A 57,671-nucleotide genomic window follows, 5' to 3' on the forward strand; every position below is an offset into this window, starting at 1 on the left:
TACAACTTCGGCCGCAGACTCAAAACACTCAGGGGCCTGACTCCCTACGAATTCATCTGCAAACAGTGGACAGATGAACCTGAACTTTTTAAAATTGATCCGATCCATCAAATGCCGGGACTAAACACCTAAAAGTCGGCAAAGCACATTTGCTGGCGCAAGGAAAACTGGTCGATAAAATTGTGAAAGATAATTTGCGATGGGTACCTTTTACGCAGTTAGCCAACATCACAGGTTTACCCGCGATGTCTGTACCTTTGTATTGGAATGCTGACAATCTTCCGCTTGGTTCACAGTTTATTGCGCCTTTTGCCCGTGAAGATCGGCTCTTACAGTTGGCTAGTCAGCTTGAACAGGCCCAGCCATGGTTTCATAAATATAGTGAAATCAAAGTTTAGAAAGCTGATTAATGAAACTGCTGCAATTTATGTGTACAGATCAGAAGAGAACTTTTTAAGCTTGAACTTCTTTGGGTAAGTACCGAACAAAACCTAAGCCCAGTAACACAGCACAGCCTGCCAGAATAAAAATATGTTCGCCTGACAGGCTGTGCCAATAATGTCCTGCAAGAATACTTCCAGACGCTACACCCAGTCCCCACATGGTGCTATATAAGGCTTGACCGCGTCCTTGTTGTCCTAAACTAAAGTTTTGGAAAATGATACGCATGGCGATGAGATGAAATAAACCAAAGCTAAAGGCATGAATTGTTTGTGCGAAGAATTGGATCGCGAAGATTTGTGGAAAAGAACCGACCATAAACCAGCGTAGCGCCGTGAGAATCAGACAAATAGATACCATGAGTCGCCATGAAAAACGTTTGAAAAAAATGTGAGCAATGGCAAACATAATAATTTCGGCCATGACACCGACAGCCCACAAAAAGCCAATTTCTGTGGTTGAGTAACTGGCTTGTTTTAAGAAGTTGCTATAAAAACTATAAAAGGGCGCATGAGAAAAAAGCAGAATAAACTCGATACCGAAAAATGCCGCTACAACGGGTTTTTTTAAAATAGGTAATAATGGCTCAAGCTGCCCTTGTGAATTGGGGGCAGTGGTCGGTTCTTTGATGCTAAATGACCAAATAAAGGCCAAAAAAGAAATGCACAGCAATAAAACTGGCAGCATAGAGATGGGTAAAATTTCTAATAAGGCTCCGATACCAAAAACCCCGACAATAAAACCGACCGAGCCCCACTTTCGAACTTTTCCATACAAAGCACTACGCTGTTCCGCGAGCCAAAATAGCGTAACGCCTTCAAATTGAGCCAGAATGGCATTTTGGAAGAAGCTAAAGATCAGCATGAGCAGGGCGATCGCCTGAAAGGAGTTTGGAATGATAAAAATCATGAACCAAATACAGGCTTCCATCCAGGTTGCGACTCTGACCAAGAGCATCCGTTTCCCTGATTTATCTGCAATCCAGCCCCAAATAAAAGGAGCAAAAAAACGGGTAATGATCGCAATTGAGGAAAGAATACCGATTTCACTGTAGTTAAAGCCTTGATCTTCGAGATACAGGCTCCAAAACGGCATGAAGGTGCCCACAATGGAATAATAGAAAAAGTAAAAACCAGCCAGTCGGTGCCGAATGGGGAAAGAAAGCATCGTACTGTGTTCCTTGGTTTGGTGGGCAGATTCTTAAAAAGACTTGAACCTAAAATAAAGCTTCAAGTCGATGAAGCTTCGAGAATTTTAAAACTGGATTGTTTAAATCATGCTTATTCAGAGTTCAGGGATTAAAGCTCATTAGCCTTTGACTAAACCACCATCCACAATCAAGTTTTGACCTGTCACAGCACAAGAATATGGCGATAAGAACATTAAAATGGCTGAGGCAAATTCCTCAGGTGTAACTACACGACGCAGTGGTGTTGCACTCGCGATGTAATCAAAAACTTCATTGGGTGTACTTTTGCTGGCATCGGTGGTTTGTAGTAAACCGCCAGAGAGCATATTGATATTAATGCCGTATTGACCAAGTTCATGCGCTGAGGTACGGGTAAATGCCAACAGTGCAGCGTTCGCCGTGGTGTAGTCATGATAAGGCACCACAGGGTTCTGCACCAAATTGGTTCCGATGTTTACAATGCGCCCAAACTGACCTTGTTTCATACCTTTAAGCGCTGCTTGGGTAGTATTCAAAGCGGCTTTAACTGCACCCTCAAATTGTTGTTGCATAGTTTCCCAGCGGAGCTCATGAACTTTTGGGCGGGCCTCGCCATTAAACTCGAACTGAATCAGCGCATTATTAATCACGGCGTTGATATGCTGTCCAAAATGCTGAAAGCTTGTGTCAAACATACTTTTGACTTGAGCATTGTCTGTAACATCAGCTTGGTAGATAAAAACCTGTTCGGGATACTGCTGAGCTAAGGTTTGTGCTGCTGCTTGGCTGTTCAAATAGTTCACGACTACACGAGCACCTTCATTGATTAAGGCGTGTGTAATCGCAAGACCTAAACCGCGTGCGCCACCTGTGACCAGTACAACTTGATTTTTAATGTGCATAATGTTTCCGAGCAGATAAATGTATGTATTTTTTAGATAAAGCAAGTATATCAAAACCTTTCCGTACGTTAGGTTTTACAACTGCTACTTTTCAGGTTTTCGATGCTCATTTAGCTGGGTTAGAGTATTTGGATAAAAGTCGCCTAGCAGTAGAACAGTTTTAGCATTAATGATTATTGGGCCTGAGTTTGCTCAAGGTGTAGCCTCAAAATACGACGCAATTCTAATAATGTTTCTGCTTCCTCATGCACCGAGTGGTTGCCTTTAATGATTTTTTCAGAGACAGCTTGTTCTAAATGTGAACTTGAATACGGCACAATACCATCGCTCATGTCATGTATGTCATTGGTCTGACGGTGATTACCAATAATAGAATGATAAGGAACTGTGGATACCGGCATGATGTTACTGGTCAAAGCCATAAAGCGTGACTTTGGACTTAAGTCGTCTGGGCCAGATTGCACCATGCCTTTGGTGCTAGAGCTACCATTGAGCTGTATATCCACTTGGTTAAAGAAAGTAATCGGCAACTTCACCATTTTCTTCACCAATTCCATGTACCAGCGGTCAGACAGTTCACTACCACGGTGAGGTGTGGCAATAAAAATTGCACGTCCAATGGGTAAATCAGAATGAAATTGAAAACGTTCTTTGATTACGGGATATTGTTGTAATCGGGTGTATTGCTCATAGTTTAACAGTGGAATCACTTGCTCAGAAATATCGTGCTCACTAATCAGTAAGCGACTAATAACGCCGCCCATACTGTGTCCAATCAGCACGGCGTCACTGGCCGAGCGAGAGTTGGGTTGAACTTGTGCAAAGGCTTGTTTAAGTAGTGCATGAATCTGAAAGCGGCTTTCAACAATTGGCATATTGGTTGAATAAAACACCTGCCATACCTGAAAGTTTTCTCGTAAAACTTTATCCCCCAAAATGTTATTGGTCAGATTGACCCAAGTTTCAGGGCTGCTGGCGAGACCATGAATAAGTACAATCACTTTTTTATTCGGTTGGTAGGGTTCAAGCATATAGACATGTGGCATACGCAAGTGCTCAGTTTTATCGAGCAAGGTTAAGTAGCCTGTAGAGCCCAGTTTATTTTCTGCCAGCCAATAAGCAAAAGGCACAGAATAATTCGCCGTGAGGATATATTTTTGTTGATGTATGTCTACATACTTTTGCGTATAAGGATTAAATAACTCAATCTCAAAAATGGCTTTGCCATTAAGTACATCTTCAATGCTGCTTTCAGAGTTTAATGGCTGTGCCGTTGCGGTTACGGACAAATAGCGTGCAGGATGGATATTGGGATTGGTTTGATTTTGATAAAACGATATCGGGTCAAGAATAAAATCATTTTTATGAATAGGGTCCGCTTCAGTCACAACCACGAACTCTGCGCCCAAACCGTCTTGACGGTTGACTTGATAAAAACCCGAGAAGTTTAAATTATAACTGGATTGAACTCGGTCAATGGTTTTACTTTTCAGTTCAGGATAGTGTTCTAAATTTACAATATATTGACGTTGTTGGACGTTGAGTTGCGCGGGAACTTGATGAAAAGGCTGCGTACGGTACGCCGTGGTAATTAAACGCGACAAAGCGACATTGTAAAAAGTGCGGAGATGCATTTGTCTTTGATCAAAAACACGGGTACTTGGGCTTTCTTGCATTTTAAATAAATACACATAGCTATAGCGTAAACTTTGGTCGAAGGCATTAAGGCTCTGTTCTAAGCAGTGATTATTTTCACTATGTAGCTGTGCTTGGGTACAGTTGCGTTGTTTTAAATTATCTAAAGCTTGGGCTAAATACAGTTCACTTAAAGCGGCATAGCGTTCATCTGCAGCAATATCTGTTTGTGTGTTTAAGCGTTGCAAACATGTTTCAAATTCAGCGGTGCATTGCTGTGGCGTCAGGCTGAGTAGTTTGAGTAAGCTGGTGGTTTCCGCACTCAATTGTTCGTGGGTTAAGATATTTTCGGACTTGCTACGAATAGCTTGATGGATGTTATTTTCTTTAACTTTGACCAACTGGCAGGCCGGCAATAAAACAATCGTTAGCCCTAAAATGATTGGTCGCGTGAAAGTATGATGTCTCGTTAAAAGCATAGTTTTTAGCACGGACGTTATCTATATAGGCTAAAGATGTCTTTCATTTTAAGATAATTTCTAACGAGTTACATCCAAATTCGGTCCGATCTTTGGTGTCCCTAGACATAACTTAAGAACGCTTATATTCAGCTCAAGCAATTTGGCGAGCAAAGGCTTTGCCCAAAACATGTTTATGTATAAATCGTAATTTATCGAGGACTGGTGCTGAGAGCGTAAATGGATAAGCATCTTCTAAACCCATACTGCGATTTAACGCATTTAAGTTAAAAGTTAGTGTCATCCATTGTTTGAGGAGTAAATCAAAATCTTGAGCGCCGATTGGATTTTCATAAAAGCTTAAGTCATGGGTATCTTTTCGATTATTGCGCACAATTAATCCTGCATAGTAAGCGGTTTCCAATGTGTCCATCATGTGTAAATAGTGTGCCCACGTTTCTGCCCAGTCTTCCCAAGGATGTGTGCTGGCATAAGAGCTGACATAAAATTGGTCCCAGTTTTGTGGTGCGCCATCTTCATAGTGGCGTTGTAGTGCTGCGTTATAATCTTGACGCTCATCTCCAAAATACTGACGGAACTCGTCGACCAGCTCAGGATGTAGCGATTTAATGAGGTCAAAATAATAATGACCACTTTCATGACGGAAATGCCCCAAAAGCGTACGGTAGTTTTCACCCATTTTAATACGGGTCGTTTCCCTATAGATGACATCTGCTTCACTGGCATTGAGTGTAATGACGCCATTAGCATGTCCTGTCAACACAGGGTGCTCTGGTTCAGGCATGAGAAAATTAAAACGGAGTCCGTAGCGATCATCATCGTTATCTTTGGGCCTTGGCATAATATTCAGGCGTTGCATTAAATACAGAAAACGCCGTTTAGCATGTTCGAGCCGTGACCAATAGACAATATGATCTGGGTTATCGAGAGTTGGAATGGTATATGTAAGCACACAAGACTCACAGTAGATGTCGTTGCTCTCTGCGGGAATAACCCAATTACAGACTTGATGATGCTGATAGTTATAACAAGGCTTATAGCGCTTCGTCTGGTATTTTTCATTTAGCGCTAACCAAAGAACAGGGCTATGCTGTTCAAAGCTCCCCATATCTTTTTCTGATGCAATATAACCGAGTGTAGTTTGGCAGCTCACACATTGTGAGTTGGCAAAAAAGATTTGGTTTTGACAGGATGCGCAACTAAAGAATTTCATCGGCGGCTATGTCTTTGGTGAGCTTTTAGAACCAGTATAAAGGATGTTGATTCCCTTCGTCATGTTCTGTCATCTGTTTTGATTGGCTTGCAAAGTTGAGTATTCATTGAGAGCATATTAGAAAGAACACATGTGCTTGGTTAGTAGCTAGCTTTTCAGCAGGTTCTTTTCTTTCATATTTGTATAAAGAGATATAAGTTTTAAAATTTATAACCTGAATGAACGAAAAAGCTTGATTTAGGTACAGATTCGTCAAAAATAGGGACTGGGAAAAATCAAAGCTTCATTTTAGAATTTCAAAGCCTTTTAAGTTTCTGGGAGTAAATATAATGATAACGAACGTATCGCCAAAAAAATGGCTACTCATGAGTTTGGGGGCGATGTTGCTTTCAGGTTGTGCGACAACCTCTACAGACCCAAGTCGTCAAAATGTGGGGACCACAGGTTTACTCATTTGTGCGCAGAATGAGCTTTGTCCAGTGGTCACTGTGAGCTGGAATGAATCCAACAAAGAACTGCTTAAGTTAAAAATGCATTTGAGCAGTACTTACAATAAATACGACATTCAAAAGGTCGTGTTTACCAATGGACAAAAAAGTCAAACTTTTGCTGTCATTGGGCCAACAGAGCATGATCATGTGTTAGGCACCAACCGTTCGACCAATTATATTTTAGCGCCTGTAAATTTGATGAGTAAGTTAAAAGGAACGGATTTGATCAAAATGAATATTTATACAGATCAAGGTGTTATCTCTCGATATGTGTATAAAGATGGCGTCTCAGCTCCAATTTTGGGTGAGTTCCAAAAAGTTTATCAATAAAAGAAAAATCGCCATCTGGCGATTTTTTTTTGCGTATAAGTGAGAGAAAACTAAAAGCTGTGAGGACATAAGATCTCATTTTCAGAAGGTATTCTGTCTATAAGGACGTAAACATTGGGTCTTTGACGGATGAAAAGTCAAGCTGAATAGCCCGAAATGCACTTTGATGTATCAATTTTAAAAATAGAAATACATTTTGCACAAAAAATAAACTTTTTAATGCGCTTTTGCTGTCAGTCTAATCAAAAAAATTGGCATGTATTCTGCTTAGTTCTAGGTATTACAAAAACCTTTTTTGGTAATACCGAAAGGAGCAGCAAATGTCTAAACAATTCAAAGATGACTTAAATGCATTCTTCACCGTATTTAAACAGTTCGTGGTCGCCATCTTAAGTGCTAGAGCGGGCATTTATATCAAGCAAGACCCATCCGAAAAAGGATAAGCATGTGCCGAAACATAAATTAGCACGGATCAGTATTACTGTGCCTGCACTAACTGTCGATGCATTGGATCAGAAAATTGTCGATCAGCACTACGAAAGTCGTTCTCAAGCCATTGTCGACATGATCAATAAACATTTGATTGCGGATCAGGAGCAACGTAACGCCGTGATGGTGGGGACATTTACCTTGCTCTATGACGCCAGTGTTACGCCACTTAGAGTCCAATTGCTGGACTTGCAGCAACAATTTTTAGAGCAAGTGGTCAGTTCACTGCATATTCAGTTAGATGAGCAAAAAATTCTAGAAGTGATGATTTTGCAAGGCTTAACTACAGAGTTAAAAGCATTAAGCCAGCAATTCATTGCTTTGAAAGGTGTGATCAAAGGGCATTTGGAACTGATGGATGCGGTGATGCCGCCGATTCCACAAAACGAAAAACAGAGCGCGTTGAAATCGTGACCATGTTCACCGCCCTCAATGACTCACTCCATATATAGCAAGTTTAAACATTTACAGCATCGGGAAAATTGCATCATGATTAAAAAAGCGTTCTTATCAGCATCTATTGTTTCGACTATTATATTGGCAGGTTGTGATAACACTGCCAAAATTCCTGAAACAAAAGACAGTGCATCTGAGAGCACAGGCACCAAAACCATCATGATTGGTTATAGTGATTGGCCGGGTTTTGTTGCATGGCAAGTGGCAATTGAAAAAGGTTGGCTCAAAGAAGCAGGGTTGAATGTTGAGTTTAAATGGTTTGATTATTCATCATCGCTTTCTGCTTTTGCAGCCAATCAGCTAGATGCAGTACTGGTGACCAATGGAGATAATCTAGTCACAGCCTCTGGGGGCACTCAAGGTGTCATGATTATGGCGACAGACTATTCCGCAGGTAATGACGTGATTATCGCAAAAGATGGAATTAACAGCATTGCCGATTTAAAAGGCAAAAGTATTGCTACTGAAAAAGGCTTGGTTGACCATCTATTGCTAAGTACAGCACTAACAGATGCAAAAATTAAGACCAGTGACATTAAATTGGTCAATTCTATGACCAATGAGCTTCCGCAAGTTTTTGCAAGTCCAGACATTACTGCAATTGCGGTCTGGCAACCTGTAGCCAATCAAGCTTTGAAGTCTGTTGCAGGGTCTAAAATTATTTATAGTTCTAAAGATAAGCCTGGTTTAATTTATGACACGCTGACCGTGAATATGAGCCATCTTTCTGCCAATAAAGAAGATTGGAAAAAGATGATCCAAGTGTGGGATAAAACAGTCAAATATATTAATGACCCTGCAACACATGAAGACGCCGTGAAAATTATGTCTAACCGTGTTGGCGTCAATCCGAAACAATATGAACAATTTATTGGCGGGACGCATTTACTCGATTTGGCAGCCAATAAAACCGTCTTTAAGAAAGGTTCAGGTTTTGACTCGATTTATGGCTCAAGCTACCACGTAAACAAATTCAACGTTGAAAATGGCATTTATAAAAAAGAAATGGATGTTGAGGGTGCAATTTATCCAGCTTTGGTTGAAGAGTTAAAGTAAGACTCCGTAGAAACTAAAAGCCCAAGTTAACTTGGGCTTTTTTGTATGAGTGTGTTTAAAAAGCAAAGAAAGATCTAATGTTAAATAAAGAGTAGATTTTAAGGCATGTATTTATAAATGCGTACTTTTAGAAAACACATGAATAATCACGATGCCGATAATCATAAAACTTAAACCAACAACCGCCGCAAAGTCGAGCTGCTGTTTAAAGTAAATCCAACCGACTGTAGAAATAAGAATAATGCCCGCACCTGACCACAGTGCGTAAGCTAGCCCCATAGGGATGGATTTAAATGTTAGACCTAAGAAAAAGAGTGCAATTGCATAACCAACAATAGTTAAAACGACAGGTAAAGGTGCAGTGAAACCATTGGTTGCTTTTAATGCAGAAGTCGCGAGGACTTCTGCAATCACGGCGATCAATAAATAGAGAAAAGTCATAGCTTATTAAAGCTCCCTTACGCAACCACAGTTGCATGATGCATGAGGTGATGTTGTTCTTGTTTCAGCCAATCCTGACTGTCCGCCGTGGTAGGTGTTATATTTTGAAAAGTGTATTCAGGTTCATACACATCCACGACAAACACCAACTGATATGCTTCGCCACCGATCAATTTACGCTGTATGAGGGTTTCAACATCAACGACTTCAAAACCATCTAGGATGAGTTGCTGTTGAGTCATTTGGGTGCAGCTTGAATATTGAATGAGCTGATCTTGAGTTGAAACTGATACTTCATAGCTTTCAATTTGATTTAAGTCAGAAGAACTTTGCTCCACATAAGAAAGAACCCCTAACGCGTCTACATTCTGTTGAATCTGGGGTAAACGTGACTGTGCATATGCCATATGCTCGCCGCAGATGATGAGACCGCCATCGAGTGAAATTTCTTGCTGCGTGGCAACATGTATGGCTTTGACTAAGCGTAGTCCTAAAAATAAACCTATACTGGCTTGTTGACGCCAGTCTTCAACATAGGCATTACTCGGTGAGAACTCCAAAATACAATTGCCAATGCTATGCAGGGTTGCAGGCTCAGGCCACTGGGTATGGTTCTGATAATTACTACTTAGCTCCCATGACAGTGATGCATTTTGTGCATCCCAATGCGTATAACCGACCCATGCTTGACGCTCTACGATAGGTGTATCTATTACAGATTTGAGACGTAGGTCAATGGTGAAGCTCTTGGATTGAAACCAATACACAATCGTATTTTCATCTGTCAGACCATTGTAAAAGCTAATACTCTTACGCCGAAATGCGCCCATTAAATAGGTTGGTACATTGCCTGAAGCAGCTGTGATAGGTTTTAGTTGACTTAAAGTTTCAAATAAATTCATGGGGTGTACTCCATGTTTGACTCAGTCAGACCAAAAGAATAAAGCGGAACGGCATTCTTTAAGACCAACTCACCATTGGCTACACGTTGTTTTAAATAATGAAAGGTTTGAGCCGTTTGATTAAACAAATGTTCTCCACCTGCCAGTGGCGCATATTTAGGTGGTTCATTTGTATTAATCGGTTGGATGAGATAGTCATAGTCACAAGAAAAAAATAAAGGGAAGGAATAGCGTTCTTGTTGGACTTTTTTAACCCGATGCTTGGTGGCTAAATATTTACCATTGGACAATATTTCCATCATGTCACCTATGTTCATTACCAAAGTATTTTCAAGTAGAGGAATATCAATCCATTCGCCTTGTTTAGTGAGGACTTGTAAACCGGGCGCTGTGGGTAGTAATAAAGTAAAGCACTCATAGTCGGTATGTGCCCCGATGCCTTCTGCATCTGTCGCTTGAGGGTTATATGGATAGTGAATGAGGCGTAACTGGCTGGGTGCATGTTGAATATGCACATCAAAAAAGTCTTCTTTTTGCTCTAAAGCCAGCGCAAAACAGCGAAATAGTTGATGACCAATCGCTTTTAAGTGCTGATAGTACTGTGAGACATGGCGTTTAAATGCGGGATCATCTGGCCATTGCGTTGCGCCAAGTAAGGGATAATTTAATGCAGACCCTTGATAGTCATAATTCACATCATAAGATTCTTTTAAATCGTAGCTGTTACTCGAAAACTGTTCCTCACCTATAGGCACATAGCCACTATGATTCACCGATTTTCCAATATAGTTTTGCATTTTGAGTGCGTCATCTTGGGCAAAATAGTGCTTCGCAATGTCACATAACTGTGCAAATAATGCAGGTTGAAATTGATCACCTCTGAGGTAGAGAAAGCCAACTTCTTTACAGGCCTGATCAAGCGCTTGAGCAACTTGCATATGGTCATCTAGATTTGTGCTATTTAAAAGGCTGATATCCACCAGTGGAAGGACATATTTATCTTGCATGGTAAAATCCTCGCGTTGGCCGTCCAACAGTGTATAAAACCTAAGGGTCGTCCCTCAGGCGAGATCAATGAGTTACTTGTGCGTACTGACTTGGGTCATACGGGGAATTTTGGGTAAATCTTCCAGTGCTGGGTCAAGCTCTTCTTCTTGTGCGTGTACTAAGAAATCGACTCGCTCTCGAAGTTGCTTAAAGGCAGGGCTGGACATCAGTTCAGTGTTTCGTGGACGGGGTAAATCTACTTCAATAATTTCTTTAATTTCCCCAGGATTGGCTTTCAGCGCTACGATACGATCAGCCAGTAAAATAGCCTCATCCATATCATGGGTTACAAAAATGATAGTGATATCAATGTTTTGCCATAAGTCCATCAGGTGTTTCTGCATTTTCTGGCGGGTATGCGGGTCAAGCGCACCGAAAGGTTCATCCATCAGTAAAATTTTCGGTTCATTGACTAAAGCACGGGCAATCGCAACACGTTGCTTCATCCCGCCAGATAGTTGATGTGGATATTGGTTCTCATATTTCTCTAAGCCAATAATATTGGTCCATTCTCGTGCAGCCGCTTCGGCTGAGGCATGACTTGCACCTTTCATCAGTGGACCAAACATCACATTTTCTTTAACCGATTTCCAAGGGAATAAGGTATAGCCTTGAAACACCATGCCTCGCTCTGGACTAGGGCCTGAAATGGGCTGTCCATCTACTAGCAATTCGCCACTGCTATAAGGGTCTAGACCCGCAACAACACGACTAAAGGTCGATTTTCCACAACCAGATGGCCCAATCACACAAATAAACTCCCGCTTATGAATTTTCAAATCGAGCTGATTTAAAATCGTGCGTGAGTTTTTACCATGCTGAAAAACTTGACTAAGTTGTTTGGCCTCTAAAATGACAGGACGTTGATAAATGTGATCAAAATACTGACGAGCATTGAACTCCGTCGCTTTTATATCTGTGGTTATCATTATTTTGCTCCCGTTTTCCATTTAAACAGATGTTGTCCGAGCTTCATTAAAATCACATCACAGACCAAGCCAATCACGCCAATAATCAAAATTGCAGCATAGACATTGTCAAAGTTCTGGTAGCGTGCTTGCTGGGTAATAAACCAAGTGATCCCTGTGGTGGTGCCAATTAGTTCAGAGACAATCAAGTAGGTCCAAGCCCAGCCCAGCAAAACACGTAAATCACGATAAATATCGGGTAACGCCGCTGGAATGACCACGTGAAACAGACTTTTTACTTTATTCGTCCCTAGGGTATAACCCGCTTCAATCAGTCCACGATCCACCATACGTGTGGTATTGGCAATAATCAGAATTTGCTGAAACAGCGTTCCAATCACGATGATGGCAATCTTTGGTGCATCATTAATGCCTAATATGGCAACAGCCAGTGCACCAAAGGCAGGCGCAGGTAAGTAGCGAAAGAATTCAACAAAGGGTTCAGTCAGCTGGGAAATTTTGTTGGAAAAACCACATAAAATCCCCAATGGAATACCAACGAGTGATGCAATAAAGAAAGCACTAAATACAATTCTGATGCTGTGCCAAAGACTTTGATGAAACCATGGTGCATCGGCTTGAGTGGGTGGTGTAGTAAATGCCGTCACTAAGGCTGTCGCAACTTGGTGGGGTGCTGGTAAATAAATGGGATTGACCAAATTACCTTGTGGCGGTTCAGTGCCTCTATTGACGGCATTTTGCGCTTCTGCATAGAACACACTTTTGTCTACACGGCTACCGACTTGTAAAAAAGAGACACTGCCAGAGTTGGTGATTTGTACCTGAGGATGCCAAATAAAGGGCAAATAACTCACAGCACACCAAATGAGGATTGGTATTAGAAATGATCCAAAGCCCAGCAATATTTTGCTTTGAGGACTGAGTTCTCGTGCGATATAACCCATAGTTGCTTAGCCCCGATATTACTTTTTTTATAAAACGTAATACTGCTAAGCAAAATGAATGCCAAACTTGTAGCGGTATTGAGTGTTCACCTGTGTGCTAATTGTTTAAATAAAAACAGCCTTTGACTTAAATATGTTTTAAAATGCGCTATCGATAGATTGACGCTCAAAAGGGGCAGCATCGCATGGCACAAAAGTCACAACAATCTGCATTGAATGAATTGATTGCAGAACAAAAACTACTGTGTGAAGAATTTGACTCTGCTTATGTTGAAGTAAAAGGTGATGATGTCGTTGCTGTTGCTGTGCATACTTTGAATCAAGAACCCATTGTTGGTTTACGTAAAAAACCAGAAACTGAAGAGAATGTCGCTTGGTTTATCTATGGTGGTGAATTGGGTGAAGGACAAGACTTTTTTACAACCATGACTGTACGTGAGTTACAAGATATCTTGCCCGATGTACTTCCGTACTTGGCTCTAAGTGAAGGTTACCGTTTTATGATTGATGGTGATGACTATGAAGACGTTTGGAAAGAAGGCGATGAGTCTTAAGATATGAAAAAACAGACATGGACGTTGCTTAGTTTTTCGTTATTTTTATTATCGCTTCTATCAACCCAGAGTTATGCAGAAACAATAAAACTGACTCAGGCGCAATATGACCAGAAAATGGCTGAATATACCGCAACGGTGAATTCGACTAAAACTGTTCTAGATTCAAAAGATAACCAAGCAACTGCAACAGAAATGAAAACCGCATTTTGTCAGCGTATGGATGCATATCATCAAATTGCTGCGCTATCTAAAGCCAATATTGAGTTAAGTACCGCTTCAGTGATGCTGATGGTGGCCAACCGTTATCTTGATCAGCAAGAAAAAAGCCTGACCGATGCAGGGATGAATGAAAGTGCCTTCTGCCCAACGGCTAAAGCTTTAAAAGTTGAAGATACGAAACGATTAAAAAGTAAAGTAACCGAATAAGACAGCATGAAATTAGTGTAGATATTAAGATCTAATTTATTGTTTCAGGATGCTGTATAAATAGACAATGTCCTCGATTGTGTTAAGATAAATAAAAATCAACCATCGTTTGAGTAGGAGTTGGTGTATGGCAGCTTATACCGACATTAAAGTAGGCAAATATGAGGATGATATGATTCCTAAACTTGCCATTCATGCTTTTCATAATGCTTTTCAAAAAGCAACCACTCGTTCGTCTGTAGTTTATGCAAAAGCAGAGCAGTTGGTTGAACGCGATATTCATGGCAATGAAACTGTTTTACAAGACTTAAGTCATGCTTATGTCGATGTAGGCGTTTTACCGACACTGACACGTAAAAAGAAACACGCAACCGTATAGATTGATATGCCACCTCGACAACCTAGAATAAGAATGTTTGCAGGGCCGAATGGTTCGGGTAAAAGCACTGTTAAAGATTACCTTTTGCCCCAACATATTGGGGCATATTTAAATGCAGATGAACTGGAACAAAACTTAAGACAGAATCAACGCCTTGATTTATTGCATTATCATCCGTCCTTAAAAGCTTTAGAGTTGGTCACTTTTTTAAAAAGTAAGAAACGTCCTCAAGCGGGACAGTTCGTGGCCTTACTTGCACATGAGCCGATGGTACTAGATGAATGGAAGATTGAGTTCAAAACTAATGAAATCGACTCTTATCTCTGTGCACGCATTATTGATTATATCCGGCTTGAGTTTCTGCGCTTAAAAGTCAGTTTTACTTTTGAGACGGTAATGTCACATATCTCTAAAGTTGAGTTTCTCCGAGAAGCGAAACGTCAGGGTTATAAAACCTATCTATATTATGTCTCAACAGTAGACCCACAAATCAATATTGCCCGAGTCAAGTATCGCGTCAGTGTGGGTGGTCATCCTGTTCCTGAGCAGAAAATTATTGAACGTTACTACCGTAGTATGGATCTGCTCATGCAAGCCATAGAGTGCTGTGATCGAGCCTACTTGTTTGATAACTCTTCTGACGGTATACAAGCGTCTTTTCTTGCAGAAATAGAAGCAGCTGAAACCTTAAAAATGAATGCCGCCGTGTCTAAGCTCCCAAGATGGTTTGCAGAACGCGTACTATCAGAATTCCAATAAACTGCTCAGAAAAAGAGCAGATTATTTTATCCTTTTTCATGTGTCTGCCCGCATAAAAAAATATTCAAAAGTCGCGAATGTGTTTCATAAACCCAGAATAATGATCATGATGTAGAGATGTACCTCTAACTGTATTCAGTTTCTTTAAATGAAAACTATCATGAAATAAAGCGAGAGAAGTTAAGTATTTCTAATCTAAAAAAGGGCTGAATACAAAATCTCTCGGGGATATATTCAAGATTTTTGCATGATTGTGAAGAATAACTATGTAAAAGAAATGCTTTAAGGTGTTATCTAAAAGACTAAAAGCTTCGAGAACGGACGGGTAGTGCCATTCAAATATCTAAAGCTAGATGAAAGGGCCCGTAAACAGTGGTCATAGACGTGCATAGCATCGATAGATACAAAGGGTGCTTGATTATTTTTTAATTAAATATATTATAAAAATATATATTGTTTTAAGGTGCTTACCAATGCATGATTTTGCGTGGTCTTTTATAGGTGGAATATTACTCGGCATCTCAGCCGTTGGATATTTATATACCAATGGACGAATTGCAGGAATCAGTGGTCTGGTCTCTCAAGTTTTAAACTTAAAAGGGATCATAAATACGCCTGCACTGTGGTTTTTATTGGGCCTGTTCATTGTTCCGTTTATATACGCAGCTTTTGTTCAGCCAGAAATCCATATTGAGGCTACACCTTTCATGTTAATTATTGCGGGCGTATTGGTAGGCTTTGGAACTCGCTTAGGCTCTGGTTGTACCAGCGGGCATGGTATTTGTGGTATCAGTCGCTTATCCAAACGTTCAATCATCGCTACAATGAGTTTTTTGTTCGCAGGCTTTATTACTGTGTATGTTGTCCGTCATATGCTTGGAGCAATCTAAAATGAAAAATGTTTGGGCATTCATTTGGGGTGGACTATTTTCAATTGGTCTCATGCTTTCAGGAATGTCGGATCCTGCGAAGGTGATTGGCTTTTTAGATATTTTCGGGCAGTGGGATGCCAGTTTAGCTTTTGTGATGATGGGTGCAATTGCGGTTGCATTTATTCCTTTTCAAAAAGCTGTACGTCAGCCACATCCAAAAACGGTTTATGGTGAAGCCATACAACTTCCTAAAAATACGAAAATCGACAGAAAACTGATCTTCGGAAGTCTGCTATTTGGTATAGGCTGGGGAATTGCGGGAATTTGTCCTGCGCCGAGCTTTACTTTGATTGGACTAGGTTATTTTCAAGCGATCTATTTTATAATTGCGATGTTCGTCGGTGTACTGCTACATCGTAAAGTGATGGAGAGAATGCCATGAAGCAAATTGCTCAAGTAAAAGCATTTTTTGATACAGCGAGCAACACGTTTAGTTATGTGGTGAGTGATCCCGACACTCAGCGCTGCGCCGTGATTGATAGTGTGTTGGACTATGATGCAGCATCGGCAACGACCAAAACAGAGCAGGCCGATTTAATTATTGCTTATATTCAGGAAAATAGCCTAAGCATAGACTGGATTTTAGAAACACATGTGCATGCAGATCATTTAAGTGCTGCACAGTATTTAAAGCAAAAACTAGGTGGAAAAATTGCGATTAGTCATAAGATCGAGATAGTACAACAAACTTTTGGTGAGATTTATCACTTAGATATTAAGAGTTTAAATGCCAAGCAGTCATTTGATTATCTTTTTGCAGATTACGAGACATTTTTGATAGGCAACATAAAAGCATATAATATTCCGACACCAGGGCATACACCTGCGTGTCTCAGTTATGTCATTGGTGATGCTGTTTTTGTGGGGGACACTTTGTTTATGCCTGACTATGGAACGGCACGTTGTGATTTCCCAAAGGGGAGTGCGGCGGCTTTATTTGACTCAGTGAAGACTTTGTACACATTGCCAGATCAAACGCGGATGTTCTTATGTCATGACTACTTACCCGAAAGTCGTGATCAATACCAATATGAGACATCGGTTTATTCGCAAAAGCATGAAAACATTCATATCAATACTACAACGGAAAGGGCCGATTTTGTCGAGATGCGAAACCGCCGTGATGCAACGTTAAGTATGCCAAAATTGATATTACCCGCAATTCAAATCAATATGTTTGCAGGCAAGTTCCCTCAACCAGAAGACAATGGTATTTCTTACTTAAAAATTCCGCTGAATTATTTTTAAAACAGAAAAGTAGCAAGACTTAAAGCATTCGGCATCTTTTCACTTGCTTAAAATCTGATATTAAACAAACATGCACATCATGCTTTTAAATTTAGCCTAAGCAAATATCTCACCTAAAATAGCCTAAGCAAAATTGAACTTAATATAAAAAGTCATTTGATTTATTTCCATTAAAAATTCAATATCTATATGAATCAAATAAAGTAAGTTTCATATGATCCTAAATCATCAATTTCATCAAAATGAGCAGCCGCGTGCAAAAACATTGGTCTTTGTTCACGGTTTATTTGGCAGTTTAAGTAATTTAGGGATGTTGGCTCGGGAGTATTATTCAAGCCACCATGTATTACAGATAGATGTACGTAATCATGGGTTATCGTCACATTCAAATGTTATGAATTATGAAGTCATGGCAGCCGATCTAATTGAAACTTTAGATGAACTCAACATCGAGCACTTTTCTTTGATCGGGCATTCGATGGGTGGAAAGCTGGTGATGAAAGTGACAGAGCTCGCAGGAGATCGACTAGATCAATTGGTGGTATTGGATATTACGCCTATTGCTTATAAAGAAAATAATCATGAGCAAATTTTTAAAGCGCTCTTTGCCGTACAAAAAGCAGAGATTGAAACACGTCAACAAGCCATAGAAATCATGCGTGAATATCTCAAAGAAGAAATGGTTATACAGTTTCTCTTGAAATCTTTTAGCAAAGGGAAATGGTTGTTTAATGTAGATGCACTGTATCAGAACTATGCCCAAATTCTGTCATGGGATAATATAGAAACATGGCATAAGCCTGCATTATTTATACGTGGTGGAAACTCACCTTATGTAGCAAAGCCAGAATATATAGAAGCTATCCAATCGCAGTTTTCTCAAGCCCAGATTCAGATTGTTGCAGATGCTGGACACTGGTTACATGCAGAGAAAACTGAGCAAGTTCTGCAAATCATCACTCAATATTTGAGTCAGCCTTCAACCTGATTAACTCAAATTCGCAGCTGAAAGTTGTCCTTCAGAGGTCAGCTTTTCAGCCATTTCCGCAGTTTTCTTTAAATTCGGCATTCGATATTCAGTATGACCATAGTCTTGGATCGACTTCCAACGCCCGCCCCAAGTTAAACCTACAGATTCTGCAACTTCACCATAGAGCTGATAGCCACGCATCGCCCATGGATCTCGTTCAGAAATAACGACTTTTCCATCCCGCTTAAATGCGACATCCGCTGCCAATCCAAATTGGTGGTAACTTTGGTAACCACGCGCCAAAGTCGTATTTTTATTGCTGGCTAAAGAATTTTGACGCTGCGGGCTACGATAGCCTTCCAGTAAAACAAGTTCATATCCATGCTGCTCACGCATTATTTTAAATACCATCAGTAGACGTTGTTTATAGCGTGGGTTCATTTTGTGCCACTTACGATCAGCTGTTGCTAAATTGTCATGTGAATGAGTAGTTGAATGAACATCCTGAATACTCGGATCGTAACTCGAAGCGCTGGCTTGAATAGAATTATTATTAAGATCCGCTTGTTCAAGCAGACTTGCTTCAACTATGGCCGCAGCAACTAATGCTTCTTCGACCTCTGGTGGTGGAGACAAAATTTGTCCATCAAGTAAAGCATAAATTTGTGGATCCGATTGTCTTAAATAATCTGCTTCGATTTTAGTGGGTGTGACTGGGCTGGTAAAAGCAAACATTAAGATGCTGGCAAATAAGAATAGACCCGCAACCAATATCCACCACTGTTGAATATGCCAATGCGATTGCAATTGCTCGGGCGCAGCAGCATGATTTATATGCTGTGCAAAATGACGAGCGGATTGAAATCTTTGTTTTCCTTGAGGAATTAACCCGACAAAAAAGCCAGCAAATTTTGCTCTGAGTTCGTAGGACAGTGCCAAACCTAGTCCTAGTGCCAGGATTAGAAAAAGCGAAAAAAGAGCATAAATCATAGTCTGATAGTAGCTGGCATTGGGGCTTCGACGGTACGAGTTGTAATTTTGGTTTGTACACTACCTGTGGGAGATTCTTCGGATTTTTCCACAGCCTGTTCTGCTTTGGTTACTTTGTCGTGATTTTTATCTTTCGGTGCGGCCGAACTTTGCGTTGACGAGTTTTGTTTCTTATTTTCTTTTGGTAAGGGCTGCGGACTAGCACTCTTCATCGATGGTGCAGCAACTGTTTCGGTTGGACGAAGAAAAGCTTTGCTTAATTCATCTTCTTTGGGTTGAGGAAAATCAGAAGGCGGCTCAGTTACATTTGAAGGTTGAACACTTTTAGAAGGGACGACTTTAGTCGCTTCAAAAATAGCTTCGGGTTCCTGAGTCGGGGCTTCATTATCAACTGAGGGTTCAGCGACATCGACGCTAGAATTTTGACTAACCTGTATTGAATCATTTTTTTGTTGTGTAAAAAAGTAAGTAAAACCAAGAGTGGCCATCAATACGACACCACTCAAAAAACCACCAAACGCATAGAGCATAGGTGAAATATTTTTCTTTTTTGTAGACGTCAAAATTTTGACTGAAGTCCGTTTTTCATGAGCCATGGAGTTAGTTCTTAGGGTAAATGAATAGTAATATGTGCCTGTTCTGTTGGCGTAGAAATGACATTTTCATATGTGGCCAAAGAATTCGTACTTTGCTTTGATAACATATAGCGCAAGCCTGCAAAGGATAAGAGTGCGAATACGATTAGAAAAAGTAAAATCCAGTAAAAAGGAAGCTCACGGTGAATCATATGTTTAATTTGATCGGGGAGCGATGCAAAAGGAGAAAAGGCTGCCTTTTTCCCCTTCAAATAGTCAATTTCATCACCCACACGTGCGACCAAATGGTTTAAATTTTCTATAGACTCAATACGGTATCTACCATGAAAACCCAGAAGCATGCAGTAATGATAAACTTCAAGTGCGGCTAATCGACTATTTCCTTTACGGCGTAACTCTTCTAAAATTTCGAAAAAACGATAACCCGCAAGTTGCGAGCCAAATAAACTAAGCTGTAAGGGACTGATTAACCAACTATTTTGTAGCTCGAAAAATTGTGCATCTTGCTGAGTCACAATGGTTTCATCTAATAATGCACAGTAAGCATATTTAGCATCTTGAATATCATCTGATGAAAATTGTAATTTTCTGGCTTGGTTTTCAAAACGGTTGAGTAGGGCAATGATTTTTTCGCGGAATTCCGTTGCACTACTCGGTATGTATTTGTTTTTCAATAAAAATACAATATAAAACCCGTCATGGAGTAAGTCGACCAAGTTGGTTGTGCTGGTGACTTTGGCGGTCATGGGCTGAGTAATTGAACCAGTTCCGATTTGTCCATCATCAAAAAGTGAAGGGGCATTATTCATGATTCATTTCCTTAGCCATTCATCACAGCAATCAATTCAACAGCAATATCTTGGAAACCTGCCGGAATATAAATACAAATCGACTCGGCATCCAACATGCGTTGGTATAAGTCATTATTTGGTTCAATTTCAAAGTAACTCACACCAGATCGCACTGGAATAGCGGTTGGAACCTGCATTAAATGATGCAAAGGAACTGCAGGGAGTGCGGCGATGACGCGTTGTTCAACATCTACGGTATTGCCCACTTTAAATCGTAACGGAACCAATTGAATTAGTTCGTGACTTTGCATCATGCTACTAGAAACAGCCAAGTAAAGTCTTGAATCTCGAGTAATTTTGTCTGACTCTAAACTGCCTAACCAATAGGATGGTCGTGTTTCTTTCAATTGGATGCTGATGTAGCGGTTTGAAATAATCGTATCTAATAACTCACGTAGAATAACATCGAGCTGGCTAAAACTTTCTTGTAAATTATGGTGTTGATAGCGAGGTAAATGATCAACCTCATGAGCCGTTGAGAAGGTCAGTAATGAGCCTGTTAAACGTAATAATTCAAAAAACAGTCGCTCTGGATGGATATGCGGGTATTGCAATAAATGATTCAACGTCGCGTGTGCTGTATTGAGTGCATTGACCAGCCAAAATGACACAATGTCACCAGAGCGAAACTCAATCAGTTTTTGCTCGTTTTCTCGATTATTGCTTTGAATGGTTTTAATTTTAGCTTTGATGACATTTAAACTGCGTTTCAAACTCGAAATAAGATTTTCAGAAGATTCAATATGCAAGATAGGCGGAATAAAATGACGATCAAATTCAAATTGGCCTGAGCTTTGACGTTTAATTTTTGCTAAAGCTAAATATAAAAAACCATCAAGCTCTTGATTCGGTTCTGCGTTGACCTCTAACAAGCGAAACTCTGCACGGCGGCGCAATAAGGTGATATCTGCCGCAGTAGCATCTGTAAATAAATCATGAGTTGAGGTTAGATAAGAATGATAGCGACCGAACTGCGCACTATTTTCAGCGCTCACATTTTTCTTATTGGCTTGTACAATCGGCAAAGCCAAATAAACCAAGATTTCGCCACGTAAATTCAGTTCATCTAATAACACTGGCTCTGGCAGTAAATCACGTGTCGGCGCTTGATAAATTTCACCATCTTGCCAAATCATACTAATACTTTCGAGGGCCAAGATATGTGTGTGTAACTGGGCCTCATCAAATTGAATATTTTGAATGCCATAGGCAAATGGAATTGTGGAACGAATGGTATGATTCAGACGTTGTTCATGATACGCATCTTGTAATTGAAAATGTTGAGGACGTAAAAATAGACCTTCACCCCAAAGTATTTTTTCTGCTTTAAACATTTAGATTACCAATCGTTTGATTCATTTGCTTGTGGTACGCCCAGTAGTTCTTGGACGTTATGCAGTGGATTTTCGTTTTTAATGACTTGATTTAACCACTCATGTAGAGGCATCTGACTCCACTTGATGGTTTTTTGTAACATATAGCTTACGGGACTATGTGGTTCATTGGCTTGGAAATAGTCAGAAATTTCTTGTAATACCAGCATGGCTTGTTCACGGTTTGCCAAGTGATTTTGCGGTTGAACCTGAAAGCCTTTGGATGGATGGACGGTGTTCATGTCAATCTCTTGTTCTTTGTGCTGGGTAAATGAAAGCGCCTGTGTGGTTATCGTTGCGGCAGCAGCAGACTCAGATGTTTGTGTCGCCATTACAGGCTGAGTAAAAACATCGGTTTTGTAGAGCTTTTTTAAACTGGTGTGGATGTTTTCAAGCTGAGTATCAATCGCAGCAAAACTTGGTGCATCTAAGCCCATTAAGGTATCTAACACACTTTTCAAAATTGACCATTCAGCCAGAATCGCCGAAAAATGTTGATAGTTCTGATATTGAAATGATTTTGATGTATTGAACAAGCTCTGCTCAAATTGTTCCAAAATCTGAGAGCTATTGGCATCATCTGTATAACTTTCAACTTGTTTCAACAAATGGTTTTTTTGTCTCAGTAAGGCTTCATAATCACTGAGTGAAAATGCAGGAACATTCACGATATCGACTTGTTTAATCAGTGGAATCAAATGATTAATTGAACCTTGCAATAAACCTAGACGTTGATCTAAATCTTCTTCTTCAATTTCAGGATGAAGTTGTGCCCAATACTCATTTAACGTCCGGTGCATAAGCTCTAGGGCTTTTGCGGTGCCTTCGAATCCGTATAAATTTGACCACGCTTCAAGTAACCAGCCCAATAAGCGTAAATCTTTTGATTTTCCCGTGAGAAGCTCGATAGATTTTTGTTCAACGAAATGCCAGTCTGCTTGCTTAGGTTCAGCGACCCAGTCGCCTTGATCGAGTAATGGATCATCCTGAGTTTTTGCAATTTTGATAGCGTGGAATTCATTGGAAAAAGACAAGTCTTGTCCACATGGTTGATCGCTTGAGATAGGAGACAATAAAGGCTCGATTTCTAAGCTCATAATTTTACACTCTATATATTCTATTAAACTTGATTCGCTTTATTTTTAGCAGGATGTCGTTTCTTTTTAGCCGCGGTCTTTTCGACAGGGTCTAAAATATAAGTAATTTCATCATCTTTGACATCAATCTGAATAACTTTAGGCAAATGATCTGCTGCCAAAGCCATCAATATTTCTGTGGCTAAAGCAGGTAATATGCTGGCATTTAAAATGTGATCAACATTCCGTGCGCCGCTATCGACTTCTGTACAGCGACTTAATAACAGTTCTACCAGTTCCTCTGAATATTGAACTTTGGTTTGGTACTGCTTCTCAAGGCGAGAGGTTATTTTCTTGATTTTATGATGGATAATTTGAATCAGTAAATCATCATGCAGTGGGAAATAGGGAACAATACGCATGCGCCCTAAAAAAGCAGGTTTAAATTGTTTATATAAACTTGGTTTTAACTGCTCAGCTAAACTTTCTGCTGTTGGCCATGTCTCAATCGGTTGATTCAAACACGCCTGCATAATGGCATTCGAACCTACATTCGAGGTCAAAATAATGGTGGTATTTTTAAAGTCGATGATTCGACCTTCACCATCCTCAAGTGTACCTTTGTCAAAAACTTGATAAAAGAGCTCTTGAACATCATTGTGTGCTTTTTCAATTTCATCCAGTAAAACCACACTATAAGGATTGCGGCGAACCGCTTCAGTCAGCACACCACCTTGACCATATCCCACATATCCAGGCGGAGCACCTTTTAAAGAAGAAACGGTATGTGCTTCTTGATATTCAGACATATTAATAGTGATTAGGTGGGATTCTCCACCGTAAAGCTCACTCGCCAGCGCAAGTGCAGTTTCGGTTTTACCGACCCCACTAGGCCCGACCAACATGAACACACCTTGCGGTTTATTGGGATCATCCAATTTTGCTTTAGATGTTTTAATTCCCTGAACCAGTTGATGTAGGGCAGAGTCTTGTCCCATAACACGCTCGGCCAGTTTGCTTTCTAGGCTGAGAATCTGCTTTATTTCATCGTTCACCATATTGCCAACAGGAATACCGGTCCAGTCTGAAATAATTTCATTAATGATTTGTGCATTAACACGCTCAAACACTAAGGGATTCTGACCTTGTACATTGCTTAATTCTTCACGAAGCACAGCAATCTCTTTTTGAGCGTTGTGAGCCGTTGTGTCTTGTTGGCGTTGTTTTATCTGTTCAACAAGCGCTCTTTCTTTTTGCCATTGCATTTGCGTGTGTTCAATTTCACACTCAAGCTGCGCTAGTTTTTGCTTTAGATCATGTAGGCGCTCATGATGAATCGGTAAATTTTTATGTTCATTTTCTAAAATTTCATATTCAAGTTTGAGATTATGTTGTTGAGCAAGTATCTGATCTAGCTTCACAGGTTGTGCATTTTGAGTGAGTGCTACACGCGCTGCGGCTGTATCGAGTACGCTAATTGCTTTGTCTGGGAGTTGACGGCCACTAATATAACGATGCGAAGAGTGTACCGCTGTGATGATAGCTTCATCATCAATATTTAAATTAAAATGATTGGCCATGACTGGTAGCATGGCACGTAACATATCGATGGCGACATCTTCGGTTGGTTCTTCAACTTTAACGACTTGAAAGCGTCGACTGAGCGCTGCATCTTTTTCAAAATATTGTTTATATTCAGTCCATGTGGTTGCTGCAATGGTACGTAACTCACCACGAGCCAGTGCGGGTTTTAATAGGTTGGCAGCATCATTTTGGCCTGCTTGACCTCCTGCACCAATCAAAGTGTGAGCTTCATCAATAAATAAAATTATAGGATGGGTGGCAGACTGAACCTCTTGAATCACTTGTTTCAAGCGATTTTCAAATTCACCTTTTACACTGGCACCTGCTTGTAATAGCCCCATATCAAGCGTATGCAACTGAACATTTTTTAAAGCATCAGGCACTTGGTTGTTCACGATTTTTAGCGCCAAACCTTCAACAACAGCCGTTTTTCCTACACCAGGTTCACCAGTTAAGATGGGGTTGTTTTGGCGTCGACGCATCAGGATATCTAGCATTAAACGTATTTCAAACTCACGACCGATAACAGGGTCGATAAGGCCATTTTGTGCCTTTTGGGTCAGGTTAATCGTATATTGATCAAGTGCTGGCGTTTTGTTTTTAAGCAGATGTTGTGCAGGTTCAGTGCTTTCGCTTGGCGCTGTTTCCTGTAAAACGTCTTGTTCAATACTGTTTGAGCATAGGTCCAAAAATTTATGCTTCATTGTGTCGATCGGGAACAGTTCAAATTGGCTCGAAGCGCGTAATGCCATTTGATGCAAATCTGGTGCTGTTAAAAGTGCTACCAAAATATGACCTGTTCGAATGACAGGATTTTGTTCGGCTGAAGCAAGTAGCCACGCTTGCTCTAATAAACGAATAATGGATTGAGCAAAGATAGGGGTGCGAGTATTTCCTTTAGGCAACTGGGAAAGACTGAGTTGTAAATCCTTAACTAAAAAATCATGGGAAATTTTATATTTTTCAACTAATAAGTGGAGATCATTTGGCTCTTGTTGTTCTAATAATTCAAGAAAAAAATGCTCAATTTCGATTTCATAATTTTGTTGATTAATACAACTATTTGCAGACTTCTCTAGAGCAACACGCGCATGATTAGATAGCTTCTTAATTAATATTTTAAGGTTATTCATATGTAACTCAGTCATGCTTTATAGCAAAATTTTTACAAGACAAATATGCCAATGGCTATCTGTGTTTTTAGTGTAAATATAAAATTATTTATAAATTAGCATTTTATAAGTTATTATAAATGCTATTTGGCAGGTATTTTATATATATGCCATCATAATACACAAATGAAATTTAGATAAAAGAGAAGATATATTACAAAAAGCAAACATAGTTACTTTTGAGTAACATTTCTTTCCTTGACTTTGGGTGTTATATTTTTGTTAAATCCAAGCGCATTATATAAGCAGAAATATTTACCTAGGGTGTGTATATTTTAAATCGAAGTTACTGATAATAATTTTAATTTTTTATTCATAAAGATTTGAGGCAAGTTTTGAAAAAATATTATTTAATTTTACCTACATTCGTTTTATTAACAGTGACACCATTTGCTTTTGCAGCGGCAGAAGAGGGTATTAGTTTAAAAAATAAGTGTATTAAAGATTACCCTTTAGTAAAAGGTGAATCTGATCACGATTTACTAGGTTTATATGCACAGATTTGCGATAGTAAAAATAAAAAAAATGATGAGCTAAAAAATAAATTATTGGTTCAAGCGGCAAGTCGATATCAAGAACTCGGGAAAAGTTATAAAGCACTTCAACTGGTTGAAGAGTTGAATGCGCGAAATATTAATCATACATCATTAACAGATACTCGGTTTTTAGCTGGCGTTTCGATTGCAAATACGGCGTTAAACCATATGCGTCAAGAAGAAATGCGCTATTTATCTGCAGATTTAACCTATCCGCCTGCCAAAGATTTGTCCAATCTCGTTCGTAATTCTTTGCCTGCGCCAGATACGAGTGATGCAAAGGCTGTGGTGATCAAAGCACCAAAGAAAACCACGCGTAAGACTGCGAGTTCAACCAAACAAACCACAAAGAAAACAACGGCTCAGGTGGCAAAACCCAAAAAAGTTGAGAAAGCACAATCAACTGAAGTCTCGAGCAAACCGAGTACAAATCCCTTCAATTCACTTTAAAAACTTTCATTTTTGAAATAATAAAAAACAGGATTTTCATATGGCTAAACGTGAAAGCGTCCAAAAAAAGTTACAGCGTATTCGACCACCTCGGGTACAACTGACTTATGATGTTGAAGTTGGTGATGCTAAAGAAATCAAAGAATTACCATTTGTTGTTGGCGTTCTAGGTGATTTTTCCGCGGCATCTGAAATAGAAAAAACCAAGCTCAAAGACAAAAAATTTATTAATGTTGATTTAGAAAACATTGATGAAGTCATGGAGTCTTTAGCACCACGTGCAGCCTATCAAGTTGAAAATACATTGACTGAAGATGGTGGGCGTATGTCTGTCGATTTGACGTTTAAGTCGATGGAAGATTTTCGTCCTGAAAATGTGGTTCAGCAAGTGGATCCTTTGAAAAAGTTGGTAGAAGCTCGCGAACGTTTGACTGATTTGCGCAACAAAATTTCGAATAATGAGCGCTTAGAAGATCTACTTGATCAAGTTCTGCAAAATACAGATCAAGTGCGTAAAATGAGTGTGGAGGCTGAAAATGAATAATGCCCAATCCGCTGCAGTTGCTCAAGATACTACTGAAGAATTTACGCTCTTAGATTCAATTGTTGAACGTAGTCGAATTGCGCGAAATGAAGAAGAGCATGATCGAGCTAAAAGCTTAATTGGCGAACTCGCTAAGGAAGTGATGGCGGGGACGATTACTGTTTCAGAAAATATGACATTATCGATTGATAAGCGTATTGCTGAAATTGATGCACTCATTTCAACGCAGCTCAGTAAAATTATCCATGACGAACAATTTCAAAAAATTGAATCGACATGGCGCGGTTTATATTACTTTTGCCAAGAAACGCCATCTAATCCATTGATTAAGATTCGTATGTTGAATACAACGAAGAAAGAATTAATCAAGGATTTTCAAGGCGCAACGGACTTTGATCAAAGTACATTGTTTAAAAAGATCTATGAAGAAGAATATGGGTCATTTGGTGGTGCGCCATATGCCACATTAATTGGCGATTTCGAGTTTGATCGTACACCTTCAGACATGTATTTGCTGGAACAAATTTCACATGTTGCTGCAGCTGCACATGCACCCTTTATTTCTGCAGCAGATGCTAACATCCTCGGGTTGGAATCCTTTACGGATATTGACCGTCCGCGTGAAGTATCTAAAATTTTCGAAACCGCTGAATATGTCCAGTGGCGTTCTTTCCGAGAAAGTGATGATGCGCGTTATGTTGCATTAACGATGCCGCGTGTATTGGGGCGTCTGCCTTATCACCCTAAGGAAGGTACAGCGACTGAAGGCTTTAATTTTGTGGAAGAAGTCTCTGGGCAAAATCATGATGAATATTTATGGATGAATGCAGCCTATGCTTTTGGCACGCGTTTGACCAATGCTTTTGATATGCATGGTTGGTGTGCTGCCATTCGTGGTGTTGAAGGTGGTGGTTTAGTAGAGGGATTGCCCGTTCATACCTTTAAAACCAGTGATGGTGAAGTGGTCTTTAAATGTCCAACTGAAATTGCCATCACCGACCGTCGTGAAAAAGAACTCAGTGATCTTGGCTTTATTCCTTTAGTACATTGTAAAAACACGGATTATGCAGCATTTTTTGGTGCGCAATCGACGCAAAAACCTAAAAAGTATAATAGCGATTCTGCCAATGCAAACTCGGCTTTATCTAGCCAAATTCAGTACATTATGGCCGTTTCGCGTATTGCACATTATTTAAAAGCCATGATGCGAGACAAAGTCGGAAGTTTTGCTTCGGCTGGAAACATTGAAACATTTTTAAATGAGTGGTTGGCTCAATATATTTTGCTTGATGACGGGGCTTCACAAGAGGCGAAAGCGCAATATCCGCTGCGTGAAGCATCTGTCAAAGTTGTAGAGAACCCAGCACAACCGGGGCACTACAAATCTGTGGTTTTCTTAAGACCACATTTCCAGTTGGATGAGTTGTCAGTATCACTGCGACTTGTTACTGAGTTACCTCAGTCCTCAAACTAATTTGAGTGCCAACACATAATAACTTTAGAATAGGAAAAGATTACAAATGAAAGACATATACGTACAGTTCAGAGGTAAATATAAGGTCGATGGCGAGTCACGTGATACAGAGCATCAAGGCTGGTTAGAGGTGAACTCTTGGTCACATAATATTCGTCAGCCAAAGTCTGCAACATCATCAAGTGTTGGTGGCCATACGGCGGAACGTGTTGAACATTCTGATATGCTGTTTGTTAAAGATTTGGATGCAACCAGTCCAAAACTTTGGGAAGCATGTTCGGCAGGTTATACCTTTGATGAAGTACAAATTGATTTTTATCGTGCAAATGGCGATAAGCGCATCAAGTATCTACAAATTAAATTGAAGCATGTTTTGGTTTCAAGTGTTACGCCAACAGTCAGTGAGGAAGGTGTTCCGCTTGAAGGGTTTGGTTTGAAATATGCTGCTGTGGAATGGACGTATAACCAGCAAGATATTAATGGCACACAAAAAGGTGCTGTGACCAAGAAATGGTCTCTATCAAACAATACTGCATCATACGCTGCATAAAAATAACTGAAAAAATAAAGGCTAACCATCGTTGGCCTTTATTTATGCGAGATGATTTTAATCAACATGAATCTAGATCAGCTTTATCCCTATGGGTTTAGAAAAACGCTATTTGACCGATTACTACCGACCACTGAACAGGACCGATTGGGGATGTCTCTTCAGGAGCTACGTGAATCCGTCGCGACCGACTTAGAAGATTTGTTGAACAGTCGTATGGCCAATTTTAATGATTCAATTGATGCTTTTCCGTTGGTAAAAAAGTCCATTGTTCAGTTTGGAATCATTGATTTTGTTGGATTATCGACTGCGAATCCGACCGATCGCGATAAAATTTGCCAATCGATTGCAGCGTCTATTACAGCGCATGAGCCGAGACTAAAACAAATCAAAGTTGAAATGTTGCTCGATGGGCAGAATATGGGGGCCTTGTGTTTGAGTATTCAAGCCTATTTAAATATTCATCCTTTATATGAACCCGTCATTTTTGATGCTTTGCTCAAACCGACAACACAACAATATGTTATTTCTGCAAGAGCTTAATGGGGCTGATTTGTGATTGAAGAATTATTACCGTACTACGAAAAACAATTACAAGAATTTGGGCAGCAGTCCCGTGAGTTTTCGCAAAAATATCCAAAAATTGCTCAGCGTTTATCCTTAAACCAAGAGCAAGTAGATGATCCACATATAGAACGCTTAATTCAGTCCTTTTCTTTAATTGCAGCAAGAATCGATAAGAAACTGGCGGACAGTTACGACATCTTTACTCGGTCTTTGTTTGAGGTGATGTTCCCTCAATACCTCAAACCATTTCCTGCATGTACTGTGGTCAGTTTTGAAGACCTAAATAAGTGTAAACAATTAACTGAAGCTCATCTTATTCCTAAAAATACTGCAATAAAATCAAGAAGTTTTAAAGGTGTACAGTGTGAATTTAGCACCACACAAGAACTAAAGTTATTACCCATTGAACTTAGTCATCTCAATTTTAAAACGAATCCTAGTGCGCATATGCATTTAAATCAAAATGCAACGCTTAGCTTAGGATTTAATATTTTTAATCAGGCACATCGAATTTTAGAAAAAGAAAATTTGCCTATTTATTTGGATGCGATATCCAATTTTCCACTACAAGTTTTGGATGCTGTGTTCCAGTCGAGTACAGGATTTTCATTAAAGGTTGGTCATCGCGTCATCGACATCCCAAATCCTTTTAGTATCTTGGGTTTTGCTGAAAGTGAAAGTCTGTTGCCCTTGGATCAACATACACATCATGCATACCGGCTGTTGATGGAATATTTCTGTTTTTCTGAAAAATTTAACTTTCTCAATATGAACTTAGGTTTGTTAAAACATTTAGAAAAAGAGCAAAATCAGTTTGAAATTTTGATTCATCTTAAACTGAATTTAAATGATCAGGTCAATATTCGAAATTATTCTGAGTTAAATGTCGCAAACTTTAAATTATATGTGGTACCAGTTATCAATTTATTTAAAAAACAGGCTGAACCTCAAAAAATTAATCATCAACAGCTCGAATATCCTTTAATTACCGATGCTCATCATCCTGAGTTTTATCAAACTTATTCGATTACTAAAATGCAAATGATTCGTGAAAAGTCGAATAAAGATCAAACTACTTTTGACATTTATCCATTTTTTGCGATGAGTCATTATCAAAAGGATGAGACTCAGTTTTTTTATAGTTTGAATTCGGCACAGCTACAAAATAAATATGTTGAAACAGGTTATAGTATTATTTCAAAACATTTATCACCTGAAACAACCAAATCTGATTTTATCAGTACGCAATTATTATGCTCCAATCGTGATTTACCCCATGAGGCATTGAGCCAAGCCAACAATATATTAAATTTGAATGATAGTAGTCTAGCACGGCGAGCTGTGGTTTTAAAAAGACCGAATAAACCCTATTACTTTGAACAAAATAAAAAAGAGCAATGGCGGATCATTTCGCATTTATCATTAAATACTTTATCTCTCACTAAGGGAGATGCTCTAAGCCATATTCAAGAACTACTTGAACTCTACAATCTGCCTCAGCTTAAAGAAAACCACCTTATTATTAATGCGATTCAGTCGGTTAATTTTGAATTAAAGCAAAAGATGGTGGATGCAAAACCATTCCCACTTTTTATACGAGGGCTGAAAGTGAATCTAGGGATAGATTCAAAAGTGTTTCGAGGACATAGCCTGTATATTTTTAGTCAGTTGTTGTCGCATGTCTTTAATCTAAAAGTCCAGATGAACAGTTTTGTCGATGTTGTTATTTCAGATGCTCAATCTCAACAGGAGTTATACCAATGCGTGCAGAACGTTGGTGGCAAGACACTTCTATAGTTGATGTATTGGTTGAACAACCAAACGCTTTTGAATTTATTCAGGCCACGCGATTATTACGTCATGCGGAAGCTCCCCATGCTCAAAAAGAAGGGGATTGGGCAAAGCAATTTAAGTTTCATAGTTCACTGAATCTCAATTTTCCGAATGCAGAAATTGAAAGTTTGACCCTTGACGAAGAAAAAATTCACTTAACCAATTTAATGATTGGTTTAACAGGGATTCAGGGCACCTTACCGTATAGCTATACCAATAAAATTAAACAAAGTGCGCGTATACAACGAAATGAAACACTTCATTTTTTAGGTTTATTTAATCACAAGCTCACGGCGCAATATGTGGATGCATCTTTAGCTTACCATTTACCGATTCGCTATGAGATTGAGCAAGAAAACCATTACCTCGATATTTTACATGCATTGAATGGCTATGTGAGTGCGCAACATGAGCAGCAGGATTTAGATGATTATTTTGCCGAATTCGCTGGGTTAATGCAGGGGCAAAATAATACAGCACATGCGCTAAAAACCATGCTGAGCTGTGTGTTTAAGCAACCCTTTAAGATTAAAGAATTTGTTGAAGAGATCTTTCATTTGTCCCCTGAACAGAGAAGCACACTGGGGGGCAATAATCAATTGGGTATTAATACCTTTTGTGGAGAAAATATCCGTCAAATAGATGGAAAAATTGAAATAGAAGTTGGCCCCGTCTCATACACCGAGTATTTAAAATTTTTACCCGATCAAGCTGAGAGTATAAAACTTAAACGATTACTTGCAAGCTGGCTCAGTCCAACGCTTGGGGTGGATTTAAGAATCATCCTGAGGAAAGAGGATATTCAACCGATTCAGCTGAGTTCAACGATGACCATTGGTTTATCACAAGGCGTTTTTTTAATGCCGATGCCGACCGAACACAATCACGAAACCTGTTATACATTGATGGGGATGGGGCATGCTTAAGCTCTTTATTGGTACTTTGAGCAGCTTATTGTTGCTTGTCGCAGGAATCATCATTTTTTACTGGCGTGACATTCAGTATGACCCAACTGGGGCAGACCTGCTTAATTATTTACTTCTATTTCCACTGATTCTGTGCGTAATTTTATGGTCTCCAGTATTTATTTATCATGCCATTAAAGCTCACCAAAAGCGCAAAGAGCAACAAAAACAAGCGCAAGTAGAGCAGCATCAGGATGATGAGAACCAACAGGCTGAAGCTGTTGAAGTTCAGTGGTTAAACCTGAATATTTATTCCTCGTCTGCATATAGTGCCTTTGGGGAAAATGACGAGATTCTTGACGAGATTAAAAAATTTAAAAGCCCAGAGCTCGATACGCAATTACAAAATGCCTATGGCTTACCGATGCTGTCTTATCGCATACATGCACTAGATCATGTCATTATAAATCAGGACGATGATGAAGTCGTTGATCATCCGCGCCATCTGCGAATTCAAGCCCTGATCGAGCATCAACTAGAGCAACATGCAGAAACATTGTGGCAAATCTCGCAGCATTTAAAGCAATCGGCCTTATTTTATGACAGTGAATTGGCCTATGAATATCGTATGCATCCGGCATGGATTGATCCTACGAGTGAATATGATAGCAATGAACCAGAGGAACAACCTGATGTGCAGCAGGTTGCTAAATTAAACCGTATCAATATACATATTCTGCTGCCTGAATCGATGTTACATGTTTGGAATGAAGAACAAAGCAGTGGCGTCGTACAGGACTATTTAAGTTCATTAGGCGTGATTACGCAGCAAATTCATCTTGAGCACCATTATTTCAGTCAAGAAACAGCCTATAAAGATTGGATGCTGTTATTGGAGCAAATTTCTCAGCAGTCAGAGGAAATCACGCTCATCCTGAATGTAGATTCTGAAATTGACCAAGAACTGCTCGATGAAAAAACATGGTTAACCGATCATTACTTGCCTGCTGAATATGCCTCTAGTTGGTGCTTAGCATCATCTTCTTTAGCATTACTTGATATCACCCCCTTAAAACAACTCAAGATTGCACTAAACGAGGCCAATCTTGCTAATCATTTTGCATCCCCAGCGATGAAGCAATTAGAACAATTTAAAGATATTCAGCCTTTTGTGCTGATGCTCGATGATATTACAGACATTCAAACCATGAAAAAACTTAACCAAATTTTCGATCGAAGTGGGATTGAATCGCATCACTTCATTCATACCAAACAAAGCTTTGGACATACGCAGCATTTGGCCAAAGTATTTGGATTTATGTTGAGTATGCATTTGCCTGATGAGTTGATGGCGATGATTTATAGCATTGATCAAATGTCTACACATTGTTTTCTACATGCGTGTGAAGACAGTAATATCCCTGTAGAACCAACCATTTAAATTAAAAAAGAATAAGAGAGTATTGTGAATTCTTTATTTTATAACGTCTTAGGTTATGTTTGGCAGTATGTGAGCAACCCGAAAGCTATTATGGCTATATCGGGTTTTGTGGCACTAATGGCCATGTATAACGTCATTCCAGCCAAAATCTTTTGGCCTTTAATGATTTGTTATGTATTCGGGTTGATGCTGTGGGGGATTTATTTACTCATTGTACGTCGTCGACATGCAGCACAAGGTGAAGCACTTGCCGATGCCATTGCACATGACACCAATGCAGAATATGGCAAACAAAAAAACAAAGATGAACTTCATTTGATTCAGCAACAAATGAAAGAGTCTATTCAGTTGATTCGAAAATCAAAACTGGGGGATAAAAAGGGCAATGCTGCACTCTACGAGTTGCCATGGTATATGGTAATTGGTAATCCTGCTGCAGGTAAAAGTTCGGCCATTTATAATTCGGGTTTAAAGTTTCCTTTTGAAGAAACTCATCAAAAATCAGTTTCTGCTGGATTAAGTGGAACGCGTCATTGCGACTGGTTTTTTTCAACAGAAGGCGTGTTATTAGATACTGCGGGTCGTTATTCCGTTTATGCGGAAGATCATTTTGAATGGTTAGGTTTTTTAAATATCTTGAAAAAAAACCGCTCAAAAGCACCAATCAATGGCTTGATCGTGATTGTCAGTATTGCTGAGTTAGTGAGTAACAGTCCAGAAAAGTCGATCAAACTGGCAAAGAATTTACGTGCACGAATTCAAGATCTTACTGAGCGCTTAGAGGTTTTTTCACCTGTTTATTTGGTCTTCTCTAAAATGGATCTGATAGCAGGCTTTACTGAGTTTTTTGAATGCTATGAAGTCGGTGAGTTTGATCAGGTTTGGGGGGCGACACTGCCTTATACAACCGATGGGGCTAATAATGCTGTTGAATTGTTTGAAAAACATTATTCCATTTTATATGACGGTTTAAAAGGCGTCAGTACGACACATCTCAGCCGTCGACACTCGCAGAATATTTCTCCAAGTGTCATGACATTTCCTTTAGAGTTTAAGAGCTTAAAGCCTGCGTTAAAGACATTTATCGGCACGCTGTTTGAAGATAACCCTTATCAATTTAAACCTGTTTTCCGTGGCTTTTATTTCACCAGTGCACTGCAAGAAGGCATTATTGAAAGTCCAATGACCGAGCAAATTGCTCAAGACTTTTTATTGCAAAAAGGTTTAGACAATGAAAATGGCATTCCAACGCGCTCAGTTTCGCAAAACCATGGCTATTTTTTAAAAGGTTTATTTTCAGACATTATTCTGAAAGACAAGAACCTCGTTAAACAACATATTAACCCTAGCCGAAAGCGTCAGCGTTATATTGCCTTTGTTGCCGCTTTATTTGGTGTAGCTATTATTCTAAGTCTATGGGTGTGGTCTTATCGGAATAATCAACAATTGATTGCAGACGTACAAGCCGATTTAGACAAAGTCGTTTTACTTGAAAAGCAATCGGGTCAAGAGTTGTCTACACAACTGAGTGCACTCTTGATTTTACAGGAACGCATGCAGCAGTTGGACCAATTTGAAGAAGATCGTCCTTTAAAGCTGGGTTTTGGTTTATATCAGGGAGATGAGCTGCGGGAGAAGCTAAAAACAGAATATTTAAAAGGTGTTGAGCAAATCGTCTTGATTCCAACACAACAAAATATTGCCCAATATCTACAGCGGGTGAAAAGCAATGAAGAAAAATTGCGTACAAACCACGCAAATGTAGAGCTGACACCTGTTGCAAAAACACAGCAATATTTAGAGCCTAATGATGCAAACCCACAAGATGCATACAATGCTTTAAAAGCCTATTTAATGATGGGCAATACTCAATATATGGATGCAAGTCATTTAAGTGATCAAGTCACACGTTTCTGGCGTTCATGGTTGGATAATAATCGTGGTCAAATGCCTCGCGGAGAAATGATCCAGAAGGCAGAGCAAATTTTGTCGTATAGCATGACTTTAGCTAGCGATCCTAAATTTCCTGTACTCAGCTCAGACAGCTTAGTGGTGGATCAAACGCGTCAAGTTCTCTTGTCTGTTGTTCGTGGAATGCCTGCACGAGACCGTGTTTATAATGAATTAAAAATGCGTGCGGCTGTCCGTTATCCAGCATTAACCATAAAACAAATGCTTGGTGATGCTAATCAAAATGCAATCTTAGGCAGTTATGCATTACCGGGTATGTTTACACATGCTGCATGGTCAGAATATGTTGAACAGGCCATCGATGAAGTTGCAAAACGTCCTACGGATACCAAAGACTGGGTACTTAACAGTACACAATCAGATGACTTGTCATTTAGTGGTAGTCCAGATCAAATTCGTAAACAACTCACAGAACTCTATAAAAAAGAATATATTGCGGAGTGGCGGAAATTTTTAGGTGCGATACATTATGCAAAAGCTAAGGATTATGGACAACAGGCGAGTTTCGTTCAAGTTTTAGGCGAGCCTGAAAACTCACCCATTCGAAGTGTTTTTGATCGTGTTGCGAAAGAAACCAGTTGGGACAATCCAGTCGTAATGGCGGAGCTGGCAGCGCCGCAAACAGGTTTTGTGGCTTGGTTTAAACGTAAAGTATTAAGACGAGATGAAACTCAGCTTGATGCCAAAGTCATGAATCAAGCGCAAGGCCCGATTTCTAAAGAATTCCAGATGTTTTATCAGTTGGTGCGTAAGCGTGACGACCAACAAAATAAGTCTTTGCTTGATGAATACATGCAATCTTTAGCTCAAGTCCGAAGTAAATTCAATGACTTGAAAAGCTCAGGGGATATTGGACCATCTGCGATGAATTTGGTTAAGTCGACCATTAATGAGCAAAATTCTGTCTTTAATACAACACAGAAGCTGGTCGATGAAAAAATGTCTGTGGGCCTGTCTGAGGTTGATCAGAAACTGCTCCAAAAACTGTTGATATCGCCACTGACACAATCATTTGAAAGTTTAATTCTTCCAGCACAAGATGAGATGAATAAGCTATGGGTTATGCAAGTCTACCAACCTTTCAATACGAACCTGAGTAAAAAATATCCTTTTAACTCTTCAGCGACACTGCAAGCAACCAGCAATGAAATTAGCCAGATTCTTGGCGAAAATGGCAGTATTGCGCGTTATGTCAAAGAGTATCTTGATCCACTGGTTATTCGTCGTGGTTATACCTTGACTTCTAAGACATGGAAAGATTTAGGGATTAGTTTAAATCCACAATTTGTAATGAATTTTCAAAGCTATGTTGCGCCAAGTAATGGCATGGCAACAGGAGCGTTAAATCAAGCTTCGTCTGCACCTACTGGTACAGCGCAATCGAATTTTCAATTTTACCCAATTGAAAATCCTAAGTTTTTATCCTATACCATTGATATTGATGGACAAAGAATGCTTTATGAAAACGGCATTCAACAATGGGTGAATTTTGTATGGCCAAATGCCGGAGCAATTCCAGGTGCACGTATTACAGCCATTGATTTAGATGGGAAAACGCATACGATTTTTGAGGCGCCTGGTGAATATGGCATTAATCGTTTAATTGACGGTGCTGAGCGAACGCAACGTGGCGGAAGCTATGAAATGATTTGGAGAAATCAGCAAAATCCAGAGCTTGCAGTAAAAGTCAATTTCCGTTTAATCAGCGGGGACGCCAATGGTGGAGTAGGCGGGCAGCGCAGTTACAATGGCATGCAACTGGTTGATCAAATTGTCACCAATAAATCCGTACGTGTGGTGGCAGCGCAAACCACACCTTCAGCAACAGCTGCAAGTCCTAAAGCTCCAACACCAGGTATACAGGAGCCTCGTTTATGATTTCTCGAAAGTGGCTAGGTTGTAAGGAGTATTGCGATGGATGAACTGCGGACCTTAGCTTTATATTATGGAAAATGTCCTGCACGTGGTGATTTCTTAAAAACACGCGGCCAGTATGCCTTAATTCAACTGATTGATCAGTGGATTACTGAAGCATTAGAACATGCCATGCAATCAGAGGGATTTAGTCAAGCGTATGAAAATCTACCTTCATTAGACTTTTTTATTGCCAATCCACAAGAAAATAATTTTCTTGTGGCAAATTTGATAGCCAGTCACGATAGTTCTGGTCGTCAATTTCCAATGGTATTGAGTCATTTATTAGAAGTTGAAAATAGTTTTGATAATCTTATTTATGCGCCATATCGCTATAAGCAAACTTTAATAGATTTATTTCAAAAGAATCGTGTGGTACGTTCAATACGTGACCCCAATATCGTGCTCGATAAATTATCTAAATTAAATAATGAGATACAGGTTTTTAATCACAGCGAAGTTTCGGCATTTTATGAACACCATACGATACATTCATTTGCTCAATTACTAAGAATGACCAGTTACGAGCTTGCACAAAGCATGATTGGACTCGGATTATTGTTACAGCCCGTCATTCAACATGGTACTAGTCGCTTAACTAAAGTGTTGATTTTACCTATTAATAACTCTAGCTACTGCTATGAAATTGCAGCTTTTTGGGTAAATCTAATCAGTTTTTTTATTCAAAATCAAAATGCTGAGCTTCTGATAGGGATTTTACATAGCGAAAAACCAGTACTTCTTTTTGGCTTTCAAGGGGCAGATATTATGACCTTAAGTGAAATTTTCACGCAAAAGTTAGATTCAGATCACTGGGTTTCATTGGTTCAAGCCAATTGGATTGATGCATATTTAGAGCAAAATGCCGGTTTGGCAACGCTGGAGCAAGCTTTGTGTGAGCGGCAATTGAGCTTAATACAAGCTGTGAAACTTTTTAAAAAAACTTTTATAGATTAGTAAAATATGAAAATAAATCATAGATTTAAGTCGAATAAATGGCTGCTGACTTTAACGTTGGTTTTGAGCGTGAATGTCTGGGCTGAACCGATTATTGTTGAAGGTGTTGTTCCAAATGATGCCAGTAAGCAAATCATTTTAAACAAGATGTATAGTGTTTATGGCACTGACCAAGTGATTGATAAAATAAAGGTTAAAGCGGTTAATGCTCCAAATGGTTGGAGTGAATCTGTTGCGAATATGGTGGTTCCAGAGTTAAAAAAAGTTCACCAAGGTAAACTTTCTGTACGTGGTACGCAAATGGAACTTAATGGAAAAATATCGAGTTCAAATGAAGTTCAGCCAACAACAAGTTTATTCCAAAGTTTAGTAACGCCACCATATCGCTTGAATGCGCAGCTTTCTGTCAATCAGGCTGAACAGCAAATCATAGATGAAGCGCTTAAAAACAGAATTATAGAATTTGAATCTGGCAGTGCAGTTTTGGCTGTGAGTGGGACTCAGATCTTAGATGAAATGGCGGTGGCTCTAAATAAGGTTGGTGGGAAAAAGGTTAAAATTATTGGACACACAGACAGCTCAGGTGATGCTGTAAAGAATCTGGCTTTAAGTAAAGAGCGTGCTGTAGCTGTTAAAAACTACTTGATCAATAAAAGTATTTCTGCAGAACGTTTAAGTGTTGAAGGATTGGGCTCGAACAAACCTGTTGCTGATAATGCAACTACAGATGGCCGTAAGAAAAACCGTCGAATTGAATTTGATGTGATCTAAGTTATTCATAAAAAGCCACATAATCAAGTGTGGCTTTTTATGAATAACTTAGATTGCGTATAATGTATATTATGTTAAATAGCATATCCAAGACTGTAGCCTACACAACCTCAGTTGGTGCTACAGCTCGACATTGTGAATCTCAGTAAAATTATATTCACGATGCCGAGTACGCTAATGAACATAATATACGTTATGCCGAAATCTACGCGCGCAGCCTATGGATGTGATGATCTAACTTTATAAAAAACTGTTTGAGCTGATCTATTTCTCTATCGTTGTCTAATTCTGAATTTTGCAGTTGTTCAAGCACGTTCTCCAGTAGATCGCGCATGTACACATAGTCCGCCTTGGTTAAAACACCCTTTGATCTGTCATAGCTTCCAGTTTTGTGCAAATGTGGGTTTACACGCATAAATCTTTACTAGCATCTTATTTATGCCTGATCTTTAGAATACCAACTTCGGTACTTATCTAAGAAGAAATAAGTTGTTCAGGTGATTTAAAACTAAAATAAACCTTTGGATTTTCAATAGCTAATGTTTCTAAAGTCTCAGCAAACGAAGCGTAGAAATGCACTTTTATGAATGTCTCCTGCTATTTCAGCACACATCAATATTAATTACGCTTAAATTCCAACCCTCTCATTTTTCAACCAACTCAGGTTATAATGATAGCCTCCCAAAATATGGTTAATCTATTATGAACGCCTCCAATGACCCTCTACACGGCAAAAAACTTATTGACATTTTAGATGAATTATTAGATTACTACGGTGGCTTTGAAGGCTTAAGTCGTAAAATTGAAATTAGATGTTTTTGCATAGATCCAAGTGTTAAGTCATCATTACGATTTTTACGTTCAACACCATGGGCACGTGAAAAAGTAGAAAGCTTATATTTGTATGTCTTACGCCAAAAAGCCAAACAGAAATCGTAACTTTCAAAACCCCAACCTCAGCCTATATTTTATACCAAACAGTAAACTAAAATTATTGAATAGACACTGATTTTGTAGACATTTTTTAATTAGTGGTGGACTACCAAGACTCTCCTAGAAAAATCTAGTCTATACCGCTATGGTTTATTTAAAAACTTATTTTCTATCTTTACTAGGCTGTATGATCAAAATCATACTGGCACTCAACACTGTAAATTTAAGAATGAATCTGTACGTACAGACTCACTCCCTATCGCTAAAGATATTAGAAATAGCTACATAGAATTTATTTCTAGCTTATTCAAATTTGTCGTTCAAATTAGACTTTACTACGGATGAACAATAATTTTTACTGCAGACTCATTATTATGAATCAGCGTTTCAAAGCCTTTAGAAACCAGATCATCTAATGCAATACGTTGGGTAATAAAAGGTTCTAGATTAATCTTACCTTGCTCTACTAAACGGATAGTTTCCTGATGATCATTTACATAAGCAATCGTGCCACGAATATCTAGCTCTTTCATCACCACACTATGTACATTAATTGTGGCAGGATGGCTCCAAATAGAAACGATAACGACTACACCAGTTGGTTTCATTGCTGCAACGAGTGTATCCATGACTTTATTGACACTACTACATTCAAAAGCGACATCTACACCGCGGTCTTCTGTAATTTTCATTACCTCAGCAACTACATCAACCTGAGATGGGTCTAGTACATAATCGGCAACACCCGCTTCTATCGCTTTTTCTTTACGTTTTGCACTCAGTTCAGTAATGATGACCGTGAGACCTTTAGCCTTTAAAATAGCAGATAAAAGTAAGCCTATTGGGCCTGCTCCACCAACCAGTGCGATATCGCCAGCTTTTGCGCCACTTCTGACATAGGCATGATGACCGACAGATAAAGGTTCTATCAATGCTGCTTGGTCTAAAGGAATATCATTTGAAATAGGATGTACCCAACGCCGCTGAACTGCAATTTTTTCAGAAAGACCACCACCGCGTCCGCCTAAACCAATAAAGTTCATATTTTTTGATAAATGATACTTATCATTCGGGCCAGTCGGTACATCATCTGCAATAATGTAGGGTTCAACGACGACATGTTGTCCAATTTGGATATCGTCTACCCCCTCACCAACTGCATAAACTACGCCTGAAAATTCATGTCCCATTGTTACAGGTGCAGATTCTCCCGAAATTGGATGTGGATGACCACAAGGTGGAATAAAAATAGGGCCTTCCATGAATTCATGTAAATCTGTACCGCAAATACCGCACCATGCAACTTGAATTCCAACTGTGCCTGGAAGTACTTTCGGTTCAGGGATATCTTCAATTCGAATATCCCCTCGATCATAAAAACGAGCTGCTTTCATTGTGTATTCCTTATGTTGATATTAACGGTAAACCATTCCACCATCTGTCAAAATAGACTGACCTGTAATATAGTTTGCATCCTCGCTGGCTAAAAATGCAACTAATGCAGCCACGTCATCTGGTGTTTCAGCACGTCCTAAAGCAATACCATCTACATATTTTTTATACGTTTGACCAATTGGTGCACCTGTAATTTCAGAGAACCGCTGATCTATTTCGACCCACATGTCTGTCCCAACAACACCCGGACAATAGCTATTTACAGTAATTTTAGCACTGGCATATTCTTTAGCCGCAGCTTGCGTCAATGCACGAACTGCAAATTTAGTTGCCGAATAAACACCGAGTAAAGCAAAACCTTCATGACCTGCGATTGAGCATGCATTAATAATTTTTCCAGCCTGTTGGCGTTGTTTAAATTTATTTGCTGCGGCTTGAATCCCCCAAAGTACACCACCGACATTGATGTTCATAATTTGGTTAAATTCACTCGGCGTTACTTCTGCCAAAGCTTTGACTTGTGCAATACCTGCATTATTAATCATGATATCAAAACCATTAAGTGTCGATTCTGCATGATTAATAGCGTCACTGATTTGTATTGGATCTGAAATATCCGCAATAAATGTGGTGGCTTTTACGCCAAAGGCTTCAACCTCTTGTTGAACAGTATTTAACTTTTCTTGGTGAAGATCGACCAATCCAATATGAACACCTTCTTGTGCTAAACGTAAGGCAATACCGCGTCCAATACCTTGTGCCGCACCCGTAATTAATGCAACTTTATTGTTTAAACCTCTAGGCATGTTGCGACTCCTTAAATATGGATTGCACGTTGCATCGCCGACAAGACCGACTCATGCATCGCCTCAGATAAAGTAGGATGAGGGAAAATGACCTGTGCTAAGCTTTCATCGGTTGCTTCTAGATATTTTGCGATCGCAAAACCTTGGATGTGTTCGGTGACTTCATGCCCAACCATGTGAGCACCCAACAATTCACCTGTTTCCTGACTAAAAATGGTTTTAACAAATCCTGCGCTATCGCCCAAAGCCAATGCCTTACCATTGGCTTGCAAAGGAAACTTACCCACATTGATATTCAAGCCCGCAGCTTTCGCTTTCTGTTCTGTCAAACCAATACTGGCTACTTGCGGATGGGTAAAGATACAGCCCGGAATTTGTGTACGATCTAAAGCATGTACATGACTTAGGCCTGCAATTTTCTCCACACAAAGAATGGCTTCATGACTGGCTTTGTGTGCCAAACACGGTGCGCCTGCGACATCACCAATTGCATAAATGCCCACTACATTGGTTTTACACCATGAGTCGACTTTAATAAAACCATCCTCAAATTCAATTCCCAAAGCTTCTAGGCCAAGATTTTCAGCATTCGGTTTCACGCCAATAGCTGAAAGCACCTTTTCAACAGTAATGATTTGTACACCTGTGGCAGTTTCAATATGACAATGTACTTGAGCCTGATCAGTTTCTATTTTTTTTACAGTCGCTTCAGTTAAAACCTGCATACCCTGCTGTTCAAATTGCTTTTGTACATACTTCGCAACTTCAATGTCTTCGCTAGGAAGAATCTGCTTTGCAATATCAACCAAGGTGACTTGGCAGCCTAAGTCTTGGTATAGGCTTGCAAACTCACTGCCTATAGCACCCGAACCAATGACCAGTAAAGATTTTGGTAATTGTTCTGGAACTAAAGCCTCTTTATAACTCCAGACCTGATGGCCATCTACAGGAATATGAGGCAAATTGGCCGCACGTGCACCTGTTGCGACAATAATATGCGGTGCAGAAATCTGCTGTTTTTGACCATTCGCATCTGTAAGCTCTAATTGCTCTTTGGCAATAAACTGGGCTGTTGCGTTAAAAACAGTGATTTGATTTTTTTTCAATAATTGACCGATACCTTGCACCAGTTGCTCAGAAACCTGTCTGCTATGATGGACCAGTTTTTGAATGTCAAAATCAATCGCGTTAAGCGTAAAGCCAAACTGCCCTGCATGTTTGAACTGCTGCGCAAGCGCAGCCCCGCTCAATAATGCCTTGGTTGGAATGCATCCCCAATTAAGACATACTCCGCCTAAGTGTTGTTTCTCAACGATTGCAGTTTTTAATCCCAGTTGCGCTGCGCGAATCGCAGCGACATATCCTCCAGGACCAGCACCAATAACCACAAGATCAAATTGTGTATCTGACATGACTATTCCTCCTACACCAAAATTAATGCAGGATTTTCGACAAACTGCTTAAATGCCGATAAGAATTGAGCACCCAACGCACCATCAATGACACGATGATCACAAGACAATGTTGCGGTCACCATTTCACGAACAACAATCTCATCATTTTCAACGACAGCACGTTTCTCTGCTGCACCTAAGGCTAGAATTGCACCTTGAGGCGGGTTAATAATGGCATCAAACTGTTGAATACCAAGCATGCCCAAATTGGAAATACTGAAACTGCCCCCTTGAAACTCATCAGGTGCCAATTTTCCAGTTTTGGCACGTGTTGCCAGATCACGCATATCATTGGAAATTTGCGCCAAAGATTTACGGTTCGCTGCTTTAATAATTGGCGTGATCAGTCCATTTTCGATGGCTACAGCAACCGAAATATCAGCCTGTTCAAACTGTAAAATCTGCTGATTCTCTTCATCAAACTGAACATTAACTTGTGGAACTTTAATCAGTGCAGCAGCAGCAGCTTTAATCAGCATATCGTTAATGGACAGTTTGACTTGCGGTACAGTACTGTTAATATGCTGACGCAAAGCCTGAACCGACTCAACATTTAAGTCTATCGTTAAGCGAAAATGTGGTGCATTGCGTTTTGCCGCTTGTAGCCGTGCAGCGATTGCTTTACGCATACCATTCATAGCTACGGTGGTGAATTTTGCTGACTCTGTTGGATGCGCATACTCAGTATGTTGAGCTTGTACAGGATTTTCCCGTTGATATACAGCTTCAACATCTTCCTTACAGACTCGTCCACGTGAACCTGATGCACGACAATCATGCAAATTAATGCCCCATTGTTTTGCCAAACGGCGGGCAACAGGTGTCGCTAGAACATCACTGTCATCTGCTTTAGATTTCGCGGCTTTCGTGCTGGCTTGATGGCGTACATCTGGCCAAGAACCACCAGCAGCTTGAACTGCGGCCTGAATATCTTGAACACTGATACGGCCTTCACGTCCAGAACCCGTAATCTGAGCCAAGTTTACATTATGCTTTTCAGCCAATTTCAAGGCATGTGGCGTTGCAAAAATATCATCGCTTTGTTGGTAGCCTTGTAATTCATCAGGAATAGAATATCCGCCTTGAGTCACCGCTTTTGATCCATTACCAACACTATTCTGTTTAGGAGCAGCTTGTACTTTGGTTTCAACTTGAGCCACATCGACTTTTTCAGGAACCGCTGCTACCGCTTTATTTTCAGTTACAGCAGGTGTTCCACCTAAAGACTGTGCAAATGCTTCAACTTCTGCATCGGAAACTTGAGCGTCTGCACAAATTGCAATGATTCCACCTACGACCAGTGTGTCACCATCGTTAGCAATAATTTTTCGTAGCAGGCCATCAAAAGGTGCCTCCAATACATTGACGATTTTTGTGGTTTCAATTTCACAAATTTCCTGTCCTTTACTAAATTGGGTACCTTCCTGAATCAGCCATTGGGCAATCGTACCCTCTTCCATGGACAAACCCCATTTTGGGATTTCTAAAGTTTTAATTTCGCTCATCCTAAGCCTCCAACGTCTTGCGTACAGCCTGTTCGATGCGTTCTACACTAGGTAGCCATTCTTTTTCTAGTACTGGTGAAAATGGTACGGGTGAGTGTGGTGGAGTGACTAATTCGATTGGTGCTTTAAGATAATGAAAGCCTTTCTGGGCGATAAGCGCAGCCACATCATGTCCGAAACCGCAACGCGCCGCAGATTCATCTACAATCACTACGCGACCTGTTGACGCCACTGATTCTAAAATGCCATCTTCGTCTAATGGAGAAATGGTTCGAGGGTCAACCACTTCAACCGAAATGCCTTCTTTTGCGAGCTTATCCGCAACTTCATTGGCACGATGCACCATCAAGCTTAAGGCAATAATGGTAATATCAGTGCCTTCACGGGTGTAATTTGCGACACCAAAAGGAATAGTGTAGGCTTCATCTGGCACTTCGCCCTTAATGTCATACAACAATTTGTGTTCACAAAATACTACTGGGTCATCATCTCGAATGGCTTGAATCAACAACCCTTTCACATCATAGGCACTTGAAGGCACCACCACTTTTAAACCAGGCACTGAGGCAAACACGTTATATGGCGACTGAGAATGCTGCGCTGCTGCGGAAAAACCTGCACCGATCATGCCTCGTACAACGAGTGGCGCTTTGGCTTTGCCACCAAACATATAGCGGAATTTAGCCGCTTGGTTATACAGCATGTCATAACACACGCCGTAAAAATCCATGAACATTAAATCTGCCACAGGTCTTAAACCCGTTGCAGCAGCACCTGCCGCCATACCAATAATCGCCGATTCTGTAATCGGGGTGTCAATGACTCGCTCAGAACCAAATTCAGTCCATAAGCCTTTGGTTACACCAAGTACACCGCCAAAACCTTCCAGTTTATTGTCATCGGTATTTTTGCCACCATGCCCACCACGAACATCTTCACCGACCACAATGACACTCGGATCTCGGCGCATTTCTAATTCAATTGCTTCTTTAATCGCGTTTCGATAACTTTTATTTGGCATTTTTCTACTATTCCTTTAGTAAGAGACGTAAACATCAGTAAGTAACTGAGAGACTTCTGGGTACTTAGCTGCGCGTGCTTTTGCAACGGCATCGTCTACATTGGCTTTAGACTGGGCATCAATCGCATCCAGTTTGGCTTCGTCAATTTTATCCTTGACTTTTTCACGGAATATTTTCAATGGGTCTTTATGTTCTTTGACATAATCCAGTTCTTCTTTGGAACGAATAAGCCCCGGATCACCTTCAAAATGTCCATAAAAACGGTTGGTTACCGTTTCAATCACACTCGGACCTTCACCACAGCGGGCACGTTCAATGGCTTTTTGTGCAACTTCATACACAGCAAAAAAGTCTGTTCCATCTACTTTTTCAGCAGGTAAGCCAAAACCTGCCGCTCGACCTGCAATGTCTTTACTGCCTACGGCATAGTCATGTGCAGTACCTTCACCAAAACCGTTATTTTCAAAAACAAAAATGACAGGGAGCTTTAACACGACAGCCATATTAATGGCTTCAAAAGTTAAGCCCTGATTTGACCCGCCATCACCGGTAAAAGATAGACCAATCCCACCATTTTTCAGTGTTTTAGCACTTAAAGCTGCCCCAATAGCCAAAGGTGGACCACCACCCACAATACCGTTTGCACCGAGCATGCCTTTATCTAAGTCCGCAATGTGCATTGAGCCGCCTTTACCACGACACAAACCATCATCTTTGCCAAAAATTTCTAACATCATGGCATGAATGTCACAGCCCTTAGCAATACAATGTCCATGACCACGATGCGTTGATGTAATGAAGTCCTTGTCTGTTAAATTTTCACAGATCCCTACGGCAACAGCTTCCTCGCCGCTATATAAATGGATGAAACCGGGAATATCACCTGTATTATTTTCATCGTGAAGTCGATCCTCAAATTCACGAATGTCGCGCATTCTTTTGTATGCTGCTAGCAATTGCTCTTCCGTTAATTGCATATCTTTGTTCCTTATTAATTACGCTTAAAAGAAAATCCAAAAATTAATGGTTGAATTTTTAAACCGTATATTTATATAAATATATTTTTATTTAATTTCATATTAGACTAAAAAAATATAATGCATAAAAAGATGAGAAAAATATTAAAAACAGAAGGTTAAGAACTTAAAAAATTTTTTAAAATTTTACAGTAGTTCAATCACATATGAAAACAAACCTTTAACCAACCTTTATTTTATATGATAAGTTTTTTGCACTGTTTTAATATTATTAAAGCACCTAAAAGAGCTTATTTAATATCGGGATCTATATTAATTATTTTAAACGATGGAGTGTTTGTAATGGATTTAAATAACACAGTATTAACTGGAAAGAAGCTACGTGGCGCTGAAAAAATGGCGCGTATTCCAATTAAAGTTGTTCCAACGGAAACGACACCGAAAAAGCCAGAATGGATTCGGACTAAAATTAGTCAACCTGAGGAAGTTCAAATCATTAAGGATTTATTACGACAACAGAAACTACATACGGTTTGTGAAGAAGCGGCCTGCCCCAATTTGCCACAATGCTTTAGCGGAGGGACTGCAACGTTTATGATCATGGGAGATATTTGTACTCGACGCTGCCCATTCTGTGATGTCGCACATGGTCGTCCTAATATCCTAGATCCTAATGAGCCAAAGCATCTGGCTGAAACAGTCAAGAATCTAAACTTAAAGTATGTCGTGATTACTTCTGTTGATCGAGACGACTTAAAAGATGGTGGTGCACAGCATTTTGCAGATTGCATTCGAGAAATTCGTCAAACCAGTCCAGAGACTCTGATAGAAATTTTGGTTCCTGATTTTCGTGGTCGTGCAGATATTGCCCTGAAGATTCTGAGCCAAAACCCACCCGATGTTTTTAATCATAATATTGAAACCGTTCCACGTCTGTATAAAGCCATGCGACCAGGCGCTGACTATAAGCACTCATTGGATTTACTCAAAAAATTTAAACACTACTGTTCTGAAATTCCAACGAAATGTGGTTTGATGGTCGGTTTAGGAGAAGTCGAGGCTGAGGTTATTGTGTTATTAAATGATTTGAAAGATTATCAAGTGGACTATGTCACAATCGGTCAATACTTACAGCCATCTAAATCTCATGCGCCAATTCATCGTTTTGTTACGTTGCAAGAGTTTAAGCATTATCAAACACATGGAGAGCGCTTAGCGTTTAAAAATATTTGGAGTGCGCCATTAGTACGATCAAGTTATTTTGCAGACCGTCAGTATCATGGTGAAGCTGTGCCTAGCCCTTACATGAGCGAATGAATTTTCATCCTATTTACGTTTATTAACATTTCAGATGGAAATAGCCATTTTCAGCTCATAAGAACACTTTTAAAGTAACTCAAGGACTGGTAAAGCCAAAAGATATGATTTAACCAAGCAAAGATAAAAGCATTTAAAATTGAAGCAAGAAGAAATGACGTAAATGACTATAAATTTGGAAACTCATTTCTAAAATTTAAAAATATTACAGTCTGATCATAAAGGAATATGATATGAACCTGTTCAATACCGCATCTGCAAAAAATCTGCAAACAACCCATTTAATTAATCAACATACTGTTCATGCCGCTCCTGTTTTAGCCTTACCTCCAGAAGATAAAACTTCTTTATTTCGCCGCTCTATCCAACATAATTATGCCGACTTACTCAAAATAGCTGATGATTCAGATATGGCGATTGGTCTCACAGATCATCAAGGTACTCTCTTATGGACATGGAGTAGTTCTGTAATGCTTTCTTCTGCCGAACAGGTTCATTTTATTGAGGGTGGGCATTGGTCTACACAGGCTGTTGGGACCAATGCGATAGGTATGACTTTAAACAGCCAAATATCAAGTTGTGTCTATTCTCATGAAAACCAAATGGACAGTGTTCGAGATTGGGTTTGTTATGCCGCGCCGATCTGGGATCCGACATCAGGGCAATTTCATGGCATTATTAACCTTTCCACAAAATATAAAAAACATACTCCTTTGGGGCTGCTTGCAGTTGAACGCTGTGCGGATTTAATACAACGAGCCATAAAGTTTGAACAGCAGAATTTTTTATACATTAAGGCGCTAGGCTCGCCTTGGGTTCAATTTAATGGGCATACCTTGAACTTGAGTCACCGTCAAATTGAAATACTTTGCATTTTAGCTTTGCACCCCCATGGCATTGGTTTAGAAGAGTTACACTATGCCCTTTATGGTGAGCGTAGTGTCAGCTTAAAAACCCTAAAGGCTGAGCTTTCACAACTTCGTAGCCTATTACCTCATTCAATTGAGCCTCGGATTTATAGGCTTAGCTGTGAAGTCCAATGTGATTTTTTAAGTGCTGAACAATCATTAAATGCAAATCTTATTTCCAGTACATTCTCGCTATATAAAGGTAGCTTTCTCTCTAAATCAGAAAGCCCTTTACTCAGCACTTGGAGACATTGTTTTGATGCCCGTTTAAGCCAGTTGATCTATCAAATAAAGGATATCGATCAATTATTAAGAATTATTGGGCAAACACATGACCGAATTGATGCGGTACAGCGTTTATTAGAGTTATTACCACAGGACAGTATCCACCGTAATTATTTTTCAAATCTGATTTAGATTTGATCTGTTGCTTCAACTCTAAAGTTTTATTGTGAAGCAGATTGAAAAGGAAGTATGATTTTCATACTTCCTTTAATAAAATTTAAAATTGAGAACTAAATACAGTGAAGTCTAGTAATTCACTTACCCAGCTTTGACACCTAGTTTGTCGCTGCAAGGTGTATCTATGCCATTACTACAGCTTTGCCGTTGTCAACGGCATTCTAAAATTGCCCCCCTTTTACCTTACAAATGGCAAAGTAAAATAGACCCCCTTGATTTCGTATTAAGTTTCAACCTGAGGTTGAATCCCTATTCTTTTTTATCTTCAAACGATAACTCTCACCCGATATTTGTACCACATGACAGTGATGCAATAACCGATCTAACATCGCAGCGGTCAACGTGACATCATCTGCAAAGGATTTGGACCATTGGCTAAAGGGTAAGTTACTCGTCAATATCGTACTGGCTTTTTCATAACCCTTGGCAATCACGTTAAAGAATAGATTCGCTTCTTCACGTCCAAAGGGTAAATAACCAATTTCATCGATAATCAGTAATTTCGGGGCGAGTATCACGCGTTGCATATAAGTTTTCAATTTACCTTGCTGATAGGCTGTACTGAGTTGCAGCATGAGATCGGCGGCGGTAATAAACTTGGTTTTGACATTGTTCATGATGGCCTTATAGCCTAATGCCATGGATAAATGCGTTTTCCCTACACCACTAGCACCAAGAAACACCACATTTTCTGCTCTCGAGATAAAGCTCAGGTTGAACAACTCGACCATCTGGGATTTCGGAGCACCCAGTCCATAATTAAAATCGTAACCTTCCAGCGTTTTCACTTGAGGCAGGCCTGAGAGTTTCATCAGGACCTGCTGGCTGCGCTGTTGCCTAGCAGCATATTCATGCATCAGCATGGCTTCAACAAAGTCGGCATAACTTCTATCCTGACCTAATGTTTGTTGCGCATGATGAGACCATTGTGACGCAATTGTATGCAGACTGAGCTTTTGGCAAAGCTGCTCTATACGTTCGTATTGCAGATTCATCAGGAAACTCCTAGCAACTGCTCATATACCGATAACGGATGCGGCAAACTCTCGTAGGGCATTACATGCTGTGCCGCTGCAACAGGTACAGTGCCAGAACCTGTATCTGATTGCGGTAATGGCGTAAATTTTTGCTGCTCCTGTTGTAGTCGAACAGCCGGTTTTTCTTGCGTGGTGGCATGAATCCGCTGATTGGCGGTTTCATGCAGCCACCAGCCAATGTGGGCATTGGCAACATCAACATCTAACAGTAAACCCGAAGTCTTCAGGCTTGCTTTCAATGGCACAATAAAGCTTGATTTGAGGTATCCATTAAAGCGTTCAACTTTGCCTTTGGTCTGTGCACGATAGGACTTACATACGCGAGGACGAAAGCTGTACTTCTTGGCGCAGTCGAGCAGTTTGGGATTCCATTTATGCTGCCCCTCCTGATAGTCATCCCGTTCAATCATGATCGTTTTAGCGTTATCAAACAGGATTTCCTGAGGGCAGAGTAAAACTTGAAGTGCGACATAAACCACCTAATTAATTTAAAAGGTTTATGGAGTATATAAAATTGTCATACCATCATCTTAACTTTGAAGATCGTACTGCATTAATGCTTGAGTCAAGAAAAGAAGGCTTTTCAGCCAGAAAATTTGCTGAACTCATTAAAAGACATCCTAGTACGATCTATCGTGAGCTTAAAAGAAATAGCATCAATGACGTTTATCAAACTCGATATGCTTCTGATAACACCTTTGCTAGACGTAGACGTGGTCACAGAAAACTCAAAATCGATTCAATCCTCTGGAAATTTATTGTTAAAGCGATCCGTTGTTTATGGTTCTCCTCAGCAAATAGCAAAGCGTTTAAAGACATTTCCTGATTTGGATCAAACAATGAATGTAAGCCATACAACGATTTATTCAACGATACGAGCATTACCAAAGGGTGAGTTGAAAAAAGACTTATTATCCTGTCTGCGTCATGAAAATAAAAAGCGAAAAGCTAACGGTCAATCTAAAAAAGATTCTATATTACAGGATATTAAAACTATTCATGAGCGCCCAGCCGAAGTTCAAGAAAGAAAAATACCGGGTCATTGGGAAGCTGATTTAATTAAAGGTAAAGACAATAAAAGTTCGATAGCAACACTTATTGAACGAAATACACGGCTCTGTATCTTGGCAACATTACCTGATGCAAAGGCAGAATCAGTGCGCAAGGCTTTAACTGAAGCTCTGAAATATTTACCTGCAGAACTGCGTAAAACGTTGACCTATGACCGTGGACGTGAGATGTCAGAACATAAAATACTCGAAGAAGATTTAGGCATAGATGTATATTTCTGTGACCCACATTCCCCCTGGCAAAAAGGCACATGCGAAAATATGAATGGTTTAATTAGGCAATATTTACCTAAAGGGATTGATTTAAACCAGGCAGATCAGCATTATTTAAATCAAGTTGCCATGTCACTGAATATTCGTCCTAGAAAAGCGTTAGATTGGCTTACACCATTAGAGAAATTTGCTCAGCTTATTGATTATCATAAGACTTTTTAAACTGTCGCACCTCATGTTTGAATTCGCCCCAATATGTAGTTTACGCCATTGGCGACGATATTCAGGTCCATGTTTCTTGCGTTTCCATTCGCCCTCACCTAGAAACTTCATCCCTGTAGAGTCCATGAGTAGATGCAGCCCATCGCTACTTTTTTGGTAACTGATTGCAATATCAATATGCTTTTGTCTTCTACAAAGCGTGGTGTAATCTGGTGGTGTCCAATTTAATCCGCAAAGTTTAATCAGACTTTGCACAAAGCCAGTGACAATACGTAAAGACAGACGAAATAAAGATTTAATCATTAAGCAGCATTGGATGGCTGCGTCGGAGTAGATTTGATTTCGCCCTTGTTTGCCTTTTGATGGCGTATATCATTGCGTAGCAGGATCAAACCAAATGGCAATATTTCCTCGACTCATGAGTGCTCGGTTATATGCGGGCCAATTGGTTGTGCGGTAGATTTTGTGTGTAGGCTTCTTCATTTGAAAATTATATCGCTGAAAAAAACGTTACAGATAGGGTTGTGCAACAAAGCCCTTAGTTGAAAAAAAACTTTTAGATTTCATGCTCACACACCACCTAAAACAAAAAAATATCTGATTGATTTTACAGGATTTTAATTTAAGTCTTTATTCTACTCACTCGCAATATCAACGTTTAGTATCACGACTCACTAACTCATTAACTAAATATGGAGCAGTACGGCTATCTTGATTTTCTGTTATTTGTTTTGGTGTTCCTGCCACAACAATATTCCCACCAGCATTTCCAGCACCTGGTCCCACATCAATCACCCAATCTGCTTGTGCAACGGCACGCATATCATGCTCAATCATAACCACGGTATTACCCGCATCGACTAATCGCTGCAATTGAACTAACAATCGATCTACATCTGATGGATGCAAACCTGTAGTTGGCTCATCAAGTATATACAGTGTATTTCCACGCTGATTGCGTTGTAGCTCGGTCGCCAATTTAATACGTTGCGCTTCTCCACCAGATAGTTCAGTCGCTGGTTGCCCTAAACGTAAATAACCAAGGCCAATTTCCTTTAATAATTGTAGTGAACGAGCAATCGAGACCTCTCCATCAAAAAAATCACGTGCTTCATTGACGGTCATTCCTAATACTTCAGCAATATTACGTCCATTCCAGCGAATTTTCAGAGTGTCATCATTATATCGAGCACCATGACATGTCGGACAAGGGGCATATACACTTGGCATAAACAATAATTCTACACTGACAAAGCCTTCACCTTCACAAGTTTCACATCGCCCTTTAGCCACATTAAACGAAAAACGTCCAGCATCATAATGAGCTTGGCGAGCTTCAGGAGTCCCAGCAAATAACTTTCTAACATGATCAAATAAACCCGTATAAGTTGCCAGATTAGAACGTGGAGTACGGCCAATTGGTTTTTGATCAACCTGTACCAGACGCTGTATAGCCTCCACATCACCAGCCAGAGAACCCTGTGTAACCTCGGTAACCAACATTCCTTCATTTAAAGGATTATTTTCATTATTGTTTTCAGTTTCAGATTCATTGCCTAAATATGAAAGTACTAACTCGGGTAAAGCTTGAGAAACGAGACTAGATTTACCTGAACCTGAAATACCTGTAACTGCTGTAAGTACACCAAGAGGTATACGAGCATCAATATTATGCAGGTTATGTCGGTAAATATTGTTAAGTTCAAGCCAACCAGAGGGTGTACGTCCATAACTTTGAGTAACTGGGATTTTATTAAATAAATAACTTGCAGTACGTGAAGCTGAAATCTCACTTAAACCCTGAGGTACTCCACTATATAAAATATTACCACCTTGCTCTCCTGCATCTGGTCCAACATCCACTAACCATTGAGCACGACGCATGAGCTCTAAATCATGCTCTACAACAAATACGGAGTTTCCAGCGTCTCTTAATTTATCGAGAGAATCATATAATGACTGACTATCTGAAGGGTGTAATCCAGCAGACGGTTCATCCAGTACATAAACTACACCAAATAGCATAGAACTTAATTGTGTTGCTAAACGCAAACGTTGTAACTCTCCCGCTGAAAGAGTCGGTGTGGCTCTATCTAATGTTAGATAACCAAGACCTAACTGGCGTAATTGATTTAAACGCCCCACCACACCATTTGCTAAACGCTGGGCAGCAATTTTCTTTTCATCTGAAAGTGCTGACGTACGTCTTACATCTGGAGATACAGAATGCACAGCTCTACCTGTTGTTGCTCGTTCAGATCTATCAAGTTGGGTTACTTTATTATTAGTCTTTTCTCCAGCATCATGAGCGTCGAAATTGCCAAGAACAATGGGCTCAAGCAGGCAAGTTAACTTATCCAAAGAAAGTTGCATAAACTCACCAATATCTACTCCAGCAAAGGTAATAGATAAGGCTTCTGGTTTAAGGCGTTTACCATGACAGGAAGGGCATATTTTTCCTTCCATAAAACGTGAAACACGTTTTTTCATCAACGTACTTTGGGTATTAGCAAAAGTATGAAGGACATAGCGACGAGCACCAGTGAAAGTGCCCATATAGCTGGGTTCTAGTTTACGTTTAAGTGCAGATTGAGTCTCAGCGGGGCTTAAACCAGCATAGACAGGAACTGTTGGGGTTTCTTCAGTAAATAAAATCCAGTCTCTATCCGATTGCGGTAAATCTTTCCATGGTCGATCAACATCATACCCTAGGGTTACTAGGATATCGCGTAAGTTTTGCCCGTGCCAAGCAGGTGGCCATGATGCGATAGCTCTCTCACGAATACTGAGTGTTGGGTCAGGAACCATTGTCGATTCTGTAACTTCATAAATGTGACCTAAACCATGACAGGTAGGACAAGCACCTTGAGGAGTGTTCGGTGAAAAGTCCTCGGCATATAACATTGGCTGATCGGCAGGATATGCACCAGCACGCGAATAAATCATTCGCACGAGACTTGATAAAGTTGTTACACTTCCAACAGAAGAACGGGTATTACTTGCACCACGTTGTTGTTGCAATGCTACTGCTGGTGGTAGACCATCAATAGCATCAACATCTGGTACTCCTGCCTGATCAATTAAGCGTCTTGCATAAGGTGCAACAGATTCGAAATATCTTCTTTGTGCTTCAGCAAAAATAGTCCCAAAAGCAAGTGATGATTTTCCCGAACCCGATACACCTGAGAAAACAACAAGTGCATTTCTTGGGATAGAAACATCTACATCCTTAAGGTTATGTTCACGCGCACCTCGAACTTCAATACAATTATTAGATAAAGTAATGTTATTGGGTTCACCAAAAGAATGTATTTTCATGTTTCTACGAGCCTGTAAATTATTTTGTGTAAGTCCCATTTTTTATAAATGATCTTTTAATCGATCATCGAACTGAATCGTAAAACAATTCATTGCTAAACTAATACATTTAAATATGGCTGTCATTTGGTTTAAATCTTCAGGAGTTTTTAAACCTTTAGCTAATTCAGCTGTCATACTTTTGATTGTAGCTTCATCCATGTGAAGTACCTCTTTTTATTATCCTCAGTAGGATAAATGAAAATTAAGTACTTACACAAAATTTAGAACAGTCCCACAACTTCATTTTGTTGAACTATATCTGTACAACAACTCTACCTCGAATTTTTCCATCTAAAATTTCATTTGAAATATTTAAAGCATCTGTTAACTGAATTTCAGTCGTTACTGTTTCTAATTTTGTTTGATCTAATTCTGTAGCCAAACGTTCCCATGCTTCTTTTCTTAATTCGATTGGTGCCATCACGCTATCAATTCCATATAAGGTAATCCCTCTTAGAATAAATGGAGCAACTGTTGCTGGAAAATCCATTCCGCCTGCCAAACCACACGCAGCAACTGCACCACGATATTTTGTACTAGCACATGCATTGGCTAAAGTATGGCTTCCAACAGTATCAATCACGCCAGCCCAAACTTCTTTGTTTAATGGCTTTCCTGGGGAAGATAATTCAATACGATCAATAATTTCACTCGCACCTAGATAGGTTAAATATTCTGACTCTTGAGGTCGACCAGTTGAAGCTGTAATCTCATAACCAAGATAATTCAAAATAATAATGGCAATACTACCTACTCCACCATTTGCACCTGTCACTAAAATTTTTCCATCACTTGGTTTAATACCATGCTTTTGTAAAGCCATGACACACAACATTGCGGTATAACCTGCTGTACCAATAACCATCGTATCTTTAAAAGAAAAAGCAGAAGGTTTTTGTATGAGCCAATCACCAGAAACAGTGACTTGCTCGGCTAGCCCTCCAAAATACTTTTCACCCACTCCCCAACCATTCAGTAGAACTTCATCTCTTTCTTTCCATGCTGGATGTTTTGATTCAATCACAACACCCGAAAAATCGATGCCTGGGGTCAAAGGAAAACTACGCACCACTGGTGAACGCCCAGTAATGGCTAAAGCATCTTTATAATTGAGTGTTGAATATTTGACTTCGACTCTAACCTCTCCTTCTTGTAAAGGCTTTGATGCAATCTCAGTAATTTGTGATGTGTAACCTGCTTCATCTTTAGTAATTACAATACCTTTGTACATAGAACTTCCT

General features: G+C 39.7%; 51 protein-coding genes and 5 pseudogenes. 29 read left to right on the forward strand and 27 right to left on the reverse strand.

The genetic code is table 11. The features are described from left to right. Together MF4640_RS18975 and MF4640_RS08420 are read left to right on the forward strand one after the other, a co-directional pair. Positions 1-132: pseudogene (locus MF4640_RS18975) on the forward strand (IS481 family transposase); the annotation flags it as partial. After that, positions 129-398: pseudogene (locus tag MF4640_RS08420) on the forward strand (amidase family protein); the annotation flags it as partial. The pseudogenes MF4640_RS18975 and MF4640_RS08420, both read left to right, overlap by 4 nt. A gap of 55 nt (positions 399-453) precedes the next feature. Here the strand turns inward: MF4640_RS08420 and MF4640_RS08425 are convergent. The 4 genes from MF4640_RS08425 to MF4640_RS08440 form a co-directional block, all read right to left on the reverse strand. Beyond that, the gene (locus tag MF4640_RS08425) at positions 454-1,608 is read right to left on the reverse strand and encodes an MFS transporter (protein WP_078389272.1); all 1,155 of its coding nucleotides are present in this window, start codon (positions 1,606-1,608) and stop codon (positions 454-456) included. A 141-nt stretch (positions 1,609-1,749) separates the two neighbouring features. Next, on the reverse strand, positions 1,750-2,511 hold the full coding sequence (locus MF4640_RS08430; protein ID WP_078389273.1) for a 3-oxoacyl-ACP reductase: 762 nt from the start codon (positions 2,509-2,511) through the stop codon (positions 1,750-1,752). Positions 2,512-2,684: 173 nt separating this feature from the next. Continuing rightward, positions 2,685-4,625 (reverse strand): esterase/lipase family protein, encoded by a 1,941-nt coding sequence (locus MF4640_RS08435; RefSeq protein WP_078389274.1) that lies wholly within the window; start codon positions 4,623-4,625, stop codon positions 2,685-2,687. 133 nt (positions 4,626-4,758) lie between these two features. Continuing rightward, positions 4,759-5,838 (reverse strand): putative zinc-binding metallopeptidase, encoded by a 1,080-nt coding sequence (locus tag MF4640_RS08440; RefSeq protein ID WP_005399410.1) that lies wholly within the window; start codon positions 5,836-5,838, stop codon positions 4,759-4,761. A 329-nt stretch (positions 5,839-6,167) separates the two neighbouring features. Between MF4640_RS08440 and MF4640_RS08445 the strand changes: the two genes are divergently transcribed. The 4 genes from MF4640_RS08445 (at position 6,168) to MF4640_RS08455 (ending at position 8,660) form a co-directional block, all read left to right on the forward strand. Beyond that, entirely contained in the window at positions 6,168-6,659 is a 492-nt protein-coding gene (locus MF4640_RS08445; protein ID WP_078389275.1) for a hypothetical protein, read from the forward strand. A gap of 320 nt (positions 6,660-6,979) precedes the next feature. Next, positions 6,980-7,102 (forward strand): hypothetical protein, encoded by a 123-nt coding sequence (locus MF4640_RS19885; RefSeq protein WP_256350806.1) that lies wholly within the window; start codon positions 6,980-6,982, stop codon positions 7,100-7,102. A 4-nt stretch (positions 7,103-7,106) separates the two neighbouring features. After that, entirely contained in the window at positions 7,107-7,562 is a 456-nt protein-coding gene (locus MF4640_RS08450) for a CopG family ribbon-helix-helix protein (RefSeq protein ID WP_078389276.1), read from the forward strand. 75 nt (positions 7,563-7,637) lie between these two features. After that, positions 7,638-8,660, forward strand: a complete 1,023-nt coding sequence (locus tag MF4640_RS08455) for an ABC transporter substrate-binding protein (RefSeq protein ID WP_078389277.1) — start codon at positions 7,638-7,640, stop codon at positions 8,658-8,660. 111 nt (positions 8,661-8,771) lie between these two features. Here MF4640_RS08455 and MF4640_RS08460 read toward each other — a convergent pair whose 3' ends face one another. The 5 genes from MF4640_RS08460 to MF4640_RS08480 all read right to left on the reverse strand — a co-directional run bounded on the left by MF4640_RS08460 (position 8,772) and on the right by MF4640_RS08480 (position 12,923). Continuing rightward, complete coding sequence (locus tag MF4640_RS08460) at positions 8,772-9,101, reverse strand: DMT family transporter (RefSeq protein WP_004693041.1); 330 nt, start codon at positions 9,099-9,101, stop codon at positions 8,772-8,774. 17 nt (positions 9,102-9,118) lie between these two features. Then, complete coding sequence (locus MF4640_RS08465; protein WP_078389278.1) at positions 9,119-10,003, reverse strand: hypothetical protein; 885 nt, start codon at positions 10,001-10,003, stop codon at positions 9,119-9,121. After that, positions 10,000-11,010, reverse strand: coding sequence for an isopenicillin N synthase family dioxygenase (locus tag MF4640_RS08470; protein WP_078389279.1), 1,011 nt, complete (start codon positions 11,008-11,010; stop codon positions 10,000-10,002). Before MF4640_RS08470 ends, MF4640_RS08465 begins: the two co-directional genes overlap by 4 nt. A 72-nt stretch (positions 11,011-11,082) precedes the next feature. Then, positions 11,083-11,979 (reverse strand): ABC transporter ATP-binding protein, encoded by an 897-nt coding sequence (locus tag MF4640_RS08475; RefSeq protein WP_078389280.1) that lies wholly within the window; start codon positions 11,977-11,979, stop codon positions 11,083-11,085. Next, on the reverse strand, positions 11,979-12,923 hold the full coding sequence (locus MF4640_RS08480; RefSeq protein ID WP_078389281.1) for an ABC transporter permease: 945 nt from the start codon (positions 12,921-12,923) through the stop codon (positions 11,979-11,981). The genes MF4640_RS08475 and MF4640_RS08480 overlap by 1 nt, the downstream gene beginning before the upstream one ends. Positions 12,924-13,108: 185 nt before the next feature. Here MF4640_RS08480 and MF4640_RS08485 point away from each other — a divergent pair, with 185 nt between their 5' ends. The 8 genes from MF4640_RS08485 to MF4640_RS08520 all read left to right on the forward strand — a co-directional run bounded on the left by MF4640_RS08485 (position 13,109) and on the right by MF4640_RS08520 (position 18,212). Then, complete coding sequence (locus MF4640_RS08485) at positions 13,109-13,477, forward strand: hypothetical protein (RefSeq protein ID WP_004693046.1); 369 nt, start codon at positions 13,109-13,111, stop codon at positions 13,475-13,477. A 3-nt stretch (positions 13,478-13,480) separates the two neighbouring features. Continuing rightward, the gene (locus MF4640_RS08490) at positions 13,481-13,906 is read left to right on the forward strand and encodes a hypothetical protein (RefSeq protein WP_078389282.1); all 426 of its coding nucleotides are present in this window, start codon (positions 13,481-13,483) and stop codon (positions 13,904-13,906) included. 127 nt (positions 13,907-14,033) lie between these two features. Next, on the forward strand, positions 14,034-14,285 hold the full coding sequence (locus MF4640_RS08495) for a hypothetical protein (protein ID WP_078389283.1): 252 nt from the start codon (positions 14,034-14,036) through the stop codon (positions 14,283-14,285). 33 nt (positions 14,286-14,318) lie between these two features. After that, entirely contained in the window at positions 14,319-15,044 is a 726-nt protein-coding gene (locus MF4640_RS08500; RefSeq protein ID WP_078389284.1) for a zeta toxin, read from the forward strand. A 473-nt stretch (positions 15,045-15,517) separates the two neighbouring features. Continuing rightward, a complete protein-coding gene (locus tag MF4640_RS08505) occupies positions 15,518-15,934 on the forward strand; it encodes a YeeE/YedE family protein (RefSeq protein WP_078389285.1) in 417 nt (138 codons plus the stop codon). A gap of 1 nt (position 15,935) precedes the next feature. After that, a complete protein-coding gene (locus MF4640_RS08510) occupies positions 15,936-16,358 on the forward strand; it encodes a DUF6691 family protein (protein WP_078389286.1) in 423 nt (140 codons plus the stop codon). Next, on the forward strand, positions 16,355-17,224 hold the full coding sequence (locus MF4640_RS08515; RefSeq protein WP_078389287.1) for an MBL fold metallo-hydrolase: 870 nt from the start codon (positions 16,355-16,357) through the stop codon (positions 17,222-17,224). Before MF4640_RS08510 ends, MF4640_RS08515 begins: the two co-directional genes overlap by 4 nt. A 214-nt stretch (positions 17,225-17,438) precedes the next feature. Continuing rightward, positions 17,439-18,212 carry an alpha/beta fold hydrolase gene (locus tag MF4640_RS08520; protein ID WP_078389288.1) on the forward strand — a complete coding sequence of 258 codons (774 nt, stop codon included), beginning with the start codon at positions 17,439-17,441 and terminating at the stop codon, positions 18,210-18,212. Here MF4640_RS08520 and MF4640_RS08525 read toward each other — a convergent pair whose 3' ends face one another. From MF4640_RS08525 to tssH, 6 genes are read right to left on the reverse strand one after another with little or no spacing between them, the layout of a single operon-like run. Further along, positions 18,213-19,184: a M15 family metallopeptidase gene (locus MF4640_RS08525; protein WP_078389289.1), complete on the reverse strand. Its 972-nt coding sequence runs from the start codon at positions 19,182-19,184 to the stop codon at positions 18,213-18,215. After that, a complete protein-coding gene (locus MF4640_RS08530; RefSeq protein WP_078389290.1) occupies positions 19,181-19,780 on the reverse strand; it encodes a hypothetical protein in 600 nt (199 codons plus the stop codon). The genes MF4640_RS08525 and MF4640_RS08530 overlap by 4 nt, the downstream gene beginning before the upstream one ends. 11 nt (positions 19,781-19,791) lie before the next feature. Then, entirely contained in the window at positions 19,792-20,589 is a 798-nt protein-coding gene (gene icmH, locus MF4640_RS08535) for a type IVB secretion system protein IcmH/DotU (RefSeq protein WP_078389291.1), read from the reverse strand. An 11-nt stretch (positions 20,590-20,600) separates the two neighbouring features. Next, positions 20,601-21,965 (reverse strand): type VI secretion system baseplate subunit TssK, encoded by a 1,365-nt coding sequence (gene tssK / locus MF4640_RS08540; protein ID WP_078389292.1) that lies wholly within the window; start codon positions 21,963-21,965, stop codon positions 20,601-20,603. A gap of 5 nt (positions 21,966-21,970) precedes the next feature. Next, positions 21,971-23,101, reverse strand: coding sequence for a type VI secretion system protein TssA (tssA, locus tag MF4640_RS08545; RefSeq protein WP_078389293.1), 1,131 nt, complete (start codon positions 23,099-23,101; stop codon positions 21,971-21,973). 23 nt (positions 23,102-23,124) lie between these two features. Next, positions 23,125-25,812 carry a type VI secretion system ATPase TssH gene (tssH, locus tag MF4640_RS08550; RefSeq protein WP_413772693.1) on the reverse strand — a complete coding sequence of 896 codons (2,688 nt, stop codon included), beginning with the start codon at positions 25,810-25,812 and terminating at the stop codon, positions 23,125-23,127. A gap of 359 nt (positions 25,813-26,171) precedes the next feature. On the opposite strand from tssH, the gene MF4640_RS08555 reads away from it, so the two are divergent. From MF4640_RS08555 to MF4640_RS08615, 12 genes are all read left to right on the forward strand, one after another. Then, positions 26,172-26,822: a hypothetical protein gene (locus tag MF4640_RS08555; RefSeq protein ID WP_078389294.1), complete on the forward strand. Its 651-nt coding sequence runs from the start codon at positions 26,172-26,174 to the stop codon at positions 26,820-26,822. A gap of 40 nt (positions 26,823-26,862) precedes the next feature. After that, entirely contained in the window at positions 26,863-27,366 is a 504-nt protein-coding gene (gene tssB, locus MF4640_RS08560; protein ID WP_078389295.1) for a type VI secretion system contractile sheath small subunit, read from the forward strand. After that, a complete protein-coding gene (gene tssC / locus MF4640_RS08565; RefSeq protein ID WP_004693079.1) occupies positions 27,359-28,840 on the forward strand; it encodes a type VI secretion system contractile sheath large subunit in 1,482 nt (493 codons plus the stop codon). The genes tssB and tssC overlap by 8 nt, the downstream gene beginning before the upstream one ends. Positions 28,841-28,886: 46 nt before the next feature. Continuing rightward, the gene (locus MF4640_RS08570; protein ID WP_004693082.1) at positions 28,887-29,390 is read left to right on the forward strand and encodes an Hcp family type VI secretion system effector; all 504 of its coding nucleotides are present in this window, start codon (positions 28,887-28,889) and stop codon (positions 29,388-29,390) included. A 66-nt stretch (positions 29,391-29,456) separates the two neighbouring features. Then, a complete protein-coding gene (tssE, locus tag MF4640_RS08575; RefSeq protein WP_010326723.1) occupies positions 29,457-29,933 on the forward strand; it encodes a type VI secretion system baseplate subunit TssE in 477 nt (158 codons plus the stop codon). 12 nt (positions 29,934-29,945) lie between these two features. After that, positions 29,946-31,754: a type VI secretion system baseplate subunit TssF gene (gene tssF, locus MF4640_RS08580; RefSeq protein ID WP_078389296.1), complete on the forward strand. Its 1,809-nt coding sequence runs from the start codon at positions 29,946-29,948 to the stop codon at positions 31,752-31,754. Further along, positions 31,718-32,716, forward strand: coding sequence for a type VI secretion system baseplate subunit TssG (gene tssG, locus MF4640_RS08585; protein WP_078389297.1), 999 nt, complete (start codon positions 31,718-31,720; stop codon positions 32,714-32,716). The genes tssF and tssG overlap by 37 nt, the downstream gene beginning before the upstream one ends. After that, positions 32,709-34,136 (forward strand): hypothetical protein, encoded by a 1,428-nt coding sequence (locus tag MF4640_RS08590; protein WP_078389298.1) that lies wholly within the window; start codon positions 32,709-32,711, stop codon positions 34,134-34,136. The genes tssG and MF4640_RS08590 overlap by 8 nt, the downstream gene beginning before the upstream one ends. A 90-nt stretch (positions 34,137-34,226) precedes the next feature. Beyond that, a complete protein-coding gene (gene tssM / locus MF4640_RS08595; RefSeq protein ID WP_171263872.1) occupies positions 34,227-37,985 on the forward strand; it encodes a type VI secretion system membrane subunit TssM in 3,759 nt (1,252 codons plus the stop codon). 36 nt (positions 37,986-38,021) lie between these two features. Then, on the forward strand, positions 38,022-38,978 hold the full coding sequence (gene tagF / locus MF4640_RS08600) for a type VI secretion system-associated protein TagF (protein ID WP_078389300.1): 957 nt from the start codon (positions 38,022-38,024) through the stop codon (positions 38,976-38,978). Positions 38,979-38,984: 6 nt separating this feature from the next. Then, positions 38,985-39,749 (forward strand): OmpA family protein, encoded by a 765-nt coding sequence (locus MF4640_RS08605; RefSeq protein ID WP_078389301.1) that lies wholly within the window; start codon positions 38,985-38,987, stop codon positions 39,747-39,749. Positions 39,750-40,451: 702 nt separating this feature from the next. After that, on the forward strand, positions 40,452-40,688 hold the full coding sequence (locus MF4640_RS08615) for a VF530 family DNA-binding protein (RefSeq protein ID WP_078389303.1): 237 nt from the start codon (positions 40,452-40,454) through the stop codon (positions 40,686-40,688). Between the two features lie 329 nt (positions 40,689-41,017). On the opposite strand, the gene MF4640_RS08620 is transcribed toward MF4640_RS08615, so the two are convergent. From MF4640_RS08620 to MF4640_RS08645, 6 genes are read right to left on the reverse strand one after another with little or no spacing between them, the layout of a single operon-like run. Further along, positions 41,018-42,076, reverse strand: a complete 1,059-nt coding sequence (locus tag MF4640_RS08620; RefSeq protein WP_078389304.1) for a 2,3-butanediol dehydrogenase — start codon at positions 42,074-42,076, stop codon at positions 41,018-41,020. A gap of 21 nt (positions 42,077-42,097) precedes the next feature. Further along, complete coding sequence (locus MF4640_RS08625; protein ID WP_075166716.1) at positions 42,098-42,883, reverse strand: acetoin reductase; 786 nt, start codon at positions 42,881-42,883, stop codon at positions 42,098-42,100. Positions 42,884-42,894: 11 nt separating this feature from the next. Beyond that, positions 42,895-44,295, reverse strand: coding sequence for a dihydrolipoyl dehydrogenase (gene lpdA / locus MF4640_RS08630; protein ID WP_078389305.1), 1,401 nt, complete (start codon positions 44,293-44,295; stop codon positions 42,895-42,897). Positions 44,296-44,306: 11 nt separating this feature from the next. Continuing rightward, positions 44,307-45,842: a 2-oxo acid dehydrogenase subunit E2 gene (locus MF4640_RS08635; protein WP_078389306.1), complete on the reverse strand. Its 1,536-nt coding sequence runs from the start codon at positions 45,840-45,842 to the stop codon at positions 44,307-44,309. A 1-nt stretch (position 45,843) separates the two neighbouring features. Continuing rightward, positions 45,844-46,863: an alpha-ketoacid dehydrogenase subunit beta gene (locus tag MF4640_RS08640; protein WP_004979604.1), complete on the reverse strand. Its 1,020-nt coding sequence runs from the start codon at positions 46,861-46,863 to the stop codon at positions 45,844-45,846. A gap of 15 nt (positions 46,864-46,878) precedes the next feature. After that, positions 46,879-47,841 carry a thiamine pyrophosphate-dependent dehydrogenase E1 component subunit alpha gene (locus MF4640_RS08645; protein WP_078389307.1) on the reverse strand — a complete coding sequence of 321 codons (963 nt, stop codon included), beginning with the start codon at positions 47,839-47,841 and terminating at the stop codon, positions 46,879-46,881. Between the two features lie 342 nt (positions 47,842-48,183). On the opposite strand from MF4640_RS08645, the gene lipA reads away from it, so the two are divergent. Together lipA and MF4640_RS08655 are read left to right on the forward strand one after the other, a co-directional pair. Continuing rightward, complete coding sequence (gene lipA, locus MF4640_RS08650) at positions 48,184-49,158, forward strand: lipoyl synthase (RefSeq protein WP_004979608.1); 975 nt, start codon at positions 48,184-48,186, stop codon at positions 49,156-49,158. Between the two features lie 233 nt (positions 49,159-49,391). Then, positions 49,392-50,483, forward strand: a complete 1,092-nt coding sequence (locus MF4640_RS08655) for a transcriptional regulator (protein ID WP_004979611.1) — start codon at positions 49,392-49,394, stop codon at positions 50,481-50,483. A gap of 275 nt (positions 50,484-50,758) precedes the next feature. Here MF4640_RS08655 and istB read toward each other — a convergent pair whose 3' ends face one another. Both istB and MF4640_RS08665 read right to left on the reverse strand, forming a co-directional pair. Further along, positions 50,759-51,523 (reverse strand): IS21-like element helper ATPase IstB, encoded by a 765-nt coding sequence (gene istB / locus MF4640_RS08660; protein ID WP_101495480.1) that lies wholly within the window; start codon positions 51,521-51,523, stop codon positions 50,759-50,761. Then, positions 51,523-52,011 (reverse strand): annotated as a pseudogene (locus tag MF4640_RS08665) (IS21 family transposase); the annotation flags it as partial. The pseudogene MF4640_RS08665 and the gene istB, both read right to left, overlap by 1 nt. A 110-nt stretch (positions 52,012-52,121) precedes the next feature. Here MF4640_RS08665 and MF4640_RS08670 point away from each other — a divergent pair. Next, positions 52,122-53,070 (forward strand): annotated as a pseudogene (locus tag MF4640_RS08670) (IS30 family transposase). A gap of 18 nt (positions 53,071-53,088) precedes the next feature. On the opposite strand, the pseudogene MF4640_RS08675 reads toward MF4640_RS08670, so the two are convergent. From MF4640_RS08675 to MF4640_RS08685, 4 genes and pseudogenes are all read right to left on the reverse strand, one after another. After that, a pseudogene (locus MF4640_RS08675) lies at positions 53,089-53,553 on the reverse strand (IS5 family transposase); the annotation flags it as partial. A gap of 168 nt (positions 53,554-53,721) precedes the next feature. After that, positions 53,722-56,388 (reverse strand): excinuclease ABC subunit UvrA, encoded by a 2,667-nt coding sequence (locus MF4640_RS08680; protein ID WP_078389308.1) that lies wholly within the window; start codon positions 56,386-56,388, stop codon positions 53,722-53,724. A 42-nt stretch (positions 56,389-56,430) separates the two neighbouring features. Next, positions 56,431-56,589: a hypothetical protein gene (locus tag MF4640_RS19430; RefSeq protein WP_004979619.1), complete on the reverse strand. Its 159-nt coding sequence runs from the start codon at positions 56,587-56,589 to the stop codon at positions 56,431-56,433. 94 nt (positions 56,590-56,683) lie between these two features. Next, entirely contained in the window at positions 56,684-57,661 is a 978-nt protein-coding gene (locus tag MF4640_RS08685; protein WP_078389309.1) for an MDR family oxidoreductase, read from the reverse strand. Between the last annotated feature and the right edge of the window lie 10 nt (positions 57,662-57,671).

Origin of the sequence: Acinetobacter sp. MF4640, assembly GCF_002018895.1 — a bacterium.
GTDB lineage: Bacteria > Pseudomonadota > Gammaproteobacteria > Pseudomonadales > Moraxellaceae > Acinetobacter > Acinetobacter johnsonii.

What these genes read in the sequence shown, in the direction of transcription:
- MF4640_RS08520 (WP_078389288.1), top strand. Translation starts at nt 17,439, where the DNA reads ATGATCCTAAATCATCAATTTCATCAAAATGAGCAGCCGCGTGCAAAA.
- MF4640_RS08620 (WP_078389304.1), bottom strand. Translation starts at nt 42,076, where the DNA reads ATGAAAGCAGCTCGTTTTTATGATCGAGGGGATATTCGAATTGAAGAT.
- MF4640_RS08685 (WP_078389309.1), bottom strand. Translation starts at nt 57,661, where the DNA reads ATGTACAAAGGTATTGTAATTACTAAAGATGAAGCAGGTTACACATCA.
- tssB (WP_078389295.1), top strand. Translation starts at nt 26,863, where the DNA reads ATGGCTAAACGTGAAAGCGTCCAAAAAAAGTTACAGCGTATTCGACCA.
- MF4640_RS08515 (WP_078389287.1), top strand. Translation starts at nt 16,355, where the DNA reads ATGAAGCAAATTGCTCAAGTAAAAGCATTTTTTGATACAGCGAGCAAC.
- MF4640_RS08425 (WP_078389272.1), bottom strand. Translation starts at nt 1,608, where the DNA reads ATGCTTTCTTTCCCCATTCGGCACCGACTGGCTGGTTTTTACTTTTTC.
- icmH (WP_078389291.1), bottom strand. Translation starts at nt 20,589, where the DNA reads ATGAATAATGCCCCTTCACTTTTTGATGATGGACAAATCGGAACTGGT.
- lipA (WP_004979608.1), top strand. Translation starts at nt 48,184, where the DNA reads ATGGATTTAAATAACACAGTATTAACTGGAAAGAAGCTACGTGGCGCT.
- tssH (WP_413772693.1), bottom strand. Translation starts at nt 25,812, where the DNA reads ATGACTGAGTTACATATGAATAACCTTAAAATATTAATTAAGAAGCTA.
- MF4640_RS19430 (WP_004979619.1), bottom strand. Translation starts at nt 56,589, where the DNA reads ATGGATGAAGCTACAATCAAAAGTATGACAGCTGAATTAGCTAAAGGT.
- MF4640_RS08460 (WP_004693041.1), bottom strand. Translation starts at nt 9,101, where the DNA reads ATGACTTTTCTCTATTTATTGATCGCCGTGATTGCAGAAGTCCTCGCG.
- MF4640_RS08485 (WP_004693046.1), top strand. Translation starts at nt 13,109, where the DNA reads ATGGCACAAAAGTCACAACAATCTGCATTGAATGAATTGATTGCAGAA.
- MF4640_RS08475 (WP_078389280.1), bottom strand. Translation starts at nt 11,979, where the DNA reads ATGATAACCACAGATATAAAAGCGACGGAGTTCAATGCTCGTCAGTAT.
- MF4640_RS08505 (WP_078389285.1), top strand. Translation starts at nt 15,518, where the DNA reads ATGCATGATTTTGCGTGGTCTTTTATAGGTGGAATATTACTCGGCATC.
- MF4640_RS08455 (WP_078389277.1), top strand. Translation starts at nt 7,638, where the DNA reads ATGATTAAAAAAGCGTTCTTATCAGCATCTATTGTTTCGACTATTATA.
- tagF (WP_078389300.1), top strand. Translation starts at nt 38,022, where the DNA reads ATGGATGAACTGCGGACCTTAGCTTTATATTATGGAAAATGTCCTGCA.
- MF4640_RS08490 (WP_078389282.1), top strand. Translation starts at nt 13,481, where the DNA reads ATGAAAAAACAGACATGGACGTTGCTTAGTTTTTCGTTATTTTTATTA.
- MF4640_RS08530 (WP_078389290.1), bottom strand. Translation starts at nt 19,780, where the DNA reads ATGGCTCATGAAAAACGGACTTCAGTCAAAATTTTGACGTCTACAAAA.
- MF4640_RS08445 (WP_078389275.1), top strand. Translation starts at nt 6,168, where the DNA reads ATGATAACGAACGTATCGCCAAAAAAATGGCTACTCATGAGTTTGGGG.
- tssE (WP_010326723.1), top strand. Translation starts at nt 29,457, where the DNA reads ATGAATCTAGATCAGCTTTATCCCTATGGGTTTAGAAAAACGCTATTT.
- MF4640_RS08625 (WP_075166716.1), bottom strand. Translation starts at nt 42,883, where the DNA reads ATGCCTAGAGGTTTAAACAATAAAGTTGCATTAATTACGGGTGCGGCA.
- tssG (WP_078389297.1), top strand. Translation starts at nt 31,718, where the DNA reads ATGCGTGCAGAACGTTGGTGGCAAGACACTTCTATAGTTGATGTATTG.
- MF4640_RS19885 (WP_256350806.1), top strand. Translation starts at nt 6,980, where the DNA reads ATGTCTAAACAATTCAAAGATGACTTAAATGCATTCTTCACCGTATTT.
- MF4640_RS08640 (WP_004979604.1), bottom strand. Translation starts at nt 46,863, where the DNA reads ATGCCAAATAAAAGTTATCGAAACGCGATTAAAGAAGCAATTGAATTA.
- MF4640_RS08510 (WP_078389286.1), top strand. Translation starts at nt 15,936, where the DNA reads ATGAAAAATGTTTGGGCATTCATTTGGGGTGGACTATTTTCAATTGGT.
- lpdA (WP_078389305.1), bottom strand. Translation starts at nt 44,295, where the DNA reads ATGTCAGATACACAATTTGATCTTGTGGTTATTGGTGCTGGTCCTGGA.
- MF4640_RS08615 (WP_078389303.1), top strand. Translation starts at nt 40,452, where the DNA reads ATGAACGCCTCCAATGACCCTCTACACGGCAAAAAACTTATTGACATT.
- MF4640_RS08655 (WP_004979611.1), top strand. Translation starts at nt 49,392, where the DNA reads ATGAACCTGTTCAATACCGCATCTGCAAAAAATCTGCAAACAACCCAT.
- istB (WP_101495480.1), bottom strand. Translation starts at nt 51,523, where the DNA reads ATGAATCTGCAATACGAACGTATAGAGCAGCTTTGCCAAAAGCTCAGT.
- MF4640_RS08645 (WP_078389307.1), bottom strand. Translation starts at nt 47,841, where the DNA reads ATGCAATTAACGGAAGAGCAATTGCTAGCAGCATACAAAAGAATGCGC.
- MF4640_RS08495 (WP_078389283.1), top strand. Translation starts at nt 14,034, where the DNA reads ATGGCAGCTTATACCGACATTAAAGTAGGCAAATATGAGGATGATATG.
- MF4640_RS08465 (WP_078389278.1), bottom strand. Translation starts at nt 10,003, where the DNA reads ATGAATTTATTTGAAACTTTAAGTCAACTAAAACCTATCACAGCTGCT.
- tssK (WP_078389292.1), bottom strand. Translation starts at nt 21,965, where the DNA reads ATGTTTAAAGCAGAAAAAATACTTTGGGGTGAAGGTCTATTTTTACGT.
- MF4640_RS08680 (WP_078389308.1), bottom strand. Translation starts at nt 56,388, where the DNA reads ATGAAAATACATTCTTTTGGTGAACCCAATAACATTACTTTATCTAAT.
- tssM (WP_171263872.1), top strand. Translation starts at nt 34,227, where the DNA reads ATGGCTATATCGGGTTTTGTGGCACTAATGGCCATGTATAACGTCATT.
- MF4640_RS08605 (WP_078389301.1), top strand. Translation starts at nt 38,985, where the DNA reads ATGAAAATAAATCATAGATTTAAGTCGAATAAATGGCTGCTGACTTTA.
- MF4640_RS08435 (WP_078389274.1), bottom strand. Translation starts at nt 4,625, where the DNA reads ATGCTTTTAACGAGACATCATACTTTCACGCGACCAATCATTTTAGGG.
- MF4640_RS08635 (WP_078389306.1), bottom strand. Translation starts at nt 45,842, where the DNA reads ATGAGCGAAATTAAAACTTTAGAAATCCCAAAATGGGGTTTGTCCATG.
- MF4640_RS08480 (WP_078389281.1), bottom strand. Translation starts at nt 12,923, where the DNA reads ATGGGTTATATCGCACGAGAACTCAGTCCTCAAAGCAAAATATTGCTG.
- MF4640_RS08590 (WP_078389298.1), top strand. Translation starts at nt 32,709, where the DNA reads ATGCTTAAGCTCTTTATTGGTACTTTGAGCAGCTTATTGTTGCTTGTC.
- tssC (WP_004693079.1), top strand. Translation starts at nt 27,359, where the DNA reads ATGAATAATGCCCAATCCGCTGCAGTTGCTCAAGATACTACTGAAGAA.
- tssA (WP_078389293.1), bottom strand. Translation starts at nt 23,101, where the DNA reads ATGAGCTTAGAAATCGAGCCTTTATTGTCTCCTATCTCAAGCGATCAA.
- MF4640_RS08500 (WP_078389284.1), top strand. Translation starts at nt 14,319, where the DNA reads ATGTTTGCAGGGCCGAATGGTTCGGGTAAAAGCACTGTTAAAGATTAC.
- MF4640_RS08525 (WP_078389289.1), bottom strand. Translation starts at nt 19,184, where the DNA reads ATGATTTATGCTCTTTTTTCGCTTTTTCTAATCCTGGCACTAGGACTA.
- MF4640_RS08470 (WP_078389279.1), bottom strand. Translation starts at nt 11,010, where the DNA reads ATGCAAGATAAATATGTCCTTCCACTGGTGGATATCAGCCTTTTAAAT.
- MF4640_RS08430 (WP_078389273.1), bottom strand. Translation starts at nt 2,511, where the DNA reads ATGCACATTAAAAATCAAGTTGTACTGGTCACAGGTGGCGCACGCGGT.
- MF4640_RS08570 (WP_004693082.1), top strand. Translation starts at nt 28,887, where the DNA reads ATGAAAGACATATACGTACAGTTCAGAGGTAAATATAAGGTCGATGGC.
- MF4640_RS08440 (WP_005399410.1), bottom strand. Translation starts at nt 5,838, where the DNA reads ATGAAATTCTTTAGTTGCGCATCCTGTCAAAACCAAATCTTTTTTGCC.